The sequence below is a fragment of the Methanocorpusculum labreanum Z genome, assembly GCF_000015765.1.
Taxonomy (GTDB): Archaea; Halobacteriota; Methanomicrobia; order Methanomicrobiales; family Methanocorpusculaceae; genus Methanocorpusculum; species Methanocorpusculum labreanum.
The window spans coordinates 225,403-281,158 of record NC_008942.1 but is presented as its reverse complement, the minus strand read 5'-3'; the positions used below and the strand labels follow the sequence as shown (position 1 = coordinate 281,158).

60 protein-coding genes, 2 tRNA genes and 1 riboswitch (2 of these 63 running past the window's edge) are annotated in these 55,756 nt (G+C 48.4%); of the genes, 17 read left to right on the top strand and 45 right to left on the bottom strand.

Going from position 1 to position 55,756, the window contains the following annotated elements:
- Positions 1-365: the 3' portion of a GNAT family N-acetyltransferase gene (locus tag MLAB_RS01540; protein WP_143702755.1), read on the top strand. The gene continues 175 nt to the left of window position 1, outside the view; only the last 365 of its 540 coding nucleotides appear in the window; its start codon lies beyond the left edge, outside the window; it ends in the stop codon at positions 363-365.
- 24 nt (positions 366-389) lie between these two features.
- On the opposite strand, the gene MLAB_RS01535 is transcribed toward MLAB_RS01540, so the two are convergent.
- The 8 genes from MLAB_RS01535 to MLAB_RS01495 all read right to left on the bottom strand — a co-directional run bounded on the left by MLAB_RS01535 (position 390) and on the right by MLAB_RS01495 (position 9,463).
- Positions 390-1,574, bottom strand: coding sequence for an MFS transporter (locus tag MLAB_RS01535; RefSeq protein WP_048061953.1), 1,185 nt, complete (start codon positions 1,572-1,574; stop codon positions 390-392).
- Positions 1,575-1,885: 311 nt separating this feature from the next.
- Positions 1,886-2,440 (bottom strand): DUF2812 domain-containing protein, encoded by a 555-nt coding sequence (locus MLAB_RS01530; RefSeq protein WP_011832673.1) that lies wholly within the window; start codon positions 2,438-2,440, stop codon positions 1,886-1,888.
- Positions 2,437-2,760: a PadR family transcriptional regulator gene (locus MLAB_RS01525; protein WP_048062170.1), complete on the bottom strand. Its 324-nt coding sequence runs from the start codon at positions 2,758-2,760 to the stop codon at positions 2,437-2,439. Before MLAB_RS01525 ends, MLAB_RS01530 begins: the two co-directional genes overlap by 4 nt.
- 126 nt (positions 2,761-2,886) lie before the next feature.
- The gene (locus MLAB_RS01520; protein WP_011832671.1) at positions 2,887-4,851 is read right to left on the bottom strand and encodes a carbohydrate-binding domain-containing protein; all 1,965 of its coding nucleotides are present in this window, start codon (positions 4,849-4,851) and stop codon (positions 2,887-2,889) included.
- A gap of 277 nt (positions 4,852-5,128) precedes the next feature.
- On the bottom strand, positions 5,129-6,058 hold the full coding sequence (locus tag MLAB_RS01510) for a DUF1848 domain-containing protein (RefSeq protein WP_011832670.1): 930 nt from the start codon (positions 6,056-6,058) through the stop codon (positions 5,129-5,131).
- 238 nt (positions 6,059-6,296) lie between these two features.
- Complete coding sequence (locus tag MLAB_RS01505; protein ID WP_011832669.1) at positions 6,297-7,652, bottom strand: hypothetical protein; 1,356 nt, start codon at positions 7,650-7,652, stop codon at positions 6,297-6,299.
- Between the two features lie 397 nt (positions 7,653-8,049).
- Positions 8,050-8,121, bottom strand: a tRNA-Thr gene (locus MLAB_RS01500).
- Positions 8,122-8,236: 115 nt separating this feature from the next.
- Complete coding sequence (locus tag MLAB_RS01495; RefSeq protein ID WP_011832668.1) at positions 8,237-9,463, bottom strand: BaiN/RdsA family NAD(P)/FAD-dependent oxidoreductase; 1,227 nt, start codon at positions 9,461-9,463, stop codon at positions 8,237-8,239.
- Between the two features lie 270 nt (positions 9,464-9,733).
- Between MLAB_RS01495 and MLAB_RS01490 the strand changes: the two genes are divergently transcribed.
- From MLAB_RS01490 to MLAB_RS01475, 4 genes are read left to right on the top strand one after another with little or no spacing between them, the layout of a single operon-like run.
- On the top strand, positions 9,734-10,192 hold the full coding sequence (locus tag MLAB_RS01490; RefSeq protein WP_011832667.1) for a 30S ribosomal protein S15: 459 nt from the start codon (positions 9,734-9,736) through the stop codon (positions 10,190-10,192).
- Between the two features lie 13 nt (positions 10,193-10,205).
- A complete protein-coding gene (locus tag MLAB_RS01485; RefSeq protein WP_011832666.1) occupies positions 10,206-11,405 on the top strand; it encodes a DHH family phosphoesterase in 1,200 nt (399 codons plus the stop codon).
- Positions 11,402-11,653 carry a KEOPS complex subunit Pcc1 gene (locus MLAB_RS01480; protein ID WP_011832665.1) on the top strand — a complete coding sequence of 84 codons (252 nt, stop codon included), beginning with the start codon at positions 11,402-11,404 and terminating at the stop codon, positions 11,651-11,653. Before MLAB_RS01485 ends, MLAB_RS01480 begins: the two co-directional genes overlap by 4 nt.
- A 3-nt stretch (positions 11,654-11,656) precedes the next feature.
- Positions 11,657-12,277, top strand: coding sequence for a 30S ribosomal protein S3ae (locus tag MLAB_RS01475; protein ID WP_011832664.1), 621 nt, complete (start codon positions 11,657-11,659; stop codon positions 12,275-12,277).
- Between the two features lie 140 nt (positions 12,278-12,417).
- Here MLAB_RS01475 and MLAB_RS01470 read toward each other — a convergent pair whose 3' ends face one another.
- Both MLAB_RS01470 and MLAB_RS09795 read right to left on the bottom strand, forming a co-directional pair.
- On the bottom strand, positions 12,418-12,921 hold the full coding sequence (locus MLAB_RS01470; RefSeq protein WP_011832663.1) for a hypothetical protein: 504 nt from the start codon (positions 12,919-12,921) through the stop codon (positions 12,418-12,420).
- A 5-nt stretch (positions 12,922-12,926) separates the two neighbouring features.
- Entirely contained in the window at positions 12,927-13,085 is a 159-nt protein-coding gene (locus tag MLAB_RS09795) for a hypothetical protein (RefSeq protein ID WP_187146128.1), read from the bottom strand.
- Between the two features lie 83 nt (positions 13,086-13,168).
- Between MLAB_RS09795 and MLAB_RS01465 the strand changes: the two genes are divergently transcribed.
- Positions 13,169-14,344: an MFS transporter gene (locus MLAB_RS01465; protein ID WP_011832661.1), complete on the top strand. Its 1,176-nt coding sequence runs from the start codon at positions 13,169-13,171 to the stop codon at positions 14,342-14,344.
- A gap of 20 nt (positions 14,345-14,364) precedes the next feature.
- Here MLAB_RS01465 and carB read toward each other — a convergent pair whose 3' ends face one another.
- Positions 14,365-17,526: a carbamoyl-phosphate synthase large subunit gene (gene carB / locus MLAB_RS01460; protein ID WP_011832660.1), complete on the bottom strand. Its 3,162-nt coding sequence runs from the start codon at positions 17,524-17,526 to the stop codon at positions 14,365-14,367.
- Positions 17,519-18,580: a glutamine-hydrolyzing carbamoyl-phosphate synthase small subunit gene (gene carA, locus MLAB_RS01455; protein ID WP_048062168.1), complete on the bottom strand. Its 1,062-nt coding sequence runs from the start codon at positions 18,578-18,580 to the stop codon at positions 17,519-17,521. Before carA ends, carB begins: the two co-directional genes overlap by 8 nt.
- Positions 18,581-18,832: 252 nt before the next feature.
- On the opposite strand from carA, the gene MLAB_RS01450 reads away from it, so the two are divergent.
- Positions 18,833-20,131 carry a lipase/acyltransferase domain-containing protein gene (locus MLAB_RS01450; protein WP_011832658.1) on the top strand — a complete coding sequence of 433 codons (1,299 nt, stop codon included), beginning with the start codon at positions 18,833-18,835 and terminating at the stop codon, positions 20,129-20,131.
- Between the two features lie 11 nt (positions 20,132-20,142).
- Here MLAB_RS01450 and MLAB_RS01445 read toward each other — a convergent pair whose 3' ends face one another.
- The 3 genes from MLAB_RS01445 to MLAB_RS01435 form a co-directional block, all read right to left on the bottom strand.
- The gene (locus tag MLAB_RS01445; protein WP_011832657.1) at positions 20,143-21,636 is read right to left on the bottom strand and encodes a preprotein translocase subunit SecD; all 1,494 of its coding nucleotides are present in this window, start codon (positions 21,634-21,636) and stop codon (positions 20,143-20,145) included.
- Positions 21,633-22,538 (bottom strand): protein translocase subunit SecF, encoded by a 906-nt coding sequence (locus MLAB_RS01440; RefSeq protein ID WP_011832656.1) that lies wholly within the window; start codon positions 22,536-22,538, stop codon positions 21,633-21,635. The genes MLAB_RS01445 and MLAB_RS01440 overlap by 4 nt, the downstream gene beginning before the upstream one ends.
- A 61-nt stretch (positions 22,539-22,599) precedes the next feature.
- On the bottom strand, positions 22,600-23,406 hold the full coding sequence (locus tag MLAB_RS01435) for an EFR1 family ferrodoxin (protein WP_011832655.1): 807 nt from the start codon (positions 23,404-23,406) through the stop codon (positions 22,600-22,602).
- 158 nt (positions 23,407-23,564) lie between these two features.
- A riboswitch (TPP riboswitch) is annotated at positions 23,565-23,677 on the top strand.
- Between the two features lie 41 nt (positions 23,678-23,718).
- Between MLAB_RS01435 and MLAB_RS01430 the strand changes: the two genes are divergently transcribed.
- Positions 23,719-24,486, top strand: coding sequence for a sulfide-dependent adenosine diphosphate thiazole synthase (locus MLAB_RS01430; protein WP_011832654.1), 768 nt, complete (start codon positions 23,719-23,721; stop codon positions 24,484-24,486).
- On the top strand, positions 24,483-25,121 hold the full coding sequence (gene thiE, locus MLAB_RS01425; RefSeq protein ID WP_011832653.1) for a thiamine phosphate synthase: 639 nt from the start codon (positions 24,483-24,485) through the stop codon (positions 25,119-25,121). Before MLAB_RS01430 ends, thiE begins: the two co-directional genes overlap by 4 nt.
- Before the next feature lie 19 nt (positions 25,122-25,140).
- Here thiE and MLAB_RS01420 read toward each other — a convergent pair.
- A tRNA-Met gene (locus MLAB_RS01420) sits at positions 25,141-25,214 on the bottom strand.
- Between the two features lie 151 nt (positions 25,215-25,365).
- On the opposite strand from MLAB_RS01420, the gene surE reads away from it, so the two are divergent.
- Positions 25,366-26,157, top strand: coding sequence for a 5'/3'-nucleotidase SurE (gene surE / locus MLAB_RS01415; protein ID WP_011832652.1), 792 nt, complete (start codon positions 25,366-25,368; stop codon positions 26,155-26,157).
- Here the strand turns inward: surE and MLAB_RS01410 are convergent.
- The 4 genes from MLAB_RS01410 to MLAB_RS01395 are packed head-to-tail and all read right to left on the bottom strand — an operon-like array spanning position 26,154 to position 28,346.
- Positions 26,154-26,660, bottom strand: coding sequence for an NAD(P)H-dependent oxidoreductase (locus tag MLAB_RS01410; RefSeq protein WP_011832651.1), 507 nt, complete (start codon positions 26,658-26,660; stop codon positions 26,154-26,156). The genes surE and MLAB_RS01410 overlap by 4 nt on opposite strands.
- A gap of 48 nt (positions 26,661-26,708) precedes the next feature.
- Positions 26,709-27,044 carry an SWIM zinc finger family protein gene (locus tag MLAB_RS01405; protein WP_011832650.1) on the bottom strand — a complete coding sequence of 112 codons (336 nt, stop codon included), beginning with the start codon at positions 27,042-27,044 and terminating at the stop codon, positions 26,709-26,711.
- Positions 27,041-27,769 carry a Nif3-like dinuclear metal center hexameric protein gene (locus tag MLAB_RS01400; protein ID WP_342606840.1) on the bottom strand — a complete coding sequence of 243 codons (729 nt, stop codon included), beginning with the start codon at positions 27,767-27,769 and terminating at the stop codon, positions 27,041-27,043. Before MLAB_RS01400 ends, MLAB_RS01405 begins: the two co-directional genes overlap by 4 nt.
- A 16-nt stretch (positions 27,770-27,785) precedes the next feature.
- Positions 27,786-28,346: a hypothetical protein gene (locus tag MLAB_RS01395; protein WP_011832648.1), complete on the bottom strand. Its 561-nt coding sequence runs from the start codon at positions 28,344-28,346 to the stop codon at positions 27,786-27,788.
- A 94-nt stretch (positions 28,347-28,440) separates the two neighbouring features.
- Here MLAB_RS01395 and MLAB_RS01390 point away from each other — a divergent pair, with 94 nt between their 5' ends.
- On the top strand, positions 28,441-29,061 hold the full coding sequence (locus MLAB_RS01390; protein ID WP_048061951.1) for a transposase family protein: 621 nt from the start codon (positions 28,441-28,443) through the stop codon (positions 29,059-29,061).
- 11 nt (positions 29,062-29,072) lie between these two features.
- Here the strand turns inward: MLAB_RS01390 and MLAB_RS01385 are convergent, their stop codons facing one another.
- From MLAB_RS01385 to MLAB_RS01375, 3 genes are read right to left on the bottom strand one after another with little or no spacing between them, the layout of a single operon-like run.
- Positions 29,073-30,014, bottom strand: coding sequence for a hydantoinase/oxoprolinase family protein (locus MLAB_RS01385; RefSeq protein ID WP_011832646.1), 942 nt, complete (start codon positions 30,012-30,014; stop codon positions 29,073-29,075).
- Positions 30,011-30,916 carry an ATP-grasp domain-containing protein gene (locus tag MLAB_RS01380; protein ID WP_011832645.1) on the bottom strand — a complete coding sequence of 302 codons (906 nt, stop codon included), beginning with the start codon at positions 30,914-30,916 and terminating at the stop codon, positions 30,011-30,013. Before MLAB_RS01380 ends, MLAB_RS01385 begins: the two co-directional genes overlap by 4 nt.
- Position 30,917: 1 nt before the next feature.
- The gene (locus tag MLAB_RS01375) at positions 30,918-31,784 is read right to left on the bottom strand and encodes an Mrp/NBP35 family ATP-binding protein (protein ID WP_011832644.1); all 867 of its coding nucleotides are present in this window, start codon (positions 31,782-31,784) and stop codon (positions 30,918-30,920) included.
- Between the two features lie 225 nt (positions 31,785-32,009).
- Here MLAB_RS01375 and nifS point away from each other — a divergent pair, with 225 nt between their 5' ends.
- From nifS to MLAB_RS01360, 3 genes are read left to right on the top strand one after another with little or no spacing between them, the layout of a single operon-like run.
- A complete protein-coding gene (gene nifS, locus MLAB_RS01370; RefSeq protein WP_011832643.1) occupies positions 32,010-33,191 on the top strand; it encodes a cysteine desulfurase NifS in 1,182 nt (393 codons plus the stop codon).
- Positions 33,181-33,612, top strand: a complete 432-nt coding sequence (nifU, locus tag MLAB_RS01365; protein WP_011832642.1) for a Fe-S cluster assembly scaffold protein NifU — start codon at positions 33,181-33,183, stop codon at positions 33,610-33,612. Before nifS ends, nifU begins: the two co-directional genes overlap by 11 nt.
- 1 nt (position 33,613) lies before the next feature.
- A complete protein-coding gene (locus MLAB_RS01360) occupies positions 33,614-34,249 on the top strand; it encodes an HAD family hydrolase (RefSeq protein WP_011832641.1) in 636 nt (211 codons plus the stop codon).
- Here the strand turns inward: MLAB_RS01360 and MLAB_RS01355 are convergent.
- The 12 genes from MLAB_RS01355 to MLAB_RS01300 all read right to left on the bottom strand — a co-directional run bounded on the left by MLAB_RS01355 (position 34,246) and on the right by MLAB_RS01300 (position 44,753).
- Positions 34,246-34,830 carry a carbonic anhydrase gene (locus MLAB_RS01355; protein WP_011832640.1) on the bottom strand — a complete coding sequence of 195 codons (585 nt, stop codon included), beginning with the start codon at positions 34,828-34,830 and terminating at the stop codon, positions 34,246-34,248. The genes MLAB_RS01360 and MLAB_RS01355 overlap by 4 nt on opposite strands.
- A gap of 57 nt (positions 34,831-34,887) precedes the next feature.
- Positions 34,888-35,211 (bottom strand): transcriptional regulator, encoded by a 324-nt coding sequence (locus MLAB_RS01350; protein WP_011832639.1) that lies wholly within the window; start codon positions 35,209-35,211, stop codon positions 34,888-34,890.
- A gap of 56 nt (positions 35,212-35,267) precedes the next feature.
- A complete protein-coding gene (locus MLAB_RS01345; RefSeq protein ID WP_011832638.1) occupies positions 35,268-36,188 on the bottom strand; it encodes a hypothetical protein in 921 nt (306 codons plus the stop codon).
- A 127-nt stretch (positions 36,189-36,315) separates the two neighbouring features.
- Complete coding sequence (locus MLAB_RS01340) at positions 36,316-37,116, bottom strand: energy-coupling factor transporter transmembrane component T family protein (RefSeq protein WP_011832637.1); 801 nt, start codon at positions 37,114-37,116, stop codon at positions 36,316-36,318.
- Positions 37,113-38,522 (bottom strand): ABC transporter ATP-binding protein, encoded by a 1,410-nt coding sequence (locus tag MLAB_RS01335; protein ID WP_011832636.1) that lies wholly within the window; start codon positions 38,520-38,522, stop codon positions 37,113-37,115. Before MLAB_RS01335 ends, MLAB_RS01340 begins: the two co-directional genes overlap by 4 nt.
- Entirely contained in the window at positions 38,500-39,048 is a 549-nt protein-coding gene (locus MLAB_RS01330) for an ECF transporter S component (RefSeq protein WP_011832635.1), read from the bottom strand. Before MLAB_RS01330 ends, MLAB_RS01335 begins: the two co-directional genes overlap by 23 nt.
- Positions 39,049-39,849 (bottom strand): hypothetical protein, encoded by an 801-nt coding sequence (locus MLAB_RS01325; RefSeq protein WP_011832634.1) that lies wholly within the window; start codon positions 39,847-39,849, stop codon positions 39,049-39,051.
- Between the two features lies 1 nt (position 39,850).
- On the bottom strand, positions 39,851-40,537 hold the full coding sequence (locus MLAB_RS01320; RefSeq protein WP_245525971.1) for an ABC transporter substrate-binding protein: 687 nt from the start codon (positions 40,535-40,537) through the stop codon (positions 39,851-39,853).
- Positions 40,538-40,577: 40 nt separating this feature from the next.
- Entirely contained in the window at positions 40,578-42,005 is a 1,428-nt protein-coding gene (locus tag MLAB_RS01315; RefSeq protein WP_011832632.1) for a hypothetical protein, read from the bottom strand.
- A complete protein-coding gene (locus MLAB_RS01310) occupies positions 42,002-42,943 on the bottom strand; it encodes a vWA domain-containing protein (protein WP_011832631.1) in 942 nt (313 codons plus the stop codon). Before MLAB_RS01310 ends, MLAB_RS01315 begins: the two co-directional genes overlap by 4 nt.
- Positions 42,943-43,806 carry a DUF58 domain-containing protein gene (locus MLAB_RS01305; RefSeq protein WP_011832630.1) on the bottom strand — a complete coding sequence of 288 codons (864 nt, stop codon included), beginning with the start codon at positions 43,804-43,806 and terminating at the stop codon, positions 42,943-42,945. Before MLAB_RS01305 ends, MLAB_RS01310 begins: the two co-directional genes overlap by 1 nt.
- A complete protein-coding gene (locus MLAB_RS01300) occupies positions 43,803-44,753 on the bottom strand; it encodes an AAA family ATPase (protein WP_011832629.1) in 951 nt (316 codons plus the stop codon). The genes MLAB_RS01305 and MLAB_RS01300 overlap by 4 nt, the downstream gene beginning before the upstream one ends.
- A 120-nt stretch (positions 44,754-44,873) precedes the next feature.
- Here MLAB_RS01300 and MLAB_RS01295 point away from each other — a divergent pair, with 120 nt between their 5' ends.
- The 3 genes from MLAB_RS01295 to mobB all read left to right on the top strand — a co-directional run bounded on the left by MLAB_RS01295 (position 44,874) and on the right by mobB (position 47,251).
- Positions 44,874-45,770: a hypothetical protein gene (locus MLAB_RS01295; protein WP_011832628.1), complete on the top strand. Its 897-nt coding sequence runs from the start codon at positions 44,874-44,876 to the stop codon at positions 45,768-45,770.
- 21 nt (positions 45,771-45,791) lie between these two features.
- On the top strand, positions 45,792-46,754 hold the full coding sequence (locus tag MLAB_RS01290; protein WP_011832627.1) for a hypothetical protein: 963 nt from the start codon (positions 45,792-45,794) through the stop codon (positions 46,752-46,754).
- A gap of 71 nt (positions 46,755-46,825) precedes the next feature.
- Positions 46,826-47,251: a molybdopterin-guanine dinucleotide biosynthesis protein B gene (mobB, locus tag MLAB_RS01285; protein ID WP_011832626.1), complete on the top strand. Its 426-nt coding sequence runs from the start codon at positions 46,826-46,828 to the stop codon at positions 47,249-47,251.
- Positions 47,252-47,300: 49 nt separating this feature from the next.
- On the opposite strand, the gene MLAB_RS01280 is transcribed toward mobB, so the two are convergent.
- The 10 genes from MLAB_RS01280 to hdrB form a co-directional block, all read right to left on the bottom strand.
- Entirely contained in the window at positions 47,301-47,513 is a 213-nt protein-coding gene (locus tag MLAB_RS01280; protein ID WP_011832625.1) for a rubredoxin, read from the bottom strand.
- Between the two features lie 44 nt (positions 47,514-47,557).
- A complete protein-coding gene (locus MLAB_RS01275) occupies positions 47,558-47,761 on the bottom strand; it encodes a hypothetical protein (RefSeq protein WP_048061947.1) in 204 nt (67 codons plus the stop codon).
- A gap of 45 nt (positions 47,762-47,806) precedes the next feature.
- Positions 47,807-48,730, bottom strand: a complete 924-nt coding sequence (locus MLAB_RS01270; protein ID WP_011832624.1) for a 4Fe-4S dicluster domain-containing protein — start codon at positions 48,728-48,730, stop codon at positions 47,807-47,809.
- A gap of 129 nt (positions 48,731-48,859) precedes the next feature.
- Positions 48,860-49,660, bottom strand: coding sequence for a formylmethanofuran dehydrogenase subunit C (locus MLAB_RS01265; RefSeq protein WP_011832623.1), 801 nt, complete (start codon positions 49,658-49,660; stop codon positions 48,860-48,862).
- 9 nt (positions 49,661-49,669) lie between these two features.
- Positions 49,670-51,382 (bottom strand): formylmethanofuran dehydrogenase subunit A, encoded by a 1,713-nt coding sequence (locus MLAB_RS01260; protein WP_011832622.1) that lies wholly within the window; start codon positions 51,380-51,382, stop codon positions 49,670-49,672.
- A gap of 5 nt (positions 51,383-51,387) precedes the next feature.
- Positions 51,388-52,704, bottom strand: coding sequence for a formylmethanofuran dehydrogenase subunit B (locus MLAB_RS01255; RefSeq protein ID WP_011832621.1), 1,317 nt, complete (start codon positions 52,702-52,704; stop codon positions 51,388-51,390).
- Positions 52,705-52,717: 13 nt separating this feature from the next.
- Complete coding sequence (locus MLAB_RS01250) at positions 52,718-53,113, bottom strand: molybdopterin dinucleotide binding domain-containing protein (protein ID WP_011832620.1); 396 nt, start codon at positions 53,111-53,113, stop codon at positions 52,718-52,720.
- A gap of 89 nt (positions 53,114-53,202) precedes the next feature.
- The gene (locus MLAB_RS01245) at positions 53,203-53,631 is read right to left on the bottom strand and encodes a hydrogenase iron-sulfur subunit (protein WP_011832619.1); all 429 of its coding nucleotides are present in this window, start codon (positions 53,629-53,631) and stop codon (positions 53,203-53,205) included.
- Positions 53,631-55,670, bottom strand: a complete 2,040-nt coding sequence (locus MLAB_RS01240) for a CoB--CoM heterodisulfide reductase iron-sulfur subunit A family protein (protein WP_011832618.1) — start codon at positions 55,668-55,670, stop codon at positions 53,631-53,633. Before MLAB_RS01240 ends, MLAB_RS01245 begins: the two co-directional genes overlap by 1 nt.
- Before the next feature lies 1 nt (position 55,671).
- On the bottom strand, positions 55,672-55,756 hold the end of the coding sequence (gene hdrB, locus MLAB_RS01235) for a CoB--CoM heterodisulfide reductase subunit B (protein WP_011832617.1). It continues 842 nt past the right edge of the window; 85 of the gene's 927 nt are visible here — the last part of the coding sequence; its start codon lies beyond the right edge, outside the window; its stop codon occupies positions 55,672-55,674.

Genomic DNA, 55,756 nt, shown 5'->3' with positions numbered 1-55,756 from the left:
TTTTCGGGATCGTTCTGAAAGAGACCGGCGTGATGATCGGCAGCATCGGTCTGATCGATGATCCCCTGCGGGAGAATGATTCGGTCAGGATGATCGGGTATGCCCTCGGCGAAGAGTTCTGGGGAAAAGGATTCATGACCGAAGCGGCGAAAGTCGTTGTCGCTTTCGGGTTCGAAACGATGGATCTGGATCTGATTTCAGCTACGTGCTATCCCGAAAACGGGCGTTCCCGGCGTGTCCTCGAAAAACTCGGGTTCCGGTATGAAGGCACACTTGCCCGGACGGAGAGGCGGTATGACGGGCTGGTGATGGATAAGGACTGTTTTTCCCTATCGAAAGAGACATATTTCGAAAATAGGTTCTAATCTAAAAAATGAGGAGCCGTGTCCTCAGGCTGCATCGGGATTACGTCTGACGTGCAGATATCCGACAACGTACACGACGCCAATACACAGCGAAACGAGACCGAATATCAGGAACATGTGTCCGTAACTTGCCGCGAGAAGCAGGATCGGTACGGCGGCAAAGGAAGAGACGAACTGACCAAGGTTTAGAGACATCCCATATCCTCCCATCACTTTTCCCATGACAGCGGGCGGCGTGATAAGGCCGAGCCAGCCAAGGACCGTCGGCATCAACAGACCGTTTCCTATTCCAACAATCATCACCGCGGTGATAAGCGTCTCAAGAGAGACGGAAATGCCAAACAGACAGTACCCAAGGCCAAGCAGGATAAAGGAGAGCGCAAGCGTCATCACCCGGTGGACTTTGCCGGCGATCCTCCAGTAGAAGACCCCAATGAGAGCCGAGAAACACCCCATCACGCCAAGGAGAATGCCGGACAGGATCGCCGAATCGCCGGAGATCTCAGAGACAAGATACGGGAATTTCGTCGGCATCAGGAAGAACAATATCATTCCGATAAACAGTGTTCCATAGATCAGGGCGATCGAGGTAACCGGCACTTTGGTTTTCGGCGCATTCCGGTTGACCTCCGTCTGTTGTTTGACCGGTTCCTTCATGGTGATCAGGGTACCGATCAGAATGAAAAGACCAAGTCCGTAGATAAGAAATGACATTCTCCACGAGATTCCGGCAAGCAGTCCCCCGCTCGTATCCAGAATCAGGACGCCGATTCCCATAGCAGCCGCCTGATAGCCGAGAACACGTACCCGGCAGGGGCCGTTGTAGTAATCGGTGATCAGGGATGTCGTCGAACTGATTATACCGGCGATACCGATACCTAAGATGAAACGTCCGACAAGGATCGCCGGAAGCGTCGTCAGGAAGAATCCGGAAACTCCGGCTAACGTGAATATGACAAGTGATATTGCAAGGACGGGGATTCTCCCGAGTCTGTCGACAACTGCGCCGATAATAAATCCGGTACAGGCGATCGCAAGAGCTGGAAGTGAGATAATGAGGGCTATTGTTGCCTCGGAGGCCTCGGGAAAGGCACTACTAATTTCCGGCAAAGCCGGAGCCACAGCAGCTCCCCCCATTAATATCATCATTGAGGAGAGGAGTAAAAATACCAGTGTCCACCGTGTTGGGCGGAATGTTCTGTTCTGCATTTTACAATATAGATTTGGTCGTAATAAAAGACTGCTCCAGAAATAACGGCGGCGACTATGGGGCCGTATATATATGTCAGGGCAGTGTACTGGGCAAAACGCGCATACAAAAAAAGATATTTTCCAGATGAGATTTTATTTTGTCGAAATAGGCTGTGCGCGAGTTTATTTTTTACCTGATACCAGACATTGTGCTACCTCCTTTGGCACTACTTTGTCTGTTGTTTGGCCGTGATATATCCGGGCCGAAGGAGTTTGGGGTTTTAGAGAATAACCGAAATGTATGTGGAAATTCTCCGGCACTCCCAAATTCACTCGCAGATCAGCTGTTCGCGTCTGAGTGATTTTATTTTGCGTGATGGTTTTAATCCAAGACGAAGCAGGACGAAACCTATCGCAACAAGCATAACCACACATCCAAGATTAAGCCACTGTATCTGACGGATAACGAACCATGCATAGATAACCAGAGCAAGATTAAATCCGGCAATAATGAACTCGAGCCAGACAAAAGTAAACCAGAGATTTTTCACCGTCGAGAGGCGTTTTATCTTTGAGTCGATGTCGGTGTAGAGTTCAAACGGACCGCTGGCCGCCTCTTTTCGTAAGTAAACCCATCTGAATACGGAAGAAACACAGACAACACCCGTGTCTTCCAGGAATCGGAGGTATGCAACGCTTTCCGGCGACTTCGGAAGATTTTCCAGAAGTTCGATTCTATAGATGTACTTTCCAGGCTCGGTCTCTTCGAAGGTATATTTCCCAAAGAAAAAACTGTACAAGGACAGGCCTTTTGCCGCCATCTCATTCAGCCACTTCTCCTCTTTTTCATAATCGGAGATCCATCGCCACACTGAATGCTTCATGTTTGTACTCCGGTAATTTTTTTGCCGTTTGCAAGAAGTTCTTCGAGTCTCAGTATTTCATATTTCACTGCTTTTTTTCCGGATTCGGTTATCTGATACTCTTTTTTTCTCGAATCCGATTCGCCGGCGGAGACGATCCAGCCTTTTTCAAGCAGCGTATTGATCGCTCCGTACAACGTGCCGGGACCAAGATTGACCCGTTCGCCGCTGAGTACCTTCACATTCTGCATGATCCCGTAACCGTGCATCGGTTCGTAGAGAGAAAGCAGGATATAGTACGCTGCTTCGGTGAGGGGAGATTTTTCCAACGTAAGTGTCATGATTTGTTCCGTCTGACGATGCATCGTTTAGCGATATATCACTTGACGATATATTGTAGTATCGTTATCCGATATAATACTTATTCAAAAAAAGAGGAGGGCCTTCCGGCAACCTTCAATTAAGGTTTACCAGCGGGAAAACCCGCCGCCGCCCATCATACCAGATGAGGTCGTACCGTACGATCCGGCAGTCTCATTCAGGGTGATAGATTCGACGATTGAGCCGATCGCAAGCGTATAGGTCGAACCGATCGCCAAATCAGGCATACTGATGATCACGGAGTTGAACGAGATCGACGGCGTATAGGTGAGAAGGACGTTCCCTGATGCGTCGGTAAGAGAGATCGTGGTTCCGGACGCGGCACTTGTATCGAAGTTATACATGAGAGAGGGCTGTCCTGATGAAGAAGCGAATCCTTCCGCCATGGATGAACTTCCAACTGCCAATACCGTTCCGCCGTTTACGACACAGGTTCCACCCGAATCGGTGCCTGCATCAATTGCGCTGTTTCCGTTATTGTTTGCCTCGACATAGAGCGTGCCTCCGTTGATTGTGAGATCGCCGTTCGAATCAACGCCGTCGCCTGAGGTAGAGAACACGGAAATTACTCCACCGTTGATCGTAAGGGTCGGCAGATCACTGCTTCCCGTAACGGTTGAAGTGAAGGTATCCGTATCAAATCCGCCGCCGCCCATCATCATAAATCCGCTTCCGTCAGACCCTCCGCCGGCATTCATACCGTCATCGGTCGAGGTTATGTCGATCTGCCCTCCGTTGATGGTAATGTTGGATCCTTCCAGACCTTCGTAGCTTTGGGTGACGGTAATGGATCCGGCATCTATTACGAGATCATCATCTGCATGCATGCCGTCATCACCCGAAGCGATGGAGAATGTGCCGCCCGATATCGTGATATCGCCGTTCGAGTGGATACCATCATCTTCGCAGTCGAGGGTTATTGTACCGCCGGATATGAGAACCTGCTCGTCGGCCTTCAGACCTTTGGCGCTCACACTGTCGTCAGTGGTCGTAGTTGTCCCGCTGTCCGGAGCGAAACCCTGACCGCCGCCAGTCTTGGCAGTCATATTTCCGTCGAAGCTCGGGCGGGTCATATTCAGATCGCTCGTCATATTGATGTCCGACGAAACAGGCATCGTGGTCATATCAGGAACACTGCCCGTAAATCCGGAATTTCCAGAGATAACAGTCCCGCTTCCTTCACCTGTTGTGATATCAATATCACCACCGGCGATCCGGAGAACGGTTACGGCTTCGATACCATCGCCCGTTGAGGTGATAGTAATACTGCCTCCGTCGATCGAAACGAATCCCTTTTCATCATCATCCGTCTGGTCAGACTGGATACCCTCATCACCGGCAGTTATGGTAATTGTCCCGTCATAAATCTTCACAGACTTCTTTCCGTGGAGACCATCGCCGACCGCGGTCAATACATAGGTGCCGCTGGTGATCGCGAGATCCTCCTGAGAAGCGATCGCATGGAGATAGTTGCCGGTCACGATAAGTGTTCCCTGACCGTTGAGCGTGAGATCGCTTCGTGCATATATCGTAGCTTTGGCTTCCTTGGCGTCGATCGTCGAGGTATATTCACTGCCGTCTTCGAGAGTGTTTACACTGCCTTCGGCCAGGGTGATGAAGACTTTGTCGGCCTGTGCCACGTAAATCGCCGGGTTGTCCGAACAGGAAATCGTAACACCGTCAAGAACGAGCTGAACCTTGTCACTCTCGCCGGCATATATCACGATCTGACCATCCGAAAGACTGCCGCTTACGATGTATGTGCCTTCATCGGTGATGGTGATCACATCATCATAGACCGAGGCCCCGGATCCTTGAACAGTGCTCGCCCCGTCGGCAAGATAGAGAATCGTCGCTGACGTTTCATCGTAGGAGGGATCGAGATCCCGGTCCGTGTAGGTGATATCGATGGTGAGACCGTCATCGGAGACACTGGTCGTTTCCGTAAAGCCAAGAACACCTGGAGCAAACATGATTAAACAGGTAAATCCAATGCCGAGAGCCAGAAGAACGAACGTAACGACGGTGATCCGCTTTTCAGACGAGTCCATTCATCTCACCTCACCATTCGGCGTGCTTTTTTGATCCGGGTTCGCTCTGGAAACAGAGCCCCCAGTCTGGTATTTTGTGCATCCATTGGATGCCTGAGGAGAGGTGATTGTCATATTTTCCTTCCGTAAATCTTGAGAGTAACCATCCGTGTTTTCCCACAACTGTTTTTTGCAGGAGATCGGGAGATCCTTTTCTCTCATTCTCGCATATATATGAAAGTAAAATATATTTAACATTTTGGTGTATTAACCATACACCCTCCTCTTTTGGACGATCTCAGAAAAGAGCTGTCTGCCCGTCGCGTAACCGGATCTGACGGGCATTGGTGACGATATCGCCGTCTCTTGAGGTTCCGATAAGAAACGGTGATAATGGGTCATGGCGTTCCCTGTTTTTCCGGACGGTTTCTGGATCGTAATTCGCATAACAGTAGACACACCCGTGCCCGCAGGTATTGTAGGCCCCGATATCACAGTTCATCAGGCAGGAGCAGGAACTGCGTGTCGATGTGCTGCCGGAGTCGTGACGAAGTTTTTGCCCGACCGCACGTTCTATGACCTCCCAGGTAAGACAGCCGGAACAATCGACGCCGAAGGGTGCCAGTTCGGTTCCTTCGGCGCAGGATTTGATACGTATCCCGTGTTCGCGGCCGATTTCGCAGAAGGCTTTTCCAAGAGCGAGGCGATCCTTTTGTTCCACTTCTTTTCCGGCAGGGAAGTTTCGTCTGGTTTTTTCATAGAGGTCGAGAAAACTGATCACGCATACATCAGTATAGCCGGAAAGTGCCGCCGCCATTTTTTCAAACGAAGCGAGATGATATTCGAGGGAATATTTTTCGGTCAGAAAAATCGGATCATACCGCCAGCCGATCCGGTTGAGTCCGACAATGTGGGAGAGTTTTTGAAACGAATCGATCACCTGATTGATGGATGGGACATTTGGTTCGATCTCTTTTCCGTACGGGGTGATGGTGACGTACCAGAACTGACCAAATCCATCCAGTTCATGGATCCGTGGAAGCATGGGGGCTGGATTTTTGGTGCAGAAGTTGATACAGTCCACTATGCCCGGATCAAGCAGATATTTGGTGACTTTGCGGGGATAATACGGGTTTCGGACAAGGACATACCCTTCCGTGATACGATTGTAGAACCATTCGCTGAAGAAGGCAGGGATGTCTGTTCTGCTTCCGGTATTGAGGATCATGGCGGGTTCACTTAGATAGATGTTTTTTCGAGGAGATAAAAAAGATGCGGGATCTAACAATTCAGTTCTCCAATCACATTTCTCATGAGCACAAATAAGTGAAATTCTCAGGGAAATCACATATCATCGGAAAATAGGGGATTAAAAGAAATTCTTAGTATAATGAGGGAGCAGACTCGGAAAATATATCGGAAAAATATTTTTCCTTGCTTTCATTATTTTAGATTTATAAAAATCATTACCTCCATTTTTCACGGTAATTAACATACTTACTAGTATAGCCAAACAATGTAAGAAGTGAACGGTTACATAATGTTATTGCATCGAGATAAGCATCCGCATGTATTGACACCTGACCATCAAGAATTACGGGCGTATCGTGAATCATTTCATCTCGGAGATGTATAATATCGAGCTCGTTATCAGCTAGAGTCAACCCAACAGCAGAGTACATTTCTGAAAGTTTTATCTTTTTCTTATCTTTATTAAGCTCCCCAATGTTTGAATATAATTTATCTCGATCTTCTTTTGATACTTTATCACAATCAGCTATGTTCTGTTTGATATTCTTAATTTCTTTCGATATTAGAGCTTCAAAACAATCTTTGCAAATTATATCTTTCGGTCTGAAATCTAATCCTTTTTGACCACTCCAAATTTTCATAAATATTTCAAGTCCGCTTACAATTAGAATGAGCCTATAATCCAAATAAAGTAAGCGACTCCCCCATAATCTATGTAATAATGCTATAATCCCAAGGTTGTAAATATCCAAAGGGAGATTACAATAATTTACAACAATTTCATTGAATATTTCCTGAATTTGTGAAGCTGGTAAATCATCATAATCAATTGGAGGACATATTGTATTCAAAGACATTAACATTGTTGAAGCACGTGGATTGATTACATATTTCTCAATTACTTTTCCAGAATCATCATATCGCGAATATCCTAAATTTGTCAAAGGACACCCAAATAAAAAACCAATAATGTGTCTATGATGATCTTGAATTTTTTGAGGAGGAAAGGATCTGTCATTATTTACAGAATAAACCAATGAGACACAATCTAAATTGTGAGGTGTATCATTAATAGATTCATTACAGATAGTAAACGGATAGTCTATGCCTTTTATGGCAATAGATGATGAATGAAGGATCTCGGATATTTTACGATTTTGGTATAAGTAATGATCTCTATGTTCAGTTATTGAAGTTACGTTTTCATCGGTTATTTTTACTGAATTTATTCCATTAATATTAACAATAACAGAATGGACTTCTATCAAGATGTTTTTGTGAGTTTCTTTATCTGTTCCAATGATATTAAGAAGCTTGGAGGGTATGCTCCCCCCAGTATTTAATATTCCATTTTGGCCATATAATGGAATGGAAACTCTTCGAATAAAATCCAAATTATCATCAAGACTGAAATCTGATAAAAATAATTCTCCTGTATCTCTATTCCTTTTGATCGTTAATTCAATTGCTTGATTTATCTGAACTTTTTTATCTGGAGATTCGAGATCTTGAAATTCAAGTTTCTCAAAATGATATGTTTCATTAAACGGTTCTGGATCTATTGCTGACATCAGAATCTACCATTTACATACATGTTCTCATCACATTTCCTTGAAAAATATATGACTTCACGACCTGCCATTAACAATCATAATTGACTCATAACTTTATGAACTCATTCACACAGGCAATACCTCAATAACTCAAATAGGATTTACACGGTGTTGGGATAGATTCAATTCGAAAGGGAGATGAGTGAGTGAGGATAAGCAAATCCGATTCTGAGAGCCCGAAGGGCTCAGATTCACGCCGATTCGCGGTTGGTTTTTCTCAGGTTTCCACACTCAACAAACTCCTTCCCGAATTGGATTGGGAATAACACCGCGTAACTCCTATTGAATAAAAATATCCTGAAAATCTTTGGATGGAGACAACTATGCTCGTAATAAATTCAGAAAAAGAAAAAGAAGCCTCAGGCGAGAGTTGAACTCGCGACCTCGTCCTTACCAAGGACGCGCTATGCCACTAAGCCACTGAGGCAACAAAATATTGCGATAACAAGATACAACTCAGACTCATTTAAACATTCTGAATCGAGAGCAGTATTTTGAAACTGAAAACGCCCCCTCACCAAAAATCGAGGGAGAAAGTTTGCTCACGCGCACAACAACTTAAGGATCGTTTTCGCAGCGGCAAAACCTGTCGAAAACGCCGCCTGGATATTATACCCGCCCGTATCCCCGTCCAGATCCATCACTTCTCCTGCGAAAAATATCCCCGGAGCGATTTTTGACTCGCAGGTCTTCTTATTGATCTCGGAAAGTGAAACACCGCCAGCCGTGCACATCGCCGCGTTGAAATCGCCAAGCCGGGAAATTCTGACCGGAAATGCCGTCAGATTTTCAACCAGCGCGGCACGCATCTTCGACGTGAACTGACCACCGGTCGTTCCTTCGGGAATCCCGGATGCTTCCACCAGAGCACGGATGAGACGATCCGGACAGGAAAGACCGGACAGCAGATTCTGGATCTGCTTTCCCCCGGATGCGGCAGTCCGTTCCTTGAGAAGAACATCCACTTCTTGCGGAGAGAGGGGGGTGAACGCGATCTTGAGCAGATCTCCCGCACGCATCCATCGCGAAGCATCCAGGATCACCGGACCCGAATACCCAAATCGGGTGATCAGCAGATCGCCCTCCCGGGTCAGCAGTTTTTTCCCCTCGCGCCAGATGCTGACCTTTGCCGGAAGAGAGATCCCGGAGAGATCTTTGAGCGGATGATCATCGACATACACCGGCGTCAAAGACGGCTCGGGAGGGGTGATCGTATGGCCAAGTGATTCTGCAAAACCATACCCGTCACCCGTCGAACCGGTCCCGGAATATGACATCCCCCCGGTCGCGATCACCACATACTTCGTCCGATATACCCCAAATGAGGTCTCCACAGAATACCCGTTCATGTTCGGGGTTATCGATTTCACTCCTTCCGAATAATTGATCTCGACGCCCGCCTCATCACAGGCAAAAAGCAACGCATCCAGCACGTCATCCGCGAGAAGGGAAACAGGAAACACCTTCCCGTTCTCGTTTGTGAACAAAGGAACACCCCGGTGTTCGAAAAAATCCGTCACGGCCTGATTAGAACACGCCATCAGAGAAGGCTTCACAAAATTCCCGTGATCCCCGTAGTTTGCGGTGAATGTTTTCACATCACCGGCATGCGTGAGATTACACTGACCGGAACCGGCCAGCAGAAGTTTTCGTCCCGGCAGTTTCATCTTTTCCAGGACGAGAACCTTCGCCGGGGCAAGATGGGCAGCACAAAACAGTCCCGCGGGTCCTGTCCCAACAACGATCACATCATACTCATGCATACTCATTGTATGTACGTACGTCCCAAACCCTTATTATAAATCCCCTCCAACATATACGAAGCACTTAGGTGCTGACTGAAGTAAGTCCGACGTGTCTGTCTACTAAGACACTGCCTTATGGCTTTGGGATTACGACGAGTCAGCTGTAATATACATGCTGCTCTTTTCGTGACTTACGACCATACCTGTCAAATACCAGTATCCGCGAATACGTCGTCAGGTTGGTTCTCCGCCCGGTACGGATGGCGGACAGTCTCATTCGCGAGGTGATAAATTATGGCACGAATGCATGCTAGAAGAAGAGGAATTGCATCCTCTGTCAGACCATACAGAAAAGAAGTCCCTGCCTGGTCCAACTCCGATGTCAAAGAGATCGAGGGTAAAATCGTCGAGCTGCGCAAAGCAGGTCTTACCTGTGCACAGATCGGTCTCGTTCTCCGTGACAAACACGGAGTCCCGAACGTAAAACTCGCAACCGGCAAGAGAATCAATGCCATCGTTCGTGAGAACGACCTTGACACCGACATCCCCGAAGATCTGCGTAACCTTATGCACAAGGCACTCATGATGAGAAAACACCTTGAGCAGAACAGAAAAGACCTTCACAACAAACGTCAGCTCCAGCTGACCGAAGCGAAGGTCCGCAGACTCGTAAAGTACTATGTTGGTACCAAACGCTTACCGCTCGGCTGGGTCTACAAGCCGGAGACTGCAGAGATTCTTCTGTCCAGATAAATCATCATAACTCATGTCACTTGAAGAAGCCGCCAAAACGATCGCCGACCGCCTGAGAGGAATGGAGTACGTGGAAATGTACACCCATCACGATGCGGACGGCATATCCTCGGCGGCAATCATGTCCATCGCCTTAAAACGGGAAGGCATCGCGTTTAGGCTCAGGTTCTTACCTGTTCTTACCGAATCCGATGTCACGAATCCGGACATTTCCCTTCTTTGTGACCTGGGTGCGTCGTGCGCCGGATTACCGGAGACGACAATGATCATCGATCACCACGTGCCTTACACCACCTCGAAGTACCATATCAACCCGCGGCTGTTCGGCGTAGACGGCGAAACGGAACTTTCCGCTGCCGGCTGCGCCTATCTGGTCGCGAATGCCCTTTCAGATAACCGTGACCTTGCAGGTTTGGTTCTTCTCGGCATCATTGGGGATGGTCAGAAACTCGCCGGTATGAATGAAAAGATCATCGGCGAGGGGATAGCGAATAATCTGATAAATCCGGGGAAAGGAATCCTTCTTCCCGGCAGGACAACCAAAGAACAGATCGAAACGGCAGCCTCTCCGTATCTTCCGGGCCTTTCCGGAAACAGCGGAGAGTCTGAGGAGGTCGCAAAGATCTGTTCGGCGAAGACCTCGGACGAGGCCTATCTCGGCTGTCTTTTATCGGAAATCATCGCACGATCAAATGCCTCATATGATGCTCTGATGAATCTCTACGGTGATACCTGGGATCTTGAGCGTGAAAGCATCCAGAATGCCCATTCTCTGACGATGGTCATCGATGCCTGCGGCAAAGCAGGCAAAACCGAGATCGCGTTCGGACTGGCATGCGGGGATGCTTCCCTGCTGAAAGAAGCCTGGGAGATTGCCCTTTCTTTTAAGAAAAAGGTGATCGCTGCCGCAGATTCAGCCAAACAGATAACAAAGAATGCATGGATGGTCGATTCCGTCGATACGGTAAGCGATGTCGCCGACATGTTTGCCGAGTCGGAAAACCGGCCTCTTTTCGTTCTTTGCAGAGGAGAATCTTATCTGAAAATCTCAGCGAGAGCACCCCGGTCCGCAGACGTGGATTTTGAGCAGTTCATCGTGACTGCCGCAAAAACATTCGGCGGAAAGGGCGGAGGTCATAAGACCCGGGCAGGCGGCGAGTTCCCGCTTGCCTGCGAGACTGAGTTTATCAGATCACTGGAGGCATTAGCGTGAAAATTTCCGGCGAGATCAGATCGAAAAATCTGCGTGCAGATGATATCGAAAAATCTCTTTCGCCGGATAACGGCGGGTTTATTGAAACTTCTTTTGAGGACGGGTGTATTGTGGCGAGGGTGAACGGCGAGTCGCTTCGGTCGGTTATTGCGACAGTTGATGATTATCTGATGAATCTCTCGGTTGCAGAACGGCTCATCGAGACGATCTGCGAAGAGAATACGTTAAAAAATACTACAGGTGAATAAACCATGGCAAGAAAAAAGCAGAGTGGCGGACGCAAAGTCGAGGGCTGGAAGGCAAAGAACTGGTATAAAGTTCATGCACCGGAGTTCCTCGGCAAGCAGTTCATTGGAGAGATCATCTCTTCAAATCCGGAAAACGTTCCGGGCCGTGTATTGACGGTTAGTCTGGGCGAACTTATCCAGGACTATTCCAAACAGAATGTTCGTGCATCCTTTAAGATCATGAATGTTGCAGGCGATGCAGCATACACCCAGTTCAATGGTCACGAGATGACCAAAGAGTTCGTTCGTGCAATGGTAAAGAAACGGGCCTCCCGCGTCGACAGCACGATCACGGTCACGCCCCTTGGCAGTACCCGCGAACTTCAGGTCACGATCACCGCATTCACTATCAACCACGCAAGACTTTCCCAGGTTCAGGAGCTTCGTGCAAAGATGGTGAAGGTCGTTGAAGATTCCGCAAAGGAAGCCGACTTCGAGTCCTTTGTTTCTGCTATGCTGAAAGGCGAACTTTCCAAGAAGATGTTCGCAGAATGCAAGCCAATCTTCCCGGTCCGCAGAATCGAGATCATCAAATCCGAGTCGGTCAGCTCTGCAGCAGACCGCGCAGCAGCTCTTATCCGTTAAATTCGGATAAACACATTTTTTTACCGATACGCTCTTACTGAATTTTTATCAGCATGCTAACCGTTTTCCAAAAGAGAGGGACGGGGCCTGTAAAGGATAATAAAAAAATATTGTCAGTCTTCACGCGTATTTACGGCATCCTAGTCTACAACCAGCCCTTCTTCGGTAAATGAGGGGGACCACTGGAGACGTGCGAGGGAAACCCCGGACCGCGGATGTTCGATGACGAGTTCATTCCCTTCCAAATACAGCGTCATGCCGGTGAATTCATCGGCTGAACAGAGAAGATGCTGCTCGGGGTGGGTGCCGCGTCTGATATCACAGCGCATCTCGATTTTTTCGGCGGCCGAGACAACATACGATAGCCGCTTTCCTGCCGGATGGGTTTTTGGAAGAGCGATCACCGGCAGATGGTATGTTCGAACCATCTCAAGAAGATAAAGAGCCGGAAGGACCTCGCCACCTTCCGGTGCCGAGACGATAATCAGATCACCGGGATAGACGCCCTGGACGATCTCGTCTGCGTCGGTTTCGATCAGAAGAGGAAATTTTTCAACGACTTTTGCGATTAAAAGAAAAGAGGTGGTTCCCCGGATGATGAGCGGATGGTCACCTAGGAAAGGAACGCGAAGGTCACCGGTCATTACGATTACATCTCGGTAACGTCGTCTGACTGACAGGTCGGGCACATCGGGTGTTTGCCAAGCCCGGTGAAGGTCGCCCCGCAGTCATTGCATTTATACTTCTTGCCTCTGCCCTTTAAGGGGTCATTGAGGTCAACATCGACAGGTCCGCCTGCTGAACACATAATGCATTTTTTGGGCGGGAAAGATATTATGCGTGTCGGTGGATAGCCAAACCTATATAACATGCCGATAAATATCAACACAAATGTCAGAAGATACTATACAAAAAAAGTTCATCATCTACTTCTGCATAATCGGCTGCTTCGCGATATTCTCGACAACGATTTCAAAAAATCCCGTTCTCCCCTTATATGCAGCGTCTCTTGGAGCAAATGATGCCTACCTCGGCCTTATCGCCGCCGTATCCCCTCTCGCCGGCATTCTCTTCAGTTTTCCCGTAGGCCTGATCTCCGACAGGCTTGGCCGAAGAAAACTCCTTATCGTCTCAGGATGCATATTTCTTATAGCTCCCCTGCTTTATCTTCTGATAACGGACCCGGTATTTCTTATCCCCATCAGATTCTTTCACGGCTTGGCGACGGCGATCCTTGGACCGGTGGTAGGAGCGGCGATCGCAGAAAAATTCGGCAACAGAAAAGGCGTAATGATGGGGACATACAGTTCTGCCACACTCGTCGGCAGGACGGCAGCTCCGCTGATTGGCGGAACAATTATCACATTATTTGCCTTGGCACCGGGATTCACCGCCTATCATATGGTGTATCTCGCAGCGTTTTGTGCTGCAGTACCGGTGTTTATTCTGATCCTTTTCTTCCGTGATACGCATGGGAGCGTGCAAAAAGTAACCGTTGCCGATTTTACAAACAGTCTGAAGACATTTCTCTCGAACAAAGGGCTTCGTGCTGCATCCACAGCAGAGATGATAACCTACTTCTGTTTTGGCACGTTTGAAACATTCTTGCCTGTCTATCTGCTCCTGATCGGCGTTCCTGCCTGGCAGACCGGCGTCATTTTTGCCGTGCAGGTGGTGGTCATCGCACTCACCAAGCCGTTCTTCGGCAGACGTGCAGACACGGGAAATCCACAAAAACAGATCGCAGCGGGTATGCTCATAACAGGTATCTCGCTTGGAATCATGGGTTTAACAATAAACTTCTGGATCCTCCTCGTTCTAAGCAGTATTTTTGGGATCGGGATGTCGCTCTCTACAGTAGCGACCAACGTGTATGCTGCTAACACTGCAGAAAAGAACGAACTCGGCGCATCTCTCGGGGCCCTTTCCTCGATCATGGACATCGGTCATACATCGGGCCCTCTTGTCAGCGGGATCGTAATAACGCTTGCAGGATACCAGATTGGTTTTGGTCTTTGCCTTGCCCTGTCGGTACTGACGTCAGTATTTGTGCTGATAACCAGATAAAAAAAAGAAAAGAGAGGGGATTAGCTGTGGTAGTGACTCAGCGGTTCGACGGTGATCGTGTTGGTCTTCATCGACTCGATTGCCTGCACGGCCGCCTCTGCTCCGAAAATGGTCGTGATATAGGGGATCGAGTAGTCGATGCTTGCCCGCATGATCTGCAGGTGGTCTGCCCGTGCATTTTTATCGCCGGGTGTGTTGATAAGGAGATGCACATCCAGTGCCCGGATCATATCCAGAATGTTCGGTGAGCCTTCCTGAACCTTTCTGACAAGATTCATTGGGATGTCGTTCTGCGCAAGGAACTTGACCGTGCCTTCCGTACCGTAGAGTGAGAATCCGAGATCGTAGAGCTTGCGGGCAATCGGCAGGATCTCAGTCTTCTGATCATTGGTAACTGAGATGAAGACATTTCCTTTCAGCGGGATGGTATTGTCAGCTGCCTGGCTTGCCTTGTAGAAAGCTCTGCCGAAGTCGTAATCGATACCGATGACTTCACCGGTACTCTTCATCTCCGGACCGAGGATCGGGTCAACGCCCGGCAGTCTGGAGAACGGAAGAAGAACTTCTTTGACCGCGACGTGACTGATCTCTTTCTCCTGGTAGCCAAGGTCTGCAAGTTTCTTTCCAAGCATGAGTTTGGCCGCGATCTTTGCAAGCGGGAGACCGGTTGCCTTCGAGACGAACGGAACCGTTCTGCTTGCACGCGGGTTTGCCTCAAGAACATAGACCGTTCCTTTGTGGATCGCATACTGGATGTTGATCAGACCGACTACACCGAGGGAGAGAGCAATCTTTCTCGTGTAGTCTTTGACGGTTGCGATCTGCTCGGGAGTGAGGGTCTGGGTCGGGATGACACATGCCGAATCTCCGGAGTGGACACCGGCTTCTTCGATGTGTTCCATCACACCGCCGATAAGGACCGTTTCTCCATCAGAAACCGCGTCCACATCCAGCTCGGTTGCATTGTCGAGATATCTGTCGATCAAGACCGGGTGGGTGTTGGAAACACGAACGGCCTCTTTAATGTAGGTCTGGAGTTCAAGTTCATCGTGAACAAGTTCCATTGCACGGCCGCCGAGAACGTAGCTTGGTCTAACTAAGACCGGGTATCCGATCTTGTTGGCAATTGCGTATGCCTCCTTTTCGGAGTAGGCGGAACCATTTGCCGGTGACGGGATGTTGTTCTGATCTAACAGAACGCTGAACCGGTTTCTGTCTTCGGCAACATCCATATTGTCGGGGCTCGTTCCAAGGACCTTGGTCTTCAGACCGAAGAGTTTGATCTCTTCCTGAATTGGGATGGCGAGGTTCACGGAGTTCTGACCGCCGAACTGCACCATAACACCGTCATAGTCACCTTTTCTCAGGATATTGACGACATCTTCAAGCTGCATCGGTTCGAAGTAGAGACGGTCCGAGGTATCGAAGTCGGTTGAAACCGTCTCCGGGTTATTATTTAAGATATGGACCTCGATGCCTTCCTCACGCAGGGACTTGACTGCGTGAACCGTACAATAATCGAACTCGATTCCCTGACCAATGCGTATAGCTCCGGAACCGAGGATGAGGATCTTTTTCCGATCAGACTGGGTAAGTTCGCACTCCTGTTCCCAGGTGGAGTAGTAGTAGGGCGTCTTTGCCGGGAACTCGGCAGAGCAGGTGTCGACCATCTTGTAGGTCGGAAGGCCGACAAGACTCTCGATCTTATAGATGTTCCAGCCGGTAAGCTCGCGGATCTCTGCGTTGGAGAATCCAAACTTCTTGGAGGTCTTGACAAGCTCTTCAGTGGGGTGGTCGCGGAGTTCAAGTTCGATGTCCACGACGTTCTGGATCTTCTCTAAGAAGAACGGTTCGATCTGGGTGAGGTCGTAGACTTCCTTGACGGTCATTCCAAGGCGGAAGGCATCAAAGAGGGTCGGGAATCTCTCATCGGTCGGGCGGGAGAGGATCATTCTGATCTCGTTCAGATCGGTGTGCCGGTAGATATCCGTATCAAGCGAGCGGAGAGCTTTCTTGAATCCTTCTTCAACGGTACGGCCGATTGCCATGACCTCTCCGGTACTTTTCATCGAAGTGGTGAGGGTCCTATCAGCGGTCTTGAATTTGTCGAACGGCCATCTGGAGACTTTGACCACGACGTAATCAACAGCCGGCTCGAAACAGGCCGGCGTGCAGCCGGTAACCGTGTTCATGATCTCATCGAGGTGCAGACCGATGGCGACTTTTGCAGCGACCCGGGCGATCGGGTAACCGGTCGCTTTCGAGGCAAGTGCCGAGGAACGCGAGACACGCGGGTTGACTTCAATGACACGGTAATCACCGTTGTTGAAGGCAAACTGGATGTTGCATCCGCCCTGCACGTTGAGGGCACGGATGATTTTGATTGCGGCCCGGCGCATGATGCCAAACTCGTCTGAGGTGAGGGACAGGATCGGAGCGACGACAACGGACTCTCCGGTGTGGACACCCATCGGATCGACGTTTTCCATTCCGCAGATGATGATACAGGTGTCTGCCGCATCACGCATGACCTCAAACTCGATCTCGTTCCAGCCCTTGACCGACTCTTCGATCAGGACCTGGTGGACACGGGATTTGGTGAGACCGTGTTCAACGATCGTTCTGAGTTCCTCTTTGGTGTTCGCAACTCCTCCACCGGCTCCGCCAAGTGTGTATGCCGGACGAATGATTGCGGGGAGACCGACTTCTTCGTATGCCTCGTCGAGCTGCTCGATTTTGGTTAAGATGAAACTCTTCGGGATAGGTTCACCGATCTCGAGCATGAGTTTCTTGAAGAGATCACGATCTTCACCATGATAGATTGCTTCAAGCGGCGTTCCAAGAATCTGTACGCCTTCAAGGGCACCAAGTTCATAGAGTTCAGCCGTAAGGTTCAGACCGGTCTGGCCTCCCATACCTGAGAGAATACCATCCGGTTTTTCCTTTTTGATGATCTCGGCAATGATATCTGCTTTCAGCGGTTCAACATAGACTTTATCCGCAGTTTCGGGGTCGGTCTGGATCGTAGCCGGGTTGGAGTTGACTAATACAACTTCGATGCCCTCTTCACGCACAGCTTTACATGCCTGGCTTCCTGCATAGTCAAACTCGGCAGCCTGTCCGATCTGGATCGGTCCTGATCCGATGAGCAGGACTTTTTTGAGTGAGGTGTTTTTAGGCATCTGGGATTCCTCTGTACATGATATCGTAAATTGGTTTTTCCACGCCGTCGTAGATTCCATCGTGTTCCGGATGGAACTGTACACAGTACACGCCGAGGTCGTTGTTGACAAATCCCTCGACCGTGCCGTCGTTTGCATTGACACAGTTTACTTCACAGCCTTCCGGAAGACTGTCGGCGACTACTGCGTAGCCGTGTCCCTGGAAAGTTACGGCAACGGTGCCGTCGGAGAATTTCACCGGCTGGCTTGCTCCGCGGTGACCAAGTTTGAGTTTTTCAACCTGACCGCCGAGAGCCGCCGCAATGATCTCTGCACCCATACAGATTCCCTGTACCGGGATGGTTCCAAGGATATCTTTGACGCAGGAGATTGCTTTCGGTGCGGCAAACGGATAACCCGGGCCGTTCGTTAAGAAGAGCGCGCTTGGTTTGTCTGCCATGATCACATCAGCCGGGGTTCCGTATGGGTAGACATAGATGTCTGCGCCGCGGTTTTTCAGACTGGTGAATACTGATTTTCTGCATCCGAGATCGAGGACGGCGATCTTTTTGCCTTTTCCTTCGATGTGGTAGGGGGCTTTGCAGGTTACACCGGGAATAAGTTCGCGGGTTTCCTGGACCGGAGCGGTCTGAGCCATGGTGACGGCCTTGTATCCGTCATCTGAACCGGTGATAAGGGTCGCACGCATAACGCCCTGTTCACGCAGTTTTATTGTGAGCATCCGCGTGTCGACACCTTCGATTCCAATAAGGCCGTTATCCTCAAAGAATTCGCCAAGTGTCGGCTGGTGTTTTGGATGAACGCAGAGTTCACGCACAATTGTTCCCGCAGCGTGAACTTTGTCATGCTGGAGCTGATCTTTGTTTGCTCCGTAGTTTCCAACAAGTGGATAGCCGAACATCAATAGTTGTCCGGCGACACTCGGGTCACTAAGGGCTTCCATGTATCCTGTAGATACAAGGGTGACAACCAGTTCGCCGGAGGCGCAGCCTTCAACGCCAAAGCCGGTTCCGGTGATGATTGTCCCATCTTCAAGTCCTAAGACAGCCTTCATGATTTTGTACCACATACATGTCGGCAGGATAGATAATAAGACTAATCAATGATGACACAATATTAATTTTTAAAAATATATTTAATTTAGAAAATATATTGTGTTGTGTTTATCAAACAATATATTTTGAGAAGGACAATAGTTTTTGTCGCCCCGGGATATATTCATTACCCCCAATAACCATACATTCACTCGTGCGAGACACAGAGCCTCGCTGTATTACTCATCATTCCAAGAGGCATTCCAGATATCATGACAGAAACAAGAACCAAAACTGCAAAATCTCCGATTATATTCATACCCGGCATTATGGGCAGCCGGCTTTATGATCAGACCGGCAGTCTTGTCTGGGTTGAATATTCGCTCAAACTTACAAAACTCGGCGAGATGATGGGGATGCAAAATACCCTGACGGTAAAAAACAACGAAATCGATCAGGTGATCCTCCCGGAAAATCAGCGTGAATACGGAGCTTTGGGACCGTTCGAATACCCCTATAAAAAAATCGTTGACCTGCTCTGTGACGTATTCCCGGAAAATGGTGTCTACTTTTATTCCTATGATTTTCGTCAGACCATAGCAGACTCCGCCGATCTGTTACATAACCAGATTCAAAACATCCAAAATATTACCGGCGAAGCCAAGGTCGATCTTATTGCCCACAGTCTCGGCGGGCTGATCGTTTCAGCATATCTCGAAGGTTACGGAAATGAAAATATTGAAAAAGCCATTATCCTTGCGACCCCCTATGAAGGCTCCCCTGACACGATAAACACGGCATTGACCGGTGAAATGACGTACATTCCAGGAAGTGTGCTTGATACAGTAACGAAAATTACCAGGGATGTACGGACAAGTTTTCCCTCGGCCGCGGAACTTATTCCAACCGATGCCTATACAGGCCTTCATCCGCCATATCTCTACACGGAAAATATTCCATTCAGCGATGACATGAGGGAGAGGGAAAACATATTTTCTGAGGGGGAGCCGTATTATACCCCGGCAGGGATTACACGGGAGGCCGGTGTGAATGTGTACAATCCGATTCCCGGGAATCAGTATGAGATGATTCTGAAAAAAATCTTTGGCGAAGAGCAGACCCTCAGACGAGAAAACAACAGCCGGATCATCACCGATCTCGAAAGATCATACTTTGCTGTCGGTATCAACCGCCAGACCATCCGGTCACTGATGTTTTCAGATGACCCGTTGAATCCCGAGATAACTCACATAATATATGATCATGCAGGTGATGGATCAGTTCCCGAGGAGTCGGCAACCATGTATGGGTATCTGGAAACGCTTGGAAAAGACCAGAAAGGAAACAGCCGTCTGTTAAAGATAGATACAGAACATGGAGGGATCACGAATCATGGAAAAGTCTTGGATTGGATCGTTGCCATTCTTTCAGATGTTCCGACTGACCATATCCAGTCGGATCCTACCATCGAAGACAACACGGTCATGGTGAAGATCGCAGGACATCAGGAAATACTTTCGAAACTACATAAACTCGTTACTTCAATGAAAAATCAGAAAAACACTCAATAAAATAAAAAAAATTATTTTGCCATGATCTCCATCACAATCTTACCATAGGCAGGACGTGTAAGAAGAACACCGATCAGGATACCGAGGATACTGATGATGGCAAATCCCTTGAGTGTGGAAAGATCCATGATAATCAGCGGGAACATGGCGATTATGACCGTGGCGGCCGAAGTCATGATGATGACGAGAGCACGTTTCAGCCGTTTAAGATAAAGAGCCTGTGATGGAACGCGGCCTTCATGCATGACCTCGTCGGTGATGATGACCAGTTGATCTATACCCGTTCCAAGAACCGCAATCAACGCCGCGATGGCTGCGATATCAAGCTGCTGGATGAAAACGGCAATACCGAGAAGGATAATGATCTCGGAGACATTAGTCGCGATCATCGGGAGAACGATTTCAGGAGTCCGGTATCTGAGATAGACCATTAAGGCCACGGCCGCAAGGGCCGCTATTGCTGCAATCAGACACACGATCTTAAAGTAGTCCCCAAGGACGGCGGATGTTGAACCTGATCCGGCAATCTGAACCTGGACTGGGAGAGCACCGGCACGCAGATGGATTTCAAGCTCCTGTGCCTGGGCTTTCCCTTCGTCACCGTGACCAGTGCCGGCATACAGTTTGTTCACCGGATTCTTGGCAATTGACGCTGCCAGCTCGGATGAAAGCGGAGCACTGTAGACAAGGTTCCCGTCAAGATACATGACCAGTTCATGATCTGCAGGGTTGGTGGTGGCACCATACTGTATACAGGCCTGCTGAAGGGCCTCGGCACCGGCATTATCAATATTGAATGCAACACCCCAGTTGTCGGAACCGGCCGGATTCTGGGTTGGTGTCTGGACTGATACCACCGAATCACCGTATAAGACATGGGCCGTTTCATTTCCGGTTGTAACGATACGAAGCTCGAAGAGACCCTGTGTCCCGACAAGTTCCTGGGCGGTATTCATATCAACACCCGCCATCTCGATACGAACATACTGGGAAATACCATCCATATTCGTGAGCGTGTTGACTTTCACATCACTTGTTCCAAGGCTGTTTAACTTGGATTCAAGAATCCGCTTGATCGTGGCGGCCGTATCCGCGCCGACTCCCGGCTCAGACCCGACATACGTTCCTCCGGCAGCTTCCACTGCGGCACGAAGTTCATCCACTGTTGCCGACTTCTGGACCTCTATCTTTGTCGCACTGATAGGAATTACCGTACAGTCGAGTGTTTTTCCAACACTTTCAGCCACGGCATTCACATCATCGCCCTGACCGATAGTAACGACTTCCGACTGGAACTCAAGCTGGATCCATGAACCACCGTCAAGGTCGAGACCAAACTGCAGGTTCGTAATACCTTCCCGGTCACCGAACGGCACAAAGATCGCCGCGAGCGACAAGGCAACCAGAACAAGAACGAGAATGACCCGGGGATCACGAATCACTGCCGGCCATCCGGAATATTCTTTCTTCGCTTTTTTCGGAGCGGGGGATTTCTTGGAACTCATTGTTTTGCACCTGCATTATCCTTTTTTGATTGTTTCGGCATTGCCTGAGATTTCTCCGACCCGGAAAGATACAGGCGCAGAACTCCAGCATTGAATCCCCAGGTAAAGATGATATCACTGATAAGACCTATGATCAGGACAGCAGCAATGGAATAGAGCGTTGGAACCTGACCGATAAAAGCAACAATAAACATAGCGACGATTGCTGCAAGAGTTGTGGTCGTCATAATGATACCAGTCCTAAACGCACCCTCCATTTTTTCCTCAAGCTTCCCCTGACGCTTAAGGACTTTCGTCGTCAATAGGATATTACTATCAACAGAATAACCAATAAGCATGAGAAGCGCCGCAGTTGTCGCAAGGGAGAGTTCAATACCGACAAGATTCATTACAGCAGCGGTTATGGTGATATCGGCAATACCTGCAGAAACTACGGTAATAGCCGGGATCACTTTTCTGAAGGCAAGGAAAACGACAACGGCCATTCCAATGAAGGCAAATAAAATCGCCCACATTGCCTGGGACTGGAGAGTTGCCCCAAAGTTTGCACCGATCTGATCAATACTCGCCTCGGGATATTTCGAGAGAGTGTAATTGTTAAACTTCATCATGTCCTCGTTGGACATAGGACCAAACTTCAGGTAATACCCACCAGATCCAATACCTTCGTCAATGGATTTCAGATCATAGCCGGAATAAAAGGCAACAATTTCTTCTTTGGTATCATCCGTATGGATGGTGACGGCCGTTCCGCCGGCAAAATCAATGCCGGGCGTGACAGGCATTCCTGTCAATGCAAAAGTTATGCCGACAATCACCAAAGCGAGGCCAAAAAGGACGGCGGGTATTGCCATCATACGTTTTGGATCGTATTTGTTGATGTCGTATTTGGGAAGTTTCATACTGAACTAATATTTATGTTCAATGAATATATACGCCTTCAGATACATTAAAAAAGAAAGATTAATTTGTTTCGATACTGCCTTTCTGCTCAAGCATATCTTCAACGGTTGCATTTGCGTGATGATACCGCGGACGATTGGCTGTTTTACCGCCACAGGACAGTGCTTCAACCGGGCAGAACTGCAGGCAGGCAAGGCAGCCCTCACATTTGTGGAGCCATTCCTTTTTCCCATGAGGGAGAGCCCGGATGTTGTTTACCGGACAGATCCTGACGCAGATCTGGCAGCCGTTGCATGAAGGGCTGACGACAAATTTTTTGTCGAAGTTGTTTATGTTTCTGATGAAAGGAACATACATCAGTTTCAGAACGTTTCCAAGTACACTGAATCCCACAATCGAATTCCGGCGGTTTTTGATATCCTCCACTATTACTGCTACTTTGCGAAGCGCATTTTCCCGGATGGTTTTCTCAACGGACTTCTCCGGAGGGGCGCTGAAGGGGATATAGTTGTCAGGCATCTGGATCCACCAGGCTGCATCAAGGATATGCCCGCTTTTTTCACACAGGGCGGTGATCTGTTTTGTCGGAGATCCGCTTTTTCCCCCTTCGGTAACGACGGAGAAAACATAGCCTGCATGGGAGAGATCCAGAAGAGTGAAAAAATTCACAACGATTTTTGGAAGACCCATAGCGTAGAGAGGATACACTATACCAATATTGGTGTCATCCGGAACAATGACTTTCTCGCCTGCTAACATGAGTTTGGGGATAGGGACGAGTTCGGTGTCAGGGAGCCGTGTGGATATCGCTTTAGCAACAGCAAGGGAATTCCCCGTGCCGGTAAAGTAGTACAGTATTGTTTTCATGGTGAGAGGCACCTCCGTTTGATAAGTATAGAGAGTCTTACTGATTAATCCTTGTGGCCGTGTTAACGATTTTCATTGAGAAATTTTGGATCAGATAAAATATTTCCTGATTTTTTTTCTCATCCGGCAATACATGCATTCCTTATACCATGAATGCCGATATGATTATGGGGTGCTGATGCAGACGGACAATCCGACTGCAGAGGCTGAGATTATACCCATATAACCTGATCCGGGTAATGCCGGCGGAGGGAGTCGCTTTTCCTATACGTGACCGTGCATTATCCGCCCAGATTCAGGGAGGATAACACAATGGATTTGGAAGTAACCAAAGCAATCACAGAATCCTGGTTTGCAAGACTGCAGGAAAATCTGTGTTTCGATGCAGCAATTGTTGGAACAGGACCATCCGGACTTATCGCCGCAGTAAAACTCGCAGATGCAGGATATAAAGTCTCCATGTTTGAAAGTAAACTTGCTCCAGGAGGAGGGATGTGGGGAGGCGCCATGCTGTTTTCATCCATAGCTGTTCAGAATGAAGCGGTGTATCTTTTGGACGAACTGGAAATTCCCTACAAACGATACAACGAGAATCTCGTTGTCTGCGACAGTGTTCTCGCAACCTCGGCACTGATATATCAGGCGTCCAAAAGAGGGGTTGTGATTCACAACGGTATGAGCGTTGAGGATGTGGTGTTTATGGATAACAGAGTTTCAGGCGTTGTTGTGAACTGGGGTCCGGTTGTAAGAGAAGGGCTGCATGTAGATCCGCTTTCCTTCAGAGCAAAAATCGTGGTGGATGCAACCGGCCATCCCTGTATGATCTCGGAAACTGCTGCAAGAAAGAACAACATCACCCTTAACACACCGACTGGAAAAGTCTGCGGCGAGTGTTCTTTGAACGCGGTCGAGGGAGAGGCAATGACTGTTGAAAATACCAAAGAGATCTATCCTGGACTCTACGTCTGCGGGATGGCAGCAAACGGAGTGTTTGGATCGCCCCGTATGGGACCGATCTTCGGTGGGATGCTTCTTTCAGGAGAGAAAGTGGCAAAACTGATTATCGAGGAGCTGAAGTGACGGCAAACAATTTTGGGTTGTATCTGATCATCACCAAACCCTCTTTTTCCTACAGGAAAATCGCCGAAACCGCGGTTAAGTATAATGTGCAGTATCTTCAACTGCGGGAGAAATCGTTATCCGACCGGGAGATCCTGAAAGCAGCTGACGAAATCATGCAGGTGACAAACGGAACTGGAACTAAATTTATACTGAATGACAGGGCGGATCTGGCATTTATCTGCGGGGCAGACGGTCTGCATCTTGGTCAGGATGACATATCTCTCTGCGATGCAAAAAAAATCTGCGGCGAAAAAGTATTCAGATTCGGGCTCTCGACCCATAATCTTGAACAGGTAAAAGAAGCGGTACAACTAAAACCGGATTACATTGGATTTGGGCCAATATTTACGACCCCGACAAAAGCAAAACCGGATCCGGTAGTTGGAACTGAAATGATTCCAGAAGCAGTTAAATTAGCTGGAGATATCCCGGTTGTTGCGATCGGCGGAATCGATGGAGAAAACCTCATAAGTGTTCTTGACGCAGGCGCAAGAAATGTGTGTATGGTCAGGTATTTTATGAACAGTATGCATTTTGAGACAAGAGTAAAAGAGACGGTAAAGATCCTGAACGATTACGGGATATGTGGATAAGAAAATCAAAAAAAAACAGTGCTGCGAGAGGGATCCGAACCCCCGACCTCGGGATTATGAGTCCCGCGCCCTAACCAGCTAGGCCACCGCAGCAAATATGCATAATAAGAATGTTGTATCCCGATATATAGATTCCGAATTGCAGGACGCATGTAAATATCATAGCAAATACGAATTCTTTTATAGGGAGAATTGGCCGAACCCAAAGGTGTAATACCTCACCAATGAAACGTATCTGAGAAGAATGCCACGACCAAAAATACTCTTAACGAACGACGACGGGATCAACTCAGGCGGCCTCTGGGCTGCATACGACGCCATGTCCCTATTCGCTGACGTTACGGTCGTCGCGCCGGCAACCCAGCAAAGCGCGGTCGGCAGATCGATATCGATCTTCGAGCCGTTAAGGATGAACGAGGTTACCATGCACGGAACGCAGGCATACACCGTTGAAGGGCGTCCAACAGATGCACTTCTTCTCGGCCTCTACGGACTTGGACTTAGACCGGATCTTGTGGTCTCCGGCATTAATCTGGGAGAAAACATCTCATTTGAATCGATCACGACTTCAGGCACCGTGGGTGCTGCGATGGAAGCGGTCAATCAGGGCGTTCCCGCAATCGCATATTCACTTCAAATGAATGATGAGGGAAACAAATTTGCTGACCCAAGGTCCCATACGACGGATTTCACCCAGAGCAAAGACGTCGTCACAAAATTCACCAGACTCTTTCTGGAAAAGGGGATGCCACCGGAGAGCAAACTGATCAATATCAATATCCCGGCGGAAAAAATCGAGGGCTATAAAGTAACCGTACTTGGCGAACGGTTGTTTGAAACATCCGTCGAAAAAAGAATCGATCCAAGAGGAAAACCCTACTATTGGATCAACGGAACACCGATCTACATCCCGGAAGAACACTCGGACGTGACGGCACTCAGGAAAAATTATGTCTCGGTCACGCCGCTCTCTATGGACAACACCGCATTCAAGGCATGTCCCGAGCTGAAAAAAATGATTTTGGATATCGATTAACAGATCCGGGAAACAACCGTTGCCACATATTTGCCGAAATACTCGGCCTGCAGAAGATCGTTCTCGGTAAGCTGACCGTCGGCAGCAAGTCCGTAATGCCCGCCGTTGTGCTCCTCATTGGTCGATTCGGTCGAGATCGGATCGCCCACAACGATCATCCCATGGATCAGCATCGCCTGAACGATCGACAAAATAGCCGTCTCTTTTCCGCCGGTCCGATCCCCCGCGGTCGTAAATGCCGCACCGACCTTTCCAACGAGTTTTCCGCGCACAAATGTTGTGTCGTCAATGAATTCCTTCAATTCCGCAGCAATACCGCCGAAATATACCGGAGATCCAAGAATGATTCCGTCATATCTGACAAGGTCGCTGGCAGTAACCCGGTTGAATGCAAGGACATCGACATTCACGCCTTCCACCTGTTTTGCGCCCTTGCCGATCGATTCGGCAAGCATCTTGGTTTTTCCGGTTCTGCTGTAGCAGGTCACGAGTATTGAGGACATTCATATTAGATTGGGGTCGAAGCATTTTAAAAATAGGTTTCGTGAAAGTTATTCGTATTCAGGTTCGTCCTCGTCGACACCGTTTTTGTAATACCAGAGATTATACGACTCATACATCCCAAGTTCGACAGCGATTTTTACTGCCAGAGTATGCCAGCACTCTTTTCCATACAGCATGGCATTACAACTGCAGAACGAACCCTCGACAAAGTACTCATCCGTATTACCTACGACAACAAAGTAATCCCGGTACTTTTTCACCCGCTGTTCTTTGACCGCATCAACGGCCTCCATTCCCCGCTTCCCGTATGCATCGATGAATGCTTTGCGCACAACATCATTCAGCTCGCCTTCCTGTTTTAAGATCTGGAACGGATTGATCATTGAATAATCGATGTGAGGGGAGGGGCAGCGATATATTCCCATCCACGAGTTTCCGCAAGTACACGCATACCCGGAGCTTCCAGAGCGTAATGGGTTGCTTCGATACAGGGAATGGGCGATTCAAGAGCGATATTATACTTTAATTCGGCCGCCATGTAGGCTTCTGCACCAAGAGACACGGCCTCTTCGATTAATTCCGGATCAAAGGCCGAACCGCCGGCAACCGCCAGTCTGGTGACGCCGGAAACATCCCCCCATACACGCAGAGCGCAGCCGAGAATGCGGGAGATCTCGCTGAAACTTTTCGTCATGGTCCCGACAACGCCGATCGAGTTGGGCGTTTTGTCCATTCTCACACAGTCTGAGAGTCCGATCTCTCTGGCAAGAACATCGTTGATCCCGCCTTCTGCGTGATCGAAGTTCGAATGCATGGCATAAAGATTGATATTATTTTCGAGCAAAGGACGGAGGATCTCAGCATTTCGCCCGGTCACGCCGTGCATCGGATTCCAAAATGCCGGATGATGAACAATCAAGGCATCAAATCGTTCTTCAGCTACCCGTCTGCAGACGTACGGCGTGGCATCCAAAGCACAGCCAATCTTTTCGATATGATTCGTTCCCTCGACAAGCAGACCAATGCGGCCTTCGTCAAAATCCTCTGCCATATCCGGCGGTGCGATTTTTTCCAGAAGAGCAATGAACGCGTCTTTATCCATACTCATAATAGGAGGTCAGATATTAATTGAGTTTCTTAATCCGGATCTTTTCTGCATCGGATTGTGCCTCGTCCTGAACATCCCGTAAGGATGAGACTGGTTTTATCGTAAGGGCATTGATATAAAGCGACTGAGCATTGGTAGCTTTCCCAAAGACCCGCCCGAGAACCTCGACGTTTGCTCCGACACCAACAAGCGGATCGGGCAGGGCAAATCGTTTTACCACGAGCTGACCGGTCGGATCCTGAATCAGGTAGGAGGGTTTGTTCATCATGAGCCCGGTGACTTTGAGGACTTTTCCTTCAACGACCACAATATTTCCCCTCATCGTCGAAGAGAGCTGACGGGCTCTGACGAGTTTTGCATGCTGAAGATACTGCGGGGCCTCACGAAGGACCTGTTTTTCGTTCGTATAAGACATCCAGAGAGGGAAACCTATGAGTAGGGCACACAGCGGGAGACCAATATAGATATAGATAAGATCTTTGGTGGAGCCGTAGGTCATTGCACACATAACTGCAAAAAAGACGGTTGCTGCAAGAAGGAGAGGCGGGAGGCGGACAGTTATGCCTTTTATTTTCATGTGAGTAAGAAATGGGAGGGGGAAGATTATGAAGATAACGCCAAAATCTTCCAGAGATTTGATTACCTTTTCTTACCCACTATTAATCATAGATATGCCCCGCCAGCAGATAAAAATCCCATCCCTTCTTATGACCACCGTTCTTGTTGGTATTTCTTCACTGGACGGGACGCTTTTTGCTACAGCAAAACCCTGCCCTCTCTGCGGGGGAAAACCGCAAGCTTACGATACCAAGAAAAAACTCTATGTGACGCTTCGAACCCCGATGGGAAAGAAAAGGATCATGGTAAACATCAGACGGTTTAAGTGTAAAAAGTGCGGACATCTCATTTATGCACAGGAACCGTTTTATCCAGACACCAGACTCGGTTCGGCGATCGTGGATATGGCGATATCTCTTGCGAGACTCCATTCCTACTCTCACACCGCAGAGATAATGAAGGCGCTTGGCATAGAAATCGACCGGGGATCGGTCAGGAATTATGCATTGTCGAATCTGCCGATACCTCCAGCAAACTTTTTGTACGGCATGCAGCTGCCGAACTCATTTATCTCGCTGATGACAAAAGAGATCTCGGGGCCGAAAGGATCGATCTCGTCCCAGGATATCCTGGCATCAAGCGGGTATCCTTCATCCTATAGACCCCCTCTTGACGGGAGAAATACAACGGCCGAGTTCCAGAAACAGAAAAAACAGAAATCAAAAATCAAATAAAAAAAAGTGGGTTACACAGCCTCGGGCAATGTGCCCGATAAAGCCGCGATCTCCCTTACGGCGTAGGCGGGTAATGCATCTGCCGGCATGCCAAGCGCTGCAGTAAGATCAACTCCTCCAAGTAACGGAGCGAATACTGAAGATCCGATTCCCCCGGTTAGAAGAATGTCGGCCCCGACATCATTTCGTACTTTTTCCACCGCACTGCAGACAAGATTTCTCTGGGCATTCCAGAAGGACTCGGCTATGTTGAGGGCACCATCCTCCCCGATCTCTTCTAAATCAGCACAGACCGTTCGGGCAAGGCGGCGAAGGCAGGCTTCGCGCGAAACCTCTTTTCCATCCGGCGTCGCCGATGAATAGACATCGGTCCCGATGTGTCCGAGAATAAAGTGGGCATCTCCCGAACAGGCAAAATACTCGGTGGAAAAGGGAGTTACGACCCCTTCAATCTCTGCCGAATTTGCAAGAGTGGCCACCGGCGTTCTCAGCATGCCGGTATAAACAAGATATCCTGCCTGAAGCCGGATCGTATCAGTCATACCGATGAGATGATCGAATCTGGAAAAGGGAACGATGTCTGCTGTAGTGCTCCCGATATCCAGCATCATTCCGTTCGGATAGGTCCTTCGAAGGAGATCCACCGAGGCAAGCCAATTGGCAGCTGCAAGCTCGGGGCATGCTTTTGTATGGAATTTTGCATCGGTCCCGTAGAAAATTGCATCGGGAAATGTCTTCAATACCGCATCAACTATGAAGGAGATGCCTTCCGTTTTATTGAAGAAACCGTCGGCAAGCTCTCCGCTCATTACCACCGCAGCATTCTCTTTTTCTGCATAGGTGCTGATGATCTCTGCCAGATCGGATTCTTTCCACAAAGGACAGTAGTGAATATGCACACCGGACTCGTCAACGATTTTGAGGTTGGCACCTCCGACGTCGATCCCGATCACTCTACAACTACTCCGCCGACATCATCGAATTTTGCGGTTTTGCCGTTATAATGAACGCATTCCGGCGGCAGACCAACCGTCGCCTTCAGCAGAAGATCGGCAGTCTCCTCTTCGATGACGTGCACGATGCCAAGGATGCTCATTGTCGGGCGGGGATTAACATCGACGACCCAGATCTTTTCACCGACGATCATGTCAAGACCGACATATCCCTGGCATCCGAGGGTCTCGATCGCTTTTTTGGCAACTTCGATCATCTCAGCCTCGCGGGGCGGGTGGACCGGCGTTTCTCCGCCGTGATACGCGAATGTCCCATCCTCCCTGACCTCGCAGAGCTGACGGTTGATCGTCAGGAAGATCGGCGGGAGACCGCTGTAAAATCCGCAGGCTTCTCCTACAACGCGGCTGCCGATGATACTGACGCTGAAATGTTCGCCTTCAAGATACTCAACGGACATCTCGCCGTCTCCAGGCAGTTCGCCGTCTTTTGCGATCCTGACGCCTACGGAACCTGCGCCTTTAATCGGTTTTATCACGCGTTTGCCTGGGTAATCAGCGGGGACTTCAGCCGGCACATCAATACCGACCTTCGCGAGTAGTTTACCGGAGAGCCGTTTGCTCGCACAAACCGCGACCGCAGTACTGTCAGAACCGATGTTGTGGGTGGCAAGCTCCAGCGTGTGCGTATATTTTGCCAGAACTTCATCCGGGGCAATGACCAGACCGTATTCACAATCCGGGGCCAGACGTGCTATCTCAGCATCAAAATCGCTTCCAGTCGGCATGACAACCGTATGCCCGCAGGCTTCGAAACTTTTTTTCAGCGCAGAGACCATGGCTTTGCCCTCCGGGGCAAGAGCCGGGTCACGAACTGCAGTATATTCGGCGATGAGAACTGTCATATTATGCTTCGCGTTTTTCTACCTCGGCGATGAGGTTTTCCATGACAGCGTCAACTGCATCCCAGGTAGGACTCGTCTCGCCCGGTTTTCTCACAATGAATGGTTTTCCTTCATCGCCGGCCTTTCTCATCTCGATATCGATTGGGATAGCGCCAAGATAGGGAACATTGTACTGCTTGGCTGCCTTCTCTCCTCCGCCTTTTCCGAAGAGATCGACGATTTCACCACAGTGCGGGCATACCATTCCAGACATATTCTCGATGACACCGAGAACCGGGAGATCCATCATTTCAACGAACTTGATCGCTTTGGTGGAATCCAAAACCGCAACATCCTGAGGAGTCGTAACAATGACTGCTCCTTCAACGTTCGGCGCAAACTGCACAATATTCAATGCCTCGTCACCGGTTCCGGGCGGGAGATCAACAACGAGATAATCGAGATCGCCCCATTCAACATCGCCAAGGAACTGCTGAATCGCAGCGGCTTTCATGGGACCACGCCAGACGATCGGACTGTCGGTCTCATTTAAGAGAAGCGCCATGGAGATTACTTTCAGCGAGCCGGTGATTTTGACCGGCATGATCTTGTTTCCTATTGCCTGAAGGCGGAGATCCTCGATACCGAGCATCTTTCCAATACTTGGACCGTGAATATCCAGATCAAGAAGACCGGTCTGATATCCGTGGTTCGAAAGGGCATATGCAAGGTTGACGGAGACCGTACTCTTTCCAACACCACCCTTTCCTGAAAGAACTAAGATTACATGTTTAACGCTGATATCGGCTTTTTTGGGTTTCTGGCAGGTATCGGTCTTCTGTGAACAGCTATCACAGTGACCATCACATCCTTCTGGCTGATCGCTCATGATTTTCTCCTGAATTGTAAGTCTATATAACTTATTGCATTATCTGTTGTGTGGATTACAGTATAGTCTTTTTGGATTGAGTAATCGGGTTCAAAAATTCAGGCCTTTCCGATCCAGTAGGAAGAAGCATTCGCTTTCACACGACATCCAACATGTTCCTGTCACGAATATTTAGATATAATAACGGCGAAATAATATAGTAAGGAAATTCACGGCGTGAACACCATGGGTAAAAAAATCATCTATATGGACCATGCTGCTACGACTTACACCGCAAAAGAGGTCGTAGAGGCAATGCTACCTTATTTCTCCGAACAATTCGGCAATCCCTCTTCAGTTTATTCTATTGGGCAGTCCAACAAGAGTGTCATTGATCTAGCCCGAAAACAGGTGGCATCAGCGATCAATGCTCAGCCTGATGAAATTTTCTTTACCAACGGCGGGACCGAATCGGACAACTGGGCGCTGAAAGGTGTGGCATTTGCCAATGAAAGAAAAGGAAAACATATCATCACAACAGCGATTGAGCATCATGCAATTCTGCATTCCTGTGAATGGCTCGCATCACGCGGATTTGAAATAACCTATCTTCCGGTAGACAAATACGGTATGGTTTCTCCAGAGGCGGTCGAAAAAGCGATTCGCCCGGACACGATTCTCATCTCGGTTATGTATGCAAACAACGAGGTCGGAACGATTCAACCGATTGCCGAGATCGGAAAGATCGCGAGAGATCATGGAATATATTTCCACACCGACGCGGTTCAGGCAGTTGGCCATGTTCCAATAGATGTGGTTGCCGAAAATATTGATCTTCTCTCGCTCTCCGGTCACAAATTCTACGGACCGAAAGGTACCGGAGCCCTTTACATCCGGAAAGGAACGCGGATCCAGAACTTTATCCACGGCGGGGCTCAGGAGAAAAAACGCCGGGCAGGTACTGAAAATGTTCCCGGCATCGTGGGCCTCGGCGCTGCGGTAGAACGGGCAATCAAAATGATGCCGGTGGAGACGAAACGACTTGCATCTCTGAGTGATGAACTTACTCGTGAACTTCTCAAAATCCCGGCAACACACTTAAACGGCCATCCGACAAAACGTCTTCCAAACAACACGAACATTATCTTCGAGTATATTGAAGGAGAATCAATTCTTCTGTTTCTGAACATGAAGGGCATCTGTGCTTCGACCGGAAGTGCCTGTAACTCGGCATCCCTTGAACCATCTCATGTCTTAACCGCCATGGGAATATCCCACGAGATCGCACACGGGTCCATCCGGCTTACCGTCGGCGAACGGACGACGGAAGACGATGTGAAATATGTGATCACCGCACTCACAGAAACGGTGGCAAAACTCAGGGCAATGTCCCCCCTTACTCCAAAGGAGCTGAGAAATGTACAGTGAAAAAGTAATGGATCACTTCACTAACCCGCGAAACGTGGGTATGATCGAGGACCCAAGCGGAGTCGGCGAAGAGGGGAACCCCTCCTGCGGCGACATTATGAAAATGTATCTGAAAGTCGAAAACGACATCATCGTGGATGCAAAATTCCAGACATTCGGCTGTGGTGCTGCGATTGCCTCCAGCAGCATGGCTACCGAGATGATCAAAGGAAAAACCCTGGAAGAAGCATGGACCCTTTCAAACAAAGCAGTGGCAGAGGCGCTGGACGGATTACCGCCGAACAAAATGCATTGTTCGGTCCTAGCCGAGGAAACAATCCACAAAGCAATCAACGATTATCTGGTAAAGTCCGGCAGAGAACCGTGGGGAGATGAAGAATGCAGCTCCTGCGGACATGACTGTGATACGTGTGAACTCTGAGATGAACCTTCCGCGTGCAGTAATCTTCGACATGGATAACACGCTGCACGATCTGCGTCGGGCACGCCATTGTGCTGCCGATGCTTTAATGGCATACTGCGGGATTTTCGGCGACCTGCATATGTATTCTCTGAACAAAAATCCCCCTACTCTGATCGAAGACGCCGTTACCCAATATCTGGCAGACGGAGTGGACGGCGATTTCGAGGAGTGCACCTGGCTTTATCATACGCTGGAACTTGCCTGTATCTCTCCATTCGAAGGGATCGAGGAGATGCTGAGCGATTTAAAATCGGAAGGGGTCCGCCTGGCCGTCATCTCAAATGCGGACCGACCCGATATGGAAAAACGCATGAAGGCTCTTGGCTATGAACAGTATTTCGAACTGGTCGTCACACCCGAAACATTCGGTGTAAAAAAACCGAACCCTGAGGTTTATCAGAAAACGCTTGAAGCACTTGGTGTTTCTCCCGAAGAGACAGTAATGATCGGGGACAAAAAGGACCGGGATGTACGGCCGCCGCGTGAGCTGGGTATCAAAGGAGTGCATGCGACCTTCGGCTCGGTTGACAAACGGGATAAAATATGTGCTGTCGATTCACCGGCCGAGTTTCTCGAACTCATAAAAAAAAGTTAGGCGATCTTTGAAAGAGCACCGGTTTTCAGATCATAATACAATCCATGCAGATTCAGACAGCCTTTTTCTTCAGCCATCGAAACAAGCGGATATGATCTGAGATGTTCGAGTTGGAGTCTGACGTTTTCAAACTCAATCTCTTTTTTACGGATGGCCTTTTCTTCAGGTGTCTTTGCCTCGCCAAGACGGGCATCAACTCTCGTCTGAGCCTCGCGTGCATTGTTGATCCAAAGAGGGATGTAGGCATCCTTTGACATATCAACGTCCAGAGCGTTGAGGGCCCCACAGTCTGAATGACCGCAGATCACGATATCTTTGACCTTGAGATGCTTCACTGCATATTCTAAGACGGTGGCAAAATTCCAGTCATGTGTCGGGACAATGTTGCCGATGTTTCTGTGTGTGAAGAGTTCGCCGGCACGACAGTGAGTAATACGTTCCGGATTGACGCGGGAATCCGAGCAGCCGATCCATAAAACCGTCGGGTGCTGGGTACTGGTCAGCTGCATGTATCGATCTTTCTTCCGCTCGAAATCCTGTTCCTGGAAGATCTTGTTTCCTTCAATAAAAGTTTCTATCATGAGTAAAACCCCGATAGAAGTTTAATTGACTCTATACGCTTATGAGTTTTTGGGTTTTCATTCAGGAGAACTGCTGCATTCACTGCACCCTCTCAATGAGCGGCAGATGACACAGAATTTAGCTGCAAGATCGTCATCCGTAACGGACCCGGATTTTATCTCTTCAGCCAGTTTTGCGATGACCTCTTTGATCTCATCATCGAAAACTATTCTGTATCCGCGTTTCCCGGACAAATACTGAGATACGGCAGACGGAGCAAGGGAGAGATATTTAGCAACCTGGATCTGGGAGACGCCGAGACTCACCAGTTCTGCTGCAAGAGCTGCCTGTATTGCAGGAATGATGTCCCATACTATTTCCTGACAGGGGACGGTGACCATACCTACATATTCTCATTGTGAACTATTATAGATTTCACACGAAGCAAAAAAGAGGATTAGAATTTGCGTGAGACCGCAAATAATCCAGCTGCCGCAAGGCCTATCAGAAGACCGGCAACCGGGATTGGAGACTGGGTTCCACTCACTCCCGATGAGGTCGAAGTGGTAATGGTATATTCGTAGATCGCTCCATTGGTGATATCATCGAACTTCAAGGTTATAACCTGACCTTCGGTTACTTTAACGGTACTCCAGTCAGGTACTGATACTTCTTTACCGTCGATATATGCATACCACTTATCGGTCTTGTTCGGAGACTTATGGGTATGTCCATCATATGTATTCAGATTGAAGAAATTTTGTGTTCCGCCCATATAAAATTCAACATTGGAGAGTGAATTGGCAAGAACGCCTATGAGAGAATCGCCGGCGACAGTGATTGCCGTATCCGAACCGGAGATCTGTGATGCGGGAATAGTGACATTTTCTGTTTTGATAACACCGGAAATGGTTTTGCTAACCGGAGTTGCCGTGTTTGCTACAGTAGTTTTAATCTTCACGGTGTAACCGTCTGTGTCATAGATCAGTTTTACTGTATCTCCTGGGGTTACGATAACGTCTGACCAGTCATTAACCATATCCGTGGTCTGTTCAACGCCGCCAACATAAAGGGTCCATTCCCCACCGTCTTTATGGGTACGACCTTCCAGAGTGTTGAGGTTGAACCATGTCTTTGTACTTCCGGGTTTGAACCAGAACTCAACATCCGGATATGCCTGATAAATAATACCTGCAACCGAGTCTTTTGGGACCGTAACATCAGCAGTGCCTCCGTCAAAATTGGCCATTGGAATCACAATATCACCGCTCTCAATAACCACGGTCTTTTCAACAGTATCGGCACTGACGGCCGGAACGAACAAGAATGCAAAGATTACGGTAAAGGTAATCACTGCAACTAGGGATGATTTCTTCATATGATTGTTCTCCACACTCACTATTGGGTCGAGCAAAGGCCAGACGTGAGTATCATTATTATTTCCGCCATATCCACAAATACATAACGTTATCATGTTAACTTAATTAAATTTACACATTGTCACATTATGAAAATATAGCAAATGAAAAATATAGCAAAACCAATCCAACAACTATCGAGATCATGAGAGCCAGATAATCAGTCTTACCCATCCTGCATGGTTGATAAAGAGTTTTTTTTCCGGCACGTCCAAACCCCCTGCACTGCATTGCGTCGGCCGTCTGTTTGGACCTCTGCATAACAGAGATGGTGATCGGTATCCCTAGAGCCATGTAATGTAAGCCTTTATCTGCAGGATTCCCTTTTTCAAATTCTATTCCTCGAGATCGTTGTGCATCCATTATGTTTTTCAGATCAGAACTCAGCGTCGTAATCGATTTCATGGCATATCCCAACGAAAAGGCCAGAGTTTCCGGGATGTGGACGGATTTCAGCCGGTGCACGAAAGCATTACTGGTCGTTGTCATAATAAACAGCGTAGAGACCGTCGCTATGACAAATAAACGAAGAGTCATCAGACAGGCAAACCCGATACCCTCCAATGAAAGAGAGCCGGTAACGGTCAAAAAGGTATATATTGCCCACGGGTCCGCTGATGTGACCTGCGGGAAGAACAGATTGATGGAGAAGATGAAGATAAAGACGGGAAGAAGAAATCTCAAAGAACGTATGAGGGGCAAAACGAGGTGTTCCCGTATCACCGGCAGATAAATGAAAATCATGAGCAGAAAAATTGCCGGAAGGGTATTGATCAGAAGGGCAATGATACTGAAAAACAAAATCAGGATGATCTTTGTTCCGGGATCGAGACGATGAAAAATGGTATCGGCATCGACATACTGAATCACTTTTTTTGAGATTTTCATTGTATGACTCCGGTGTCGGCAACTACTCTTCCGCTGGAGAGCGTTACAATGCGGTCTGCGCATAAATCGGCAAAACTCCTGTCATGGGTTGCCACAATAACGGTTTTTCCATGATCGCGGGCATTCTGCAGAATCGATGCAAGCGTTCGCTTCGAGACTGCGTCAAGTCCAAGTGTAGGCTCATCCAGAATCATAATGCCGGTTTCCATCATCAGTAAGGTAGAGATAGCGATTCTTTGTTTCTCGCCAACCGATGCTTTGAGCGGAGAGGATTTTTCGCCAAGAGGAGATAGCCCGACGTTTTCAAGAATACGACGTGCCTGATCCTTTGCAGGTTCAAGCGGATATCCCCGGATGCGAGGAGTACACAGCAGCTCGTCGAGAATCGTCTCTTCAAAAAGCTGGTAATCGGCATGCTGGAAACAAATACCAACGCTTGATGAGATCTCCGCCACGGTTCTGCCGAGAATGTTCTCACCATGAACATACACATCTCCGGAACTCGGCCGAAGAAGGCCGTTCGCATGCCGGATCAGCGTACTTTTTCCAGAACCGTTATGCCCCATCAGAACGGTAATCATCCCTGAATAGAACGAAAGGGTGATATCGGACAAAACAAAGCTATCCGATGCATCATATGCAAAATTCACATGGGAGAAAGAGAGCGAGGCATCCTGCGTGCTGGATTTGGATGGAGATCGGACAACGGCGTCACCCGAAAAAGGGGGGGCACCGAAACGAATCTGGCGTGTTGGAAAATCACCGAGACTGGCGATCCTGTGCTCGGTTATGATGATGGTTAAACCAAGCCGTTCATTCAGGTTTTTCAAAACATCAAGCAGATTTTTGACAGAGGATTCATCGAGCCCGGAACAGGGTTCATCAAGAAGCAGTATCTCCGGTTTCATCACCAAAACCGAGGCGATGGCAACACGCTGACGTTCTCCCCACGAAAGCGTGTTCATCATTCGGCCGCGAAGATGCGTGATGTCCAATAAACCAATGATTTCACCGATTCGTATCTGCATTTCGGCGGGTGAAATTCCCTGCTGTTCAAGACCATAGGCAATTTCACTCACAACATCGGCACAGAATAACTGATAGTCAGGATCCTGAAACACCATCCCAACATGAGAAGCCAGATCGGAAAGACCAACAGAACGTGTATCAATGCCCGCAACTTTGACAGACCCCTTCATTTTACCGGAATCGGAATGAGGGATCAGACCATTTAGACATCTGAGAAATGTTGATTTCCCGGAACCGGAATCGCCGGTAAGTAGAATTCGTTCACCCGCAAAAATGGTAAGATTCAAATCGTGAAAAGGAATCGGACGTCGCCCACCGGGCTGACGAGGATAAGTGTAGGTGAGATTCTTCACCTCAATTATCGGTGTTTTCTTCATCCTCAGTAATCACTCCGGCACGCCTCAGACGCGACAATATCAACACGGCAAGAACCCCGCCAATTCCGCCAAATATCAGATGTGTGGCCGTTGATACGGTTATTCCAACAAGAATAAATGCCGCTTGAACGCCAAACAACAGCTGAACACCATAGTTAACCAGCATCTTGGTGAGATTACCAACTGCGCCGACGACGAACCCTACTGCGGGATTACTGAAACGATACAGGAATAACATGGACGTCAGATCAATCGACAACCCCATTGCGAGATACTTGAAAATATCAAGAACATGCAGAGCGCCTACACCAAAAAATGAGGCGAGTATCCCTGAAATAAAACCCATATACAATCCGGCTCCGGGTTTTCTAACGATCCCCACCCCAATAATTAAGGGAAGAACCCACACAAGACCCGAACTGCCGGGAACATGTATTGGGATCTTGAAAATAAGACGCAATACAAAGACTAAGGCGCCGAAAAGCGAAAGCAAAGCGATCTCATGAAGTTTGAAATATGGTTTCATTCAGGCCTCCCGTGGAACGAAACTGCTCATAAATGTGAATGAAAAGTCGTCGGTCTGGGGAGAGTTGACGGCAAGCATCAGAAGAATTCTGCGAACCGTGTCCCCCCCGGTGTAGGTGATATAGAACGTGCCGTTCAACTCGGAGGTGGTGGTAACCTGCCCCCGGAGTACATCCGGATCCACTGTCAGATGAAGTGCAGAAAGACCGTTTTGCTCATCTTTTGGAAACGGCAGGGCAAAGGGAACACCAATCTCCATATCACCGTCCGGAGAGTAATAGAGATTCGAAACCGAAACTATCAGCGGTTTTTCTTCGGAATACTCAGCGAGATCCGGCAGAGTCCCTGACTGCGGGGAAGCTATGACCCGGTAGCCGGATGCAGGCGAATGAAATTGGTGGGTAGTCCAGGTCTGCCCGGAATCATACCGAAGTCCATATACCTGAAACACAGCAGTTCCGGTAAGATTTTCAAATGCATAATCGATTTTTACCGAGCCCGGGCGGACAAGAAATGGATTCCCGTTCACCGGAGTTTCATTCACCGCGGCAAACAAAACGATCCAGTCTTCAGAATCATACAGACCAGAATCAGCATAGATCGGAATTGGAAGATATCCTGGACGATAATTTACCGGCCCATAGGTAAAATCGTCAGCAGTAAGTATCTGTTTGGAAGTGGTGACAACGTCCGGAAGATCAGATTCATACGTAGCAAAAGAGTATTCTGCCACGGCAAATCCGGCAATAATTACACCCAAAATGCTGAGAGCAATAATTAGCCTTCCCCGAACTGTAATCATCTTATCCTCGTTTTATTGGAAGTATATTCCCGTTTTCCCGTCTGACGAGAAGCGTGATTTTTCCCCCGATGGGACATGGTTTTACTGATTTTCCTTCCTGCTCCATGATGAGCCCGGTCGTAAGAAGCTCACCGTCGATTGTCTGGACGCAGTCTACTCCAGCAGCAAGAACCTGTTCGACACTTACCGGACCCGTCATACTTCGGATACTGCCTACCAAAAGGTACCGGCCGTCGCTTTTCATCGCGGCAAGTCCAAGGCCGGCAAGAGATCCTATCACCCCATCCTCGGTGCCGCCAAGTCCTTTCAATCGGATCCCAAGATTTTTTGCAAGCGTCCGGGCAATATTCTGATTGAGGACAGTAGACTGGGCATCGCGGCCGTAAGCAATCAGGGCGGGAGTGATCTGCCAATCCTCGGCAACTGCGAGACCAGGATCACTGCCGGGAATAAAATCACCGAGCATCACTTCTTCGGTGAGAGCGAATAATTCATCCGCAGCCTCCCGTCCCTCGGTCTCGACGTGAACCACGGCACAACTGTTGTGGGAGGTGAATGGAATCGACTCATGGACATAGAGCTGATGTCGGGTTACACCACTTACCGGCCATTTTTTTGCGATAAACGCGGCAACCTCCCGTGCTAGTCTGCCGGTGCCTCGTGAATCGAGGGTGTCTGTGTCATCCATTCCAACATATATTGTCATAAGTAAGAGTAATGTCTGTTATTCAATTGTTATAACCATATGAGATATACATCTCAACATCGTTAATTAATTTCTCCGAATCATCTCTCGTTGTTTCTCCGTCAGAAAATCCGGCACTCCGGCATCTCAGCAAAAGATCCGATGCACTTTGCGGGATATTTTGTGCAAGAAGCATATCGGTTGTAAGCTCTAAATCACCGGCCAGATGATACCTCAGCGCTTTGCCGGCATAGGACGCAGAATCAGGATACAACCCTTCGTCAAAGGCAGTTTTAGCCTGCATCAGATACTCATCCGAAAGCGAAGCGCGGGTTAGACCGTTCGTTACCGTGGAGGACGGGGGTATGGAAATATGCGTATGCCTTCTTCTCCAGTATAGAATACCAGCAATGGAGAGAACAAGAACGAGAACAATCACCATCCATGGTGAAAAGAGGTCTGTCTCATACAGAGTCTCAACCGAGGTCACATTGTCGCTTGTCAGATGCGAAATAATTTCTGCAGATCTTCCATTGGAATCCGTGAGATGGACCATAATAACTATCTCTCCATCACTGGCATCACTTTGGGTATATGAATGAAGATAACCTTCGGCATTCATGTCCGAAACTGCCGAGAGATACCGGGTATCCTTTTGCAGAATTATAGGGATGCCTGCCGGAGCATCGGCTGTGGATGAAATATTACTCTGCGTCCCGGAAATATTTCCGGAAAGCTCAGCTTCGTTTCCTGCTGTATCCCAATAATGAAGTGAGAACGTCCCGGTATTATATTCAGAGGAGCGGATATAGGTATCAACTGCCAAATAACCATAGCTGGTGATTGACTCCTCAAGAAAAATGAAATCGGGAACTGTTTGCAGATATGAAGTAAATTCCTCGTCATGATTCTCTGTCTGATTCAAAGAGAGATCAGGAATCTGATCTCCATACTCAGAAGTCACGGATCCTGCTGTTTGGGAGGAGGAACTTGACGTTGTACCGCTTCCAACTGAGACGGCGGGCGTTACAACATGAACGGATTCGGTACTCGAGATCGTTACCGACTGAGTTACAACTGGATCAGTGCGAAATGTTACAGACGGCAAGGTTACATCGCGCAAAGTGCCGGAGGAATCTGTGTAGGTAAATATCAGATTTACTATAAGTTCCTCGCCTTCGGATAGGGCAGGGATATTGACGGGAAATGTAGAGGCATCGGAAAATACCGTTCGATCCGTCACGCGTGATTCGCGATAAACCGATTCTCCAGATATCCACACGTCGCTGATCGTAAGCTTGCCCGGGATATCATATCCGGCATCCTGCAGCAGGGTTAATGTTAGTGTGGAGGATATTCCAGGATCGACGTGAAATTCCTGGGCTTCGGAGGTGAAGATCACCTCAGCTGACACAGGAGCGGCAAGCAGAGCGAGAATTAATATAAGGAAGAGAATAAATCTCAATCTCATGGAATCACCCGTCTGCCCCCATACCTGAGGTAGCCTTCCAATAAAAGCAGCAGGAGAATCGGCCAGAAGAACCAGGACTGAATACTGGTCTCGACCGGCTCTCTTATAATAGATGTTTGAATAGTATTCTGAATCTGTACAAGCGTTTTCTCATCAACCGAGCGGAAGTACTCTCCACCGGTGATTTCCGCAATCGATCTAAGCGTTTCCTCATCGAGCGAAGCATACTGCTGGACCCCGTCAGAAGAGACTTCCACCGGGGACTCGCTTCCAACCCCGATTGTATATACAACGACACCGGAATTTTTCGCATACTCTGCCGCCTCTTGCGGGGTTATCATGCCGGAGTTGGAGACTCCGTCGGAGAGCAGGACCACAATATAGGTTCCGGCAGGTATCGCAGTAACCATATCGACGGCCAGAGCAAGCCCATCTCCAAGTGCAGTTTTTCCGGTCTTCACGGATACCTGTTCAAGACGTGAAACAACGCGATTTTTATCAGAACTCAGGTATGCGGCACTCGATGCACCCGACTCAAAAATAACAACGCCGGCAGTATCCGATTCACTTAACGAGCGAATCAGGATTTCTGAGGAACCTTTTGCAGCTTCAACCCGGGTCGGGCTGTAATCAGATGCCGACATACTCGCAGAAACGTCCAAAGCGACAACAAGATTCACATTTTCTGAGGCAGAAACAAGAGGGATATGAGGATCGGCAGCTCCGACGACTACACATCCCAGTATCAGGAGAAAAACGAGAAAGAGAAGTTTCTCCCGTTTTTTCAGATCAGTATGCTGGGCCTCATGCAGAAAAGGGTGAGATGAAAATATCACGGCTTTTCGTTTCTTTTCAGCTACAGCTTTGTGGTACCAGTACCACAATATCGGCAAACCAAGAAGCAGAAGAAGATACAATGGATGAGAAAAACCTGCCATTATACACCTCTGAAAAATACCTGCTGAAGCGTCTTGACAACTGATCCGTCAGTTTTCAGGGGGATAATCTGAGCCCCGGAAGAATGAAAAATACCATTACAGGTATTCTCAGCATCTTTTGCAGCGGCAGAAAAACCTCTGCGAACATCAGGATCCGAAGTATTGACCAGATATTGTCTGCCTGATTCAGGATCTTCGAGAATGATTCTACCGACATCGGGCAGAACGTATTCTCGGGAATCGGAAACACGAATGGCAGATAGACGATGCCTCTCTGCAAGAAGCCGAATTCCTGCTGAGAAATTATTATCCTGAAAATCTGATATGAAAACGATGGAAGAGGATTTGGCTATTCTGGATGCCAGGTCACAGCAGACGGACTGGATATCGGTCCGGGTATTTTGTCCATCGGCTTCTGCAAGAGTAGTGAGAAGAAGATACAGGTGAGCTGAACCACGTTTGGCCTGGATGAACGTTTCCACAGAGGAGGTAAAGAGGAAGAGTCCAAGAGGAATATGGGCATTTTCCGCTGAGAGAAGAATTGATGCTGCAGCAATTTTTGCCGTCATGCATTTACTCATATCCGAACCGAAATGTTCGGATGCTGACAAATCAACACCGACATACAGGGTCAGATCCGGTTCTTCAGCGTGAATTCGGATGTGCGGAATTCCGGTCCGTGCAGTGACATTTTTATCGAGGGCACGTACATCATCGCCGCACTGATACTCACGCAGATCGACAAACTCCGTACCGACCCCTGCTCTTTGGGAAAGGAACGAACCTGACACACCTTGGGGTCTGCTGAAATGGGCCGCAACAGGTCGGGATTTTTCGAGAAGCTCGGATAAACGCTGATTCATGGAATAGAGACTGTTTTCAGAATATTCGTGATTACGGAATCAGGTGTGATGCCGTCTATCTGTGCCTCGAAACTTAATCTGATTCTGTGGCGAAGAACCTCGTATGCGACCCGGACCACATCATCGGGCGTTACATAACTTCTCTCATGCATAAGAGCATGGGCCTTCGCACACATCAAGAGACCAATGGAAGCCCGGGGTGAAGCGCCGCTGGTGATAAAAGGCGTGTTTGTTCGTGTTGCCCCGACGATTTCAGCAATGTATCGGTGAATTTTTTCGTTTGCGTAGATTTTTTTAACAGAGTTTTGTACAGCCATTACTCTTTCAATCGAAATAACAGGTTCTGCCAAAGGAGCCTGCTCACCGCACACCCGTTCCAGAATTTTTATCTCATCTTCCACCGACGGGAGGGACATGATGATTTTTGTCATGAACCGATCGGTCTCGGCTTCCGGCAGCGGGTAGGTTCCTTCCGACTCGAGAGGATTTTCCGTTGCAATAACAAAAAACGGTGACGGAAGGGGGAAGGTAGTCCCCTGAATCGTCACCTGATGTTCCTGCATTCCTTCAAGAAGAGCAGACTGTACTTTGGGAGGGGCACGGTTGATCTCATCTGCTAATATGATATGATGAAAAACGGGGCCCAACACGGTGGTAAACTCATTCGATTTGAGATTAAACACGACGGTTCCGGTAATGTCCGAGGGGAGAAGATCTGGAGTAAACTGAATGCGGGAGAAACTGCCGTTGATAGAGCCAGCAAGAGAACGTGCAAGCAGGGTTTTAGCGACGCCGGGGACTCCTTCTAGCAGGACATTACCCCCGGCAAGGAACGTAAGTAATGTTTTTTCGATAGCATTTTCCTGCCCTACAATAATTTTCCGTAACTGGGATTTCAGATTTAAAATATCCTGTGATATGCCGGGATCCACTGTACCGCTCTCCATTATACTTGATAGTAATGTTTGTCGCGCCAGATATATGAGATATCTGCCAAAATATTAACTACATTTATTTAACACAACTCATAATCTATATCCCCCAGAAAATGAGATAAATAGTAAAGTATGATTGGTAATTCTCATATCAGAAAAATCATCCTGGCATCAATTATCCTGATCTCCCTTCTCTTAGTTGGTGCCGGATCAGCAGCGTTTGCAGAAAACGGCCCATTCCCCGGAACAGAGGATGTTTTCCTGAAGATATCAAATGATGTCAGATTCGACAATACCGGAAACAACACATATTATCTTCCAACAAGCCTTGGAACAGAAAGTATGCACATTTCTGAGAGTTCCCAAAAGAGCTCTTCCAATCCGGCAGTAGTAACAAACAACCAATCCGGGACCTTCTATGTCTATGAAACAGGGGGTGCCGGATACATCGATGATGTGGTTTTAATGGTAGGTGTGTCGGGAGATATTTCCGATGACTTCAAGATAAAAATCTCATCCAGCGGTTATGTCTGGGAACCGGTTGCCCAAAACAGCTTCAAATCTCTTGATTTCGCATCTGTAGCGACATATAAGACCAACGCCATATCAACCTCGTTTGATAAATCCGATCTTCTGTACGGACCAGTGTCTCTCAGACCGGCTGATGCTGCAGGATTAACCTTCTATCCAACACAGACAACGAATGAAAAGTTCTATGTAATGCTTGTGGATCTTGATGTTGGAACATGTACCATAGCAAACGGCAATCTGATAAACAACGGATGTGCCGAGATTGATTACGAGATCTCCGGAGTCACGGGTGAGGTCACCTTTATTCCATACGGATACCGCGACATTCCAAAGAATGATCCAAAGCAGGTTCTCGGATGGACGGCCGCAAGCACCGAAGGAATAACAGTGGAATGTACCGATACCCCGGTAACTGAGCCGACTAAGTCACCGATCAGCGCATTCCTTATCATTGCCGGCATTATGGGATCAGCATATCTGGTTGCGAGACGAAAGTAAAATCTGGATTTTGGAGCCTGCATGAACAAAGTAGAGAAAATATTGTACACAGTGCTCCTCCTGATGGTCGTTGGATGTTGGCCGGCATTTGCCGCGGATACCGCAGGTGAGGTTCTTCCCTCATACAAACAGGTGGATATCTCAACATCCGACGGAACAATATACACAGTCAGATTCGATGATGAGGGTGGACTGAATTCATTGCATCTTACGACAATCCCGGAAGAACCTTACGGTCAGGTAACAACAACGAACCGCCAGACGGGGACGATCTATGTTTCCTATACCGGCGGCAGAGGATTCAATGACAGAATCATTCTGATGATTGCCGTGAATGGGTCCATCTCCGATGATTTTGCTCTCCACCTTATCTCCAGCGGATATCAGTGGAGCCCAACACCAATCCTAAACATCGGGCCGGCATATGACGATCTGACTTATGCAGAGCAGGCGGCAGTGACAACCTTGACTGCGGAGTATTTCACATATGCCTCGCAGACATGGAAGCCGGCAGGTATCGAAAATTATCCAATCTACTTCGGACAAAATACATCTGACGCATCGAATGGATTTTCCATCCTTTTTTTTGATACGAAAGCTGGCAATCTTGGAGTAAACAGCGGCCTTACCGGTCTTCGCGATCAGGGAGCGGTCAAGATCGAGTATGCATTCGAAAATCTCAGCGGTAGTGCTGTTTTCAATGCTTATGCATGGTGTAATCAGTCAAACGAGGGAGAGGGAATTTCCTGGACAAACCGTGTCGTTGACGACGGAAAGGGCGGTTCAAGCGGCTATACTGTTTTAGGAAGCGGTCTCTCGCCGGATTCAGGAGAATTTATCACCACAGTTTCATCCGAGGAATATTCCCCAACGGAAGAGACAGAAAACCAACAGGATACTCCAAAAAATCCGATCGGGTTGTGCGGAATCGGAGCAGGTATCTGCGGTGCTGCAGTCATTTTCAGAAAAAACGGCAATCGGTGATTTAATCACCAAAGGTGATTTGAGTCTGGACGAACTTATTATGCCGTCACAAGACATATGATGTAAGGATTATGCGTATTATCAATATTATCGGCCATTCCAACTCGGGAAAGACGACGCTGATAACCAGGCTCATCCCCCTCCTTTCCGCAGTCGGCAGTGTAGCAACGATAAAACACATGGGGCACCACTCGTGGCAATTACCCGAAGGAAAGGATACCACAATTCACTTTGAAACAGGGGCACAAATATCTGCAGGGATCGATCTGGAGAAAACAGTGCTCAGCATGAGAACCACAGACGTACGCGATATTCTGGATTTCTATGCATGGAAAGGATACGACTATGCAGTGGTCGAAGGGTTTAAACAGGAGTCATTCTCTACAGTAGTCCTTGGAGATATCGAGGGGAAAAATGTCGTTCTTCGCGAAGCTACAGCCGAAGAAATTTTTGCAAAACGCGAGCTCTTCGACATCTACGTCCCAAAGAAGAGATAAATGAATTTTTTTGTCGGCCGGCAGATATCCGGCAGACGACCATATAAAATTATTTTTTTAACGAGAACTCGGCGGTCTCATCACGCTGATCTCCCACGATCATTTTGAATAACCCTGGTTTTGTCTTGGGTATCAAACAGAGCGGGCATTTCCAGGAATCCGGAATGTCCTCATATTTCGTGCCGGGAGCAACATTGTGAGCAGGATCACCTTTCTCTTCATCATAAATCCAGCCACAATAAATACAGTACCACTTTGCCATTTACTATAATTTTGTATGGCAAAGATATGAACCTGACTTTCAGGTTACTCTTTGGGTGAGTGGTGTTTTTTGCCAGAGAAACAACCCAGCATACATGCCTGTACTTTTATATTATGCACATTGCAGTAATTTCCCACCATGGTAATCGGTATCGCGTACTTTTCACTTATTTCATGAGCTTTGGCGCAAGTGATCTCGGTAGTGATTCCCTCTCTTAAAAACGCATCTTCGACTTTTTCGAGTGACATACGCTGTAATTTGAACGGATAAAAAGATAAGATTTTTGAATCAGATCATTTAGTATCGGAGATGAGACGTTTATTTTCAATGCCAACAAAGAAGGCAGGGTCTGCTTTTTTCAGAACAAATGCTTTGAAGTCATCGAAACCTTCGCTTTCGATCTGTTCCCGGAAACGGGAGCCTGATCTTGCATAGCGGCGGATCCAGTCGATAATCCCATCCACAACGACCAGAAGAGCCTCTTCCGACGATACGGAGATAAGGTATCTGCCGATATGCGGAGTGCGTCCATGACTGCCTCCAACCATGATCTGATAGCCGAGGGGTTCCCCCTGGATTACATGATAGTGGCAGGTCTCGATACAGTTCCCGCATGTATTGCAGATATCATGATCAAGACTGACGGCCCCTTGACGAACGGAAAGGGCATGTTCTTTACAATATGCCACGCAGGTCCCGCAGCCGGAACAGAGATTCGGATTGCGAATGGGTTTTTGAATGCCGATAATACCGATATCACTTTCCCAGCTGGATACGCAGGAGTTTGGACATGACGAAATAGCAATTCTGACCCGGATTGAGAGTTCTTTTCGGAAATATTTTTCATCGATTTTTTTTGCAAGGCCGACACTGTCTATGTTGGCATATTTACACCGGAGGGTTCCCGGGCATGCCGTGACATTCACCACCTCAGTGAACTCGGCACCGATCGGCGTCCCGTTTTTCTCAAGAGCAGCATTCATTTTATCGAGAGTATCAGGCTTGACATTGGGGATCTCGAATGTCTGGCGAGCCGTAACATGGAGCGTCCCGTCCCCGTATTTTTTGGCGATAGTGGCAAGACCGCGGACCTGCTCGACGGTAACAACCCCTGCGGGAAGACGGATACGCACCGTACAATAGTCAGCATTCTTCTGAGTAATCACGCCGCCCAAAACATGTATGCCGGAATCACCATACTCTCTGAATATGTTCATAAAGGAAAGTTAGTCAGAGAACAGTTAATACCTACCGGTATCTGCAATAAAGATGCCCGAAAAAATGGAGAGGGAGACGATAGAATCGTCTCTGCCACAACCAAAAAAGGTTGTGTCGATCTGAGAAAATTATTTCTTCAGATACAGTTTGGCATAGATCGGCTGACCTTTGCGCGTCGGGTGACGCTCACCAAGATCGCCGTTGTATACTGCGAACTTTGCCTTGGTTCCTGCAACTTCGAGTTCTGCATCCTCAAAGTATGCGTAACCTGGCATCATAACGTCAACAGTTCCAAAGAGGTAAATCTCACCGCGGGAAGCCTGACCGCCGAGGCGGCTCTTTGCATTTCCTTTGATGACAACTTTACCGCCGTCTGCATGGGTCATGACATGAACATCGACATTTCCGCCGATGATGATCTCACCGCCGGTCATGAAGGTAGCACAGTCGCTGCCAACATTGCCAAGCACAGTGATCTTGCCGCCGGACATACCTCTCCAGTCTCCACGATAGGAGGCTGCGAGGTAGTTCCCGGCATTTCCTTCTGCGATGATCTCGCCGCCGGACATGGACGTAGCTGCAAAGTGACCGATATCTCCTTTGGCAGTAATTTTGCCGCCGGACATGAAGGCTCCAACATACATATCTGCGTTGCCGTTGATCACGACTTCGCCTGCAGTCATCTTCGAGCCGATATATTTGACACGGCTGGTGTCGCCTTTGATTACCAGTTTGGTATCAGCAGCGGTAGCTCCGGCTTTTCCATCGACAGCAAAGTAGTCGCCGACGGTTTCTGTGGTTTTACCAATGTAGATCGGGAGTTTGGAGATGGCGTCAGCAGACTTGCCTGCAATTGCGTCGGGGGTAAAACACTCGGCTTCAATAAATAACGCCGGCTGTTTTGTAATAGTGATTGTAACAGTGTTCATCTTTTGACCTCACTGTGTTGCATCAACTTTAATGACGCAGGGATTCTTCATGAATGCGTGCTCTTCAACTTCGTAGTTCTTCTCGGTAACGGTGTAATATTTCGTGAACATTTCACTGATATCACGCTCGACCTGCTTGTTCGGATTGGTTGCGACATCAACCCAGTAGGTCTTCTTGTTACCGTTGCTGACAATCTCACTGTCATTGATAATGATGTGTCCATCTTTAATAAGATAGGTTGCATTGCCAAATGCCCACTCGATCTTCTCGGCATCGTTGCCGTCGGTATCTGGGTTAAATGGATACACAGCGATATCTGCCTGCATACCGATTCCAAGACCTCCGCAGCGGTCTGCAAGACCGAGAGCCTTGGCAGTACCCGCACGAGTCATCATGGCAATCTCGTAGAGAGTCAGTTCACGGTCAATGGAGGAAAGACTCGATCTGTCCCGAACCTTATCTTCGTTCTTCATGGTATGAAGGAGAGCCTCACGTGATTCCTGATTCATAAGCCACTTCATTACACGCGGGTACCGGGTAAACGGACCTGCATTCGGGTGGTCGGTTGTCAGGTAGCATCTCATGTGGTCTTTGGCAAGGAGCGCCATTTCAAGACCAATGGACCACTGAACACCGCAGACGTAAACATCCTTGCTGTAGATGTACGGAACGATTCCCGAACCGCATTCAACTTCAACGTCAGTGTTTGCCCACTTAAGGTGGTTTAAGGCAGTCAGGTGGTGCTCGAATGGACCATCACCAGTCATGGTTGTCGTCTCGTCAAGAGTTACAAAACCGATATCACAGGTAATGTTCTTGTTCTTGTTGATGTAGTCCATGACTTCAGGACCTTTGGACTCGAAGTCTCCCCACGTTGTTCCGCCATATGAGTGGAACTGGATGTGGGTGTGGTGAAGAACCTGCTCACGGCCAAACTTGTTGTCGGCTTTTATGCCTTCGGCAATTTTAAGCGAATCAAGCGTGGTCGTGTAGTTCCCCGGATTTCCGAGGTTGTTTCCATGAAGGTGCAGTGAGTGCGGAAGGTGGAGAGTTTCGTTTGCCTTAAGCAGTCCACCAATGATTTCACGCGGCGTGATCTCAAAGTAGGGGACCGGATCATTTACAGTAAGGCAGTTGAGACCCCAGCTCCATGCTTCAGTTCCACCGGGATTGACACATTTGATACCATATCCTTTGGTAGAGCGAAGAAGCCAGGCAATGTATGCAGCCGCATTGTCATACTCGCCATTCTTGAGATACTCGAGCATGAACCAGTTGTTACCAAACATCGGGAACGCACCCTGATCAAGAATCGGAGTGTCACGCATCTCTTCGTGCGTGTGGCGGGCATACAGTGGCGGCATTGCTGCCTCAAAGACAGTAGTGTATCCAAGGTCTGCATACTTATATGCAGTCTTGAAGACGGTCGGAACCGAGTATCCGCCAGACATGTGGCGAACACCGCGTGTTGGTTCGTAGACCGACTGAAGCTTGTCTTCGGGACGGAAGTTTCTGCCAACGTTGACCTTTGCTCCGGCAACGTGAGTGTGGATATCCACACCACCAGCCATGACGGTCATTCCGGTTGCATCGATAACCTTTGCTGAGCTGGAAACCTTGTCAACGATCTTGCCGTCTTTGACAGCAATATCTTTTTTATCGCCTTTTATTCCCAGGGTAGGGTCAAAGACGAATCCGTTTTTAATGAGGATTTCAGTCATGGTTCTTATGCAGCTCCTTTAATTGTCATTACTTCTGCCAGAACAAGTTTCAGGAACTCATCATCGGTAAGCATACCTGCCGGCGGGTCAACGACCTTTCTTGATTCGATTGGGACGTTGTCCATACGATAGCAGGAACCGCCAACTTCAACCCCAACAAATGCTACTGGAACGTGGCACTTGGAGACGGCTGCGGTCGGGGTAATATGCGGATCGATACATACTGACGGGAGTTTGTAGATTTCCTGAACGGATTTGTTGGGGAAGTGGGATCCCGGATCACTACCAAGAACGAAGCATGCATCAACTTCATTTCGGAGAAGGAGATCGTTCGAACTTGTTTCTCCCGGATTGTACCGGGCGAAGCCGCGGGATAAGTCAACACAGAACGGGAAGCCGAACTGCCAGCCAAGCACCTGACCAGAGCCGGTCACATTATAGTGGCCACGCATTGGAATGATGGATGCTTTGGTGTATTCGTTCAAATCGCGGGTAACCGCGATTGCTTCATCAATGTTGTGGTTCTTACCAAGGGAGTGGGTGACACCCATTCCGAAGAAGATCGTAACAAATCTTCCGCTCTTTAAGAGACGGGCTACTTCATAGATCTTGTCTTTGGGAACGCCTGCAACAACATCCGGCAGAGGGCCGTTTTTAAAGGCTACACGAAGTGCGTCAAGCAGTTCGTAGTCGCGACCCTGTTCGATCTGGATGTGATAGTCAGCAAGGGATGCTGTGTCGGTCGGGCGGGGATCAACAACAATAATTTTTCTGCTCTTGGATCCTTTTCCCGTGAAATAACCTCTCGGGAAAATCGAGTATCTGGACATGTGACGGGGGTGAGCATGTGCCGGGTTGCATCCCCAAAAGACGATGCGATCAGCACGGTTCTTAACTTCACCAAGTGTACATGACGGGATACCCACATCGTGGACTGCAATCAGAGATGGTCCATGGCAGACGGTTGCGGTATTATCAACAATACCTCCAACCTGTTCTGCGATCATGTGACCGGTCGCCTGTGCTTCGCAGGATGTTGAGGACCAACCGTACATTAACGGTTTCTTTGCTTCGCAGAGGATTTTTGCAGTATATTTTGCTGCTTCTGCGTAGCTGATATCTTTCCAAGTCCCATCATCCTGTTTCATGCGGGGGCGGATAATTCTGTCCGATGCCTGTGAGTGAAGGAATTTGGTGGCTCCAATTGCGCATGCATTGCGAACCTCCAGGATTTGTTTTCCGTCATCGCTTACTTCGACTTCAAGGTCGTCGCAAAGCGTTCCACAGAACGGGCAGATTACATCAGTAACCAGTTTTGACATAGTTTTACACCTCTTACTGTCCACATGCTTTAAGAACGACAGATAATGAGTCGAGAACCGTCTCATTTTCTGCAGGTTCAACGGTAACTTTGGTACCTTTGAATGTCGGCATTCCTGTGGAGTAGGTATTGATATCAACTACCATGTTGGCCCAGGGACCCATTGGAATCCATCCGATTCCCGGGTGGGGACCCTGAGTTGCCTCGATGGCTTTGACGATAATACTACCATACTCGCTGGTAACGCGGACATTGGTATTTTTCCAGATGCCGAGTTTTTTGATATCTGAAGGATCCAGTTCGATGATTCCGCAGGCTTTCATGTAGTCAGTCTTTTCTTTTCCGGACTCCATGGAAACACCCTGCTGGATCGTCCTTCCGGTGATCAGATTCAGAGTAATCGTGTTCATAAACTCATGTGCTCCTATTATATTCTGCTGAGTTTGCCAAAAAGATACGTGTGGAGATAATTTTTCATTAAATTATCTTTGCCCACACATTAGCTCCTTTTGTTAAACTCCGCGATGGGGCTCGGACCAATCTCTTTGATAGTATTAATCACGTCGGTAATTACGACTGCCCACTTTGCACCTTCCGATGCTGACACGAAGGTCATACGGAAGCGCCTGTGTTCGATACCCATGTTGTTGAGAATACTCTTTACAAGGAACATTCTCTTTGCTGCCTTGAAGTTTCCTGCAAGGTAGTGGCAGTCACCAAAGTGACAGCCGGACACGAGAACACCGTCTGCTCCGTCAGCGAAAGCTTTCAGAACAAACAGGGTGTCGATACGACCAGTACACATGACACGGACAATTCTGATGTCAGGAGGATACTGGGTACGGGCTGATCCAGCACCGTCTGCTCCGGCATATGAACACCAGTTGCAGATGATACCGATAATCTTTGGTTTCCACTCATCAGACATTACTGTTCACCTCCAAGGAAGAATGCATCAATCTGAGCCAGAATCTGGGGGCTCGTAAAGTGCTGCATCTTGATTGCACCGCCTGGGCAGAAACCACCACAGGTACCACAGCCTTTACACTTTGCTGCAGTTACTTCCATAACCGTTCTGCCATCAACGATAGTCATGGACAGAGCAGAGTATGGACACTGGTTAGTACACATACCACAGCCTGCACAGATATCCTGCATACACTGAGCATAGTAAGGCTCAAGTTCGACCTGACCTGCGTGGATTGGGATGGATGCTGCAGATGCGGCACCTTCTGCCTGGGCTACGGTATCTGGAATGTCTTTTGGACCCTGACAGACACCTGCAAGGTACACACCAGCGGTGGTGGTTCCACAGGGGTTCAGCTTCGGGTGGGCCTCAAGGAGCCATTTGTCAATCGAGCACGAAACACCGAAGTGTCTGCGGACGATTTCCGTTTCTGCAGTCGGCTGAATAGCAGCTGCAAGGACAACAAGATCAACTTCGATCTCAACAGGCATACCAAGGAGCGTGTCTTCAGCGATGACCAGGAGGTTCTTGTTGGGAAGTTCCTGAATCATGGCAACACGTCCACGGATGAACTTGGCACCTTCGTGCTGGATACGGTAGTAGAACTCCTCGTATGCCTTACCGAAGGAACGGATGTCCATGTAGAAGATGTATGCTTTACAACCGGGGATCTTTTCGATGACCTGGTGAGCGTGCTTCAGCGAGTACATGCAGCAGAATCTGGAACAGTACGGCTTGCCGATACCAGTGTTGTCTCGGGAACCTGCACAAAGGACGAACGCGACAGACATCGGGGTCTCACCGTCGGAAGGACGGACAAGGTGACCAATTGTTGGACCGGATGCACAAATCAGACGCTCGAACTCAAGAGAGGTGATGACGTTGTCGTAGAGTTTGTAACCCCACTCTCTCTTCTGCTCGATCGGGAAGGTTTCGTAACCGGTTGCAATGATGACGGTTCCAACTTTGATCGTGAAGAGTTCATCTTCCATTTCAAGGTCGATGGCTTTCTTGGTTCCGCAGGCAGTAATACAGAGACCGCATTTCACACATGCATCGAAGTCGATGGTGTAGATGAGCGGAACAACCTGTGCGTGCTGGATGTAGATCGCCTTGCGAGGTGACATTCCAAATTCCCAGGTGTTGGGTTTAACGACTGGACACACAGTTGCACAGTCACCACATCCGGTACATCCTCCACCAACAATGCCTTTTGCAGCGGCTTCTGTTGGGGTCAGCACACCACGGGCGTGGCGGCGGATGGTTACGTCGAAGTTACCGATGTATCCTTCTACGTTCTCGACTTCAGCGAGAGTGTAGAGTTTGATGTTCGGCGTTCTGCCGGCCTCTGCCATTTTCGGAGACAGAATGCACTGAGAACAGTCAAGGGTCGGGAAGGTCTTGTCAAGCTGGGACATGCGACCACCGATTGTCGGTTCCTTCTCAATTAAGTAGGTCTCGATACCGGCTGCGGCAAGATCCATGGATGCCTGAATACCGCCGATACCTGCACCAACGACTAATGCACGGTGTTCAACCGGTACTGCCATCGGATAAAGGTCTTCGAGTTTTGTTGCTTTGGCAACAGCGATACGGACTGCATCTTTTGCTTTTTCCGTTCCGCCTTCCCAGTCGTGCATGTGGACCCATGAGCCCTGGTCACGAATGTTGGCCATCTCGAATCTGAACTGATTCAGACCACCGTTTGCAGTGGCAGTTCTGAAGGTCTGTTCGTGGAGACGGGGAGTACATGCTGCAACAACGATACCTGTAAGGTGGTACTGCTCGATTGCTTCTTTGATCATGTTCTGACCCGGGGTCGAACACATGTATGCATAGTTCTGAGCAACAACGACGTGAGGAATGGTTTCAGCATATTCCTTTACTGCAGGAACGTCCAGAGAACCTGCGATGTTGGTACCACAGTGGCAGATGAAGACACCGATTCTTGGTTCTTCAGCTGTAGGAGTTGATGCCTCTTTTTTACCTGTATATGCCATATTACTGTCCTCCCTTCAGTTTGTCAAGGAATGGCTGACAAGAAATCTGGTGAAGGTCAAGACCAAGTTCATTCGGAGTCATGCCC

What these genes read in the sequence shown, in the direction of transcription:
- MLAB_RS01355 (WP_011832640.1), bottom strand. Translation starts at nt 34,830, where the DNA reads ATGATAGAAACTTTTATTGAAGGAAACAAGATCTTCCAGGAACAGGAT.
- MLAB_RS01505 (WP_011832669.1), bottom strand. Translation starts at nt 7,652, where the DNA reads ATGTCAGCAATAGATCCAGAACCGTTTAATGAAACATATCATTTTGAG.
- MLAB_RS01490 (WP_011832667.1), top strand. Translation starts at nt 9,734, where the DNA reads ATGGCACGAATGCATGCTAGAAGAAGAGGAATTGCATCCTCTGTCAGA.
- MLAB_RS01325 (WP_011832634.1), bottom strand. Translation starts at nt 39,849, where the DNA reads ATGATTACAGTTCGGGGAAGGCTAATTATTGCTCTCAGCATTTTGGGT.
- MLAB_RS01380 (WP_011832645.1), bottom strand. Translation starts at nt 30,916, where the DNA reads ATGACAGTTCTCATCGCCGAATATACTGCAGTTCGTGACCCGGCTCTT.
- MLAB_RS01310 (WP_011832631.1), bottom strand. Translation starts at nt 42,943, where the DNA reads ATGGCAGGTTTTTCTCATCCATTGTATCTTCTTCTGCTTCTTGGTTTG.
- nifS (WP_011832643.1), top strand. Translation starts at nt 32,010, where the DNA reads ATGGGTAAAAAAATCATCTATATGGACCATGCTGCTACGACTTACACC.
- MLAB_RS01525 (WP_048062170.1), bottom strand. Translation starts at nt 2,760, where the DNA reads ATGACACTTACGTTGGAAAAATCTCCCCTCACCGAAGCAGCGTACTAT.
- MLAB_RS01450 (WP_011832658.1), top strand. Translation starts at nt 18,833, where the DNA reads ATGACAGAAACAAGAACCAAAACTGCAAAATCTCCGATTATATTCATA.
- carA (WP_048062168.1), bottom strand. Translation starts at nt 18,580, where the DNA reads ATGAAGGCTGTCTTAGGACTTGAAGATGGGACAATCATCACCGGAACC.
- surE (WP_011832652.1), top strand. Translation starts at nt 25,366, where the DNA reads ATGCCACGACCAAAAATACTCTTAACGAACGACGACGGGATCAACTCA.
- MLAB_RS09795 (WP_187146128.1), bottom strand. Translation starts at nt 13,085, where the DNA reads ATGTGTTCAGCAGGCGGACCTGTCGATGTTGACCTCAATGACCCCTTA.
- MLAB_RS01340 (WP_011832637.1), bottom strand. Translation starts at nt 37,116, where the DNA reads ATGAAAATCTCAAAAAAAGTGATTCAGTATGTCGATGCCGATACCATT.
- MLAB_RS01495 (WP_011832668.1), bottom strand. Translation starts at nt 9,463, where the DNA reads ATGAGTATGCATGAGTATGATGTGATCGTTGTTGGGACAGGACCCGCG.
- MLAB_RS01335 (WP_011832636.1), bottom strand. Translation starts at nt 38,522, where the DNA reads ATGAAGAAAACACCGATAATTGAGGTGAAGAATCTCACCTACACTTAT.
- MLAB_RS01470 (WP_011832663.1), bottom strand. Translation starts at nt 12,921, where the DNA reads ATGACCGGTGACCTTCGCGTTCCTTTCCTAGGTGACCATCCGCTCATC.
- MLAB_RS01270 (WP_011832624.1), bottom strand. Translation starts at nt 48,730, where the DNA reads ATGAACATATTCAGAGAGTATGGTGATTCCGGCATACATGTTTTGGGC.
- MLAB_RS01435 (WP_011832655.1), bottom strand. Translation starts at nt 23,406, where the DNA reads ATGAAAACAATACTGTACTACTTTACCGGCACGGGGAATTCCCTTGCT.
- MLAB_RS01430 (WP_011832654.1), top strand. Translation starts at nt 23,719, where the DNA reads ATGGATTTGGAAGTAACCAAAGCAATCACAGAATCCTGGTTTGCAAGA.
- MLAB_RS01345 (WP_011832638.1), bottom strand. Translation starts at nt 36,188, where the DNA reads ATGAAGAAATCATCCCTAGTTGCAGTGATTACCTTTACCGTAATCTTT.
- MLAB_RS01255 (WP_011832621.1), bottom strand. Translation starts at nt 52,704, where the DNA reads ATGTCAAAACTGGTTACTGATGTAATCTGCCCGTTCTGTGGAACGCTT.
- MLAB_RS01260 (WP_011832622.1), bottom strand. Translation starts at nt 51,382, where the DNA reads ATGACTGAAATCCTCATTAAAAACGGATTCGTCTTTGACCCTACCCTG.
- mobB (WP_011832626.1), top strand. Translation starts at nt 46,826, where the DNA reads ATGCGTATTATCAATATTATCGGCCATTCCAACTCGGGAAAGACGACG.
- MLAB_RS01290 (WP_011832627.1), top strand. Translation starts at nt 45,792, where the DNA reads ATGAACAAAGTAGAGAAAATATTGTACACAGTGCTCCTCCTGATGGTC.
- MLAB_RS01400 (WP_342606840.1), bottom strand. Translation starts at nt 27,769, where the DNA reads ATGAGTATGGATAAAGACGCGTTCATTGCTCTTCTGGAAAAAATCGCA.
- MLAB_RS01330 (WP_011832635.1), bottom strand. Translation starts at nt 39,048, where the DNA reads ATGAAACCATATTTCAAACTTCATGAGATCGCTTTGCTTTCGCTTTTC.
- MLAB_RS01465 (WP_011832661.1), top strand. Translation starts at nt 13,169, where the DNA reads ATGTCAGAAGATACTATACAAAAAAAGTTCATCATCTACTTCTGCATA.
- MLAB_RS01315 (WP_011832632.1), bottom strand. Translation starts at nt 42,005, where the DNA reads ATGAGATTGAGATTTATTCTCTTCCTTATATTAATTCTCGCTCTGCTT.
- MLAB_RS01360 (WP_011832641.1), top strand. Translation starts at nt 33,614, where the DNA reads ATGAACCTTCCGCGTGCAGTAATCTTCGACATGGATAACACGCTGCAC.
- MLAB_RS01440 (WP_011832656.1), bottom strand. Translation starts at nt 22,538, where the DNA reads ATGAAACTTCCCAAATACGACATCAACAAATACGATCCAAAACGTATG.
- MLAB_RS01485 (WP_011832666.1), top strand. Translation starts at nt 10,206, where the DNA reads ATGTCACTTGAAGAAGCCGCCAAAACGATCGCCGACCGCCTGAGAGGA.
- MLAB_RS01375 (WP_011832644.1), bottom strand. Translation starts at nt 31,784, where the DNA reads ATGAGCGATCAGCCAGAAGGATGTGATGGTCACTGTGATAGCTGTTCA.
- MLAB_RS01250 (WP_011832620.1), bottom strand. Translation starts at nt 53,113, where the DNA reads ATGAACACGATTACTCTGAATCTGATCACCGGAAGGACGATCCAGCAG.
- MLAB_RS01510 (WP_011832670.1), bottom strand. Translation starts at nt 6,058, where the DNA reads ATGATCCTCAATACCGGAAGCAGAACAGACATCCCTGCCTTCTTCAGC.
- MLAB_RS01295 (WP_011832628.1), top strand. Translation starts at nt 44,874, where the DNA reads ATGATTGGTAATTCTCATATCAGAAAAATCATCCTGGCATCAATTATC.
- MLAB_RS01475 (WP_011832664.1), top strand. Translation starts at nt 11,657, where the DNA reads ATGGCAAGAAAAAAGCAGAGTGGCGGACGCAAAGTCGAGGGCTGGAAG.
- MLAB_RS01535 (WP_048061953.1), bottom strand. Translation starts at nt 1,574, where the DNA reads ATGCAGAACAGAACATTCCGCCCAACACGGTGGACACTGGTATTTTTA.
- MLAB_RS01300 (WP_011832629.1), bottom strand. Translation starts at nt 44,753, where the DNA reads ATGGAGAGCGGTACAGTGGATCCCGGCATATCACAGGATATTTTAAAT.
- MLAB_RS01390 (WP_048061951.1), top strand. Translation starts at nt 28,441, where the DNA reads ATGCCCCGCCAGCAGATAAAAATCCCATCCCTTCTTATGACCACCGTT.
- MLAB_RS01395 (WP_011832648.1), bottom strand. Translation starts at nt 28,346, where the DNA reads ATGAAAATAAAAGGCATAACTGTCCGCCTCCCGCCTCTCCTTCTTGCA.
- MLAB_RS01275 (WP_048061947.1), bottom strand. Translation starts at nt 47,761, where the DNA reads ATGTCACTCGAAAAAGTCGAAGATGCGTTTTTAAGAGAGGGAATCACT.
- MLAB_RS01520 (WP_011832671.1), bottom strand. Translation starts at nt 4,851, where the DNA reads ATGGACTCGTCTGAAAAGCGGATCACCGTCGTTACGTTCGTTCTTCTG.
- MLAB_RS01280 (WP_011832625.1), bottom strand. Translation starts at nt 47,513, where the DNA reads ATGGCAAAGTGGTACTGTATTTATTGTGGCTGGATTTATGATGAAGAG.
- MLAB_RS01320 (WP_245525971.1), bottom strand. Translation starts at nt 40,537, where the DNA reads ATGGATGACACAGACACCCTCGATTCACGAGGCACCGGCAGACTAGCA.
- MLAB_RS01350 (WP_011832639.1), bottom strand. Translation starts at nt 35,211, where the DNA reads ATGGTCACCGTCCCCTGTCAGGAAATAGTATGGGACATCATTCCTGCA.
- carB (WP_011832660.1), bottom strand. Translation starts at nt 17,526, where the DNA reads ATGCCTAAAAACACCTCACTCAAAAAAGTCCTGCTCATCGGATCAGGA.
- MLAB_RS01240 (WP_011832618.1), bottom strand. Translation starts at nt 55,670, where the DNA reads ATGGCATATACAGGTAAAAAAGAGGCATCAACTCCTACAGCTGAAGAA.
- MLAB_RS01405 (WP_011832650.1), bottom strand. Translation starts at nt 27,044, where the DNA reads ATGATCAATCCGTTCCAGATCTTAAAACAGGAAGGCGAGCTGAATGAT.
- MLAB_RS01445 (WP_011832657.1), bottom strand. Translation starts at nt 21,636, where the DNA reads ATGAGTTCCAAGAAATCCCCCGCTCCGAAAAAAGCGAAGAAAGAATAT.
- MLAB_RS01410 (WP_011832651.1), bottom strand. Translation starts at nt 26,660, where the DNA reads ATGTCCTCAATACTCGTGACCTGCTACAGCAGAACCGGAAAAACCAAG.
- MLAB_RS01245 (WP_011832619.1), bottom strand. Translation starts at nt 53,631, where the DNA reads ATGTCTGATGAGTGGAAACCAAAGATTATCGGTATCATCTGCAACTGG.
- MLAB_RS01265 (WP_011832623.1), bottom strand. Translation starts at nt 49,660, where the DNA reads ATGAACACTGTTACAATCACTATTACAAAACAGCCGGCGTTATTTATT.
- MLAB_RS01305 (WP_011832630.1), bottom strand. Translation starts at nt 43,806, where the DNA reads ATGAATCAGCGTTTATCCGAGCTTCTCGAAAAATCCCGACCTGTTGCG.
- nifU (WP_011832642.1), top strand. Translation starts at nt 33,181, where the DNA reads ATGTACAGTGAAAAAGTAATGGATCACTTCACTAACCCGCGAAACGTG.
- MLAB_RS01530 (WP_011832673.1), bottom strand. Translation starts at nt 2,440, where the DNA reads ATGAAGCATTCAGTGTGGCGATGGATCTCCGATTATGAAAAAGAGGAG.